Here is a 54663-nt window from a genome sequence, read left to right on the forward strand (position 1 = left end):
GCGGGTCGAGCCCAAGGTGCCGCCAGGCGGCCATCGCCAGCGCCCGCCCTCGCGGCGTGCGCTGGATGAGCCCCTGCTGCAGCAGGAAGGGCTCGATCACCTCCTCGATGGCGTCGCGGCTCTCCGACAGCGCCGCCGAGAGAGTCTCCACCCCCACCGGGCCGCCGCCGTAGCTCTCCGCGATCAACCTCAGGTAGCGCCGGTCGGCCCCGTCGAGGCCCAGGGCGTCGACGCCGAGCCGCGTCAGCGCACCGTCGGCCACCTGCCGCGTAATCTCCCCGTCGCCCTCGACAATGGCGAAATCCGCCACCCGCCGCAGCAGCCTTCCTGCGATCCTCGGCGTGCCGCGTGAGCGCGCCGCGATCTCGCGGGCGCCCGCCTCCTCCGCCGGGGTGCCCATGAGGCGGGCGGCGCGAGTGACGATCTGGAACAACTCGTCCGGCGTGTAGAAGCTCAGCCGCGTCGGAATGCCGAAGCGGTCACGCAGCGGCGTCGTCAGCAGGCCGAGCCGCGTCGTGGCGCCGACGAGCGTGAAGGGCGGCAGGTCGATCCGCACCGTCCGTGCCGCCGGCCCCTCGCCGATGACGAGGTCCAGCGCGAAATCCTCCAGCGCCGGGTAGAGCACCTCCTCCACCGCCGGGTTCATCCGGTGGATCTCGTCGATGAAGAGCACGTCCCGCGGCTCGAGATTGGTGAGGATCGCGGCCAGATCCCCCGCCCGGGCAAGCACCGGGCCGGAGGTCATGCGAAAGCCCACCCCGAGCTCGCGCGAGATGATCTGCGCCAGCGTCGTCTTGCCGAGGCCCGGCGGCCCGTGAAACAGCGTGTGGTCCATCGCCTGCCCGCGCCGCCGGGCGCTCTCGATGAAGACGCGCAGGTTGCTGCGCGCCTCCGCCTGTCCAATGAAATCGTCCAGCCGCTCGGGGCGCAGCGCCCTGTCCTCGTCCTCCGGCTGCTTCTCAGGGTTCAGCTCGCGCGCCATCTCAGCGGCCCGGCGCCAGCAGCTTCAGCGCCGCGCGCACCAGCGCGCCGGTGTCGGCCTCCGGGGCGGCGCCAGCCGCCTCGGCCACCGCGGCAGCGGCCTCGCCCGGCGCGTAGCCGAGGTTGCCGAGGGCCGAGAGCGCCTCCGCCGAGGACGAGGCGCGCGGGGCCGCGGCGCCAGCCGCGGCCCCGCCCCCGGGCGACGGCGCAGCCGGCGCAACCGGCGCAACCTCATCGTCGATCAGCGGGTCCGCCGCCGCCTCCTGAGCCAGCGCCATCACCGCCGGCGCCTTGTCCTTCAACTCCGCCGTCACGCGCTGCGCCAGCTTCGGGCCCACGCCCTTGGCCTTCGCCACCGCCGACCAGTCGCCGAGCGCGATGGCCCGGCCCAGCGCCTCCGGCCCCAGCGCGCCAAGGATCGCCATGGAGGCCTTGGCCCCCACCCCCTGCACGGAGGTCAGGTGGCGGTGCCACTCCTTCTCCGCCAGGCTGCGGAAGCCGAAGAGCTGCATCAGGTCCTCGCGCACCAGCAGCTCTGTCCAGAGCGCCGCCGCCTCGCCGACACCCGGCAGCCCCGCCAGCACCCGCTCGGAGACATGGACGACATAGCCCACGCCGCGCACGTCGATCACCACGTGGTCGGCGCCGCGGTGCACGATCACCCCCGCCAGACGCCCGATCACGACGGGGTCCTCGCCAGCGCCGCGACGAGCGAGCGGCGCGATTGCAGGTGATGGGCGTGGCAGATGGCGACGGCCAGTGCGTCCGACGCGTCCGGCCCGGCGAAGACGGCGCCCGGCAGATGCATCCGCACCATGTGCGCCACCTGCGCCTTCTCGGCCCGCCCCGTGCCGACGAGCGCCTTCTTTACCGCCGTCGCCGCGTATTCGCCGACCTCCAGCCCCGCCTCCGCCGGAGCCAGCAGGGCGATGCCGCGCGCCTGCCCCAGCTTCAGCGTGCCGGCGCCGTCGCGGTTGACGAAGGTCTCCTCCACCGCCGCCGCATCGGGCGCGTGCTCGGCGAGGATCACCGTGAGCTGCCGGTAGAGCGCCAGCAGCCGCACCGCCAGCGCCCCCTCGCCGGAGCGGCAGATGCCGTTGGCGACGTGGGAGACCCGCGAGCCCTCCACCTCGATCACGCCCCAGCCGAGGTTCCTCAACCCCGGGTCGAGCCCCAATACCCGCATCTGCCCTGCCCCTTTTTCGGCCTTTGCCCGCATCGCTAGCACAAAAGGCGAACACGCGCCAAGTCAGAGCCTCGCGGCAAGCCGGGTCGCGGCCCATTCGCCGAACGTCTCCGCCGAGGCCGCATCGAAATGCAGCCCGTCGAAGAGCGTCAGGGCGCTGTTGTCGCGGTAGTGCGCGTCCGGGTCGGCGGCGTCGATGGCCTGCATCGCCGCCTCGATCGCCACCGTGTATTGCGCGCTGGCGTGGGAGATGGTGCCGGAGATCACCGGCAGTGCCCCCTGCCCCGTGAAGGCGCGCACCCGGGCGAAGACCGCCTCCGTCTGCGCGCGGAAGACGGCGCCGGAGGAGGCGGCGGAGGCCTCGCCCTGGTGCCAGAGGAGCGCCACGGGCACCAGCTCCACCCCCCGCGCCGTCGCCCAGGCGGCGAGGGCGGCGTAGCGCGCCTCCAGCGCCGCCAGCAGCTTCGGCGTGCCGGCGGGGATCGCGGCGTCATCCGCGTGCCAGGAGCCGCGGGGGTTGGCGCCCGGGTCCACCGCCGTGCCGCCCTCGGTGACGCGGCAGATCGCCAGATCCACCCCCGAAGCCTCCGCGAGGCCCTTGGCGGCGACGTCGGCGAAGCCGAAGCAGCCGGAGGCGCCGGTGGTGACGTAGCTGGCGCCGGTGCCCTCGGCAGGGGTCAGCCAGTACGTCTCCTCCAGCCGCTCGCCCGTCCAGGCGCGCACGCCCGGCACGAGGCTGCCCTGCAGCCAGGCGGGACCGTCCGCCACCGCCACGCGGCCATCGGCGTTGCTCTGCCCGCCGACGAGGAGGACATGCAGTCGGCGCGGCACGTCAGGCCGGCCGAGGGCCGAGACGGCGGCCGTCACCTGCTCGCGCGCGGCGGCATCGACTGGCGCCTCCGCCACGGCCAGCCCGTAGAGGCGCATCGCCAGCGGCGAGTCCGGCGCGGTGGCGAGGCGGGCGCCGATGGCCAGCGGGCCGTCGGCGCTCTCCTCGCCGAGGGCCGCCGCCACGCCCTTCCCCCGCCGGCCGACACGGCCGGTGCTGGCGGTGCGGTCCCAGAGGGCGAGGGCGTGCTTGTCGTGCAGGCCCGCGTCCATGACGGTCGCGGCGCCGCCGCCGAGGCGCACGGCGTCGCCCGTCGACGCCGCGGTGAGCGAGGTCGCCACCTCCGTCTGGCTGCCCGCGCACCAGACAAAGCCGCCGTCCGTCGTGAGCGGCCGGTAGGAGGCCCAGATGCCGCCGGCATAGCCCGCGAGGCCCGGCGCCGGCCCGCTCGCCTCGAGGCAATCGTCCTGCCCGTCGAACTCCAGCCAGTGCCGGCGCCCGTCCGTCCGCCAGAGGGGACGACGCTCGGGGGCGGCGGTGACGAGCCGGCGGCGGGGATCGGCGGTGAGGGTGATGTCATCGAACTCCACCGCGCCGGAGGCGCTGGTGACGGAGAGGTGCAGGTGCACCACCTCGTCCTGCGTCGGCGTGTAGTCGAGCTCCAGCGTGCCGGAGGCGGCGGGGGCGAGCGCGACGTGGCCGAGGTTGGCGCTCGTCCAGTCGGCGCCCGTACGCAGCACCAGCGCCGCGGTGCAGTCGCTCCCGCCGATCCACGTCGCCTCGGCGCCGAAGCGGTAGCGCAGGCCGGCCTGCAGGGAGACCGCCTGGCAGATCGAGGCAGTGGTGCTCGTGCGGGCGACGCGCGCCCGGCCGTCCACCCAGACGCCGTTGCCGTTGGCGATGGTCCACCCCGCGAGGTCGCTGTCGAAGCTGCCGTTCACCACCGGCAGCTCCACCGGCCTCGGGCCGCTCCGGGCGAGCACGACGGCCACCGGGTCGCCATCGGCGGTGACGGGGACCGTCTCCTCCGCATCCTGGAACATCAGTTCCGGCCGGTCGAAGGCATAGAAGGTGGCGGGGATGGCGCGCGGGCGGGCCTGCGCGCCCAGACCGACGGAGGGGCCGATCATGCCGGCGCTCCGAGGTGCCCGATGGGTTGCGTCGTCTCTGTCATGTCTGCCCCCGCGCTGGTGATGCCGATCCGGAGCATGGCGAAGCCGTCCAAACGGCTCCCTACCCCTCCGCGCGGTGCCTGATTCTCCCCGGCCAAAGGGGCAGCGACCGCGCCTGCACATCAATTCGGCATCCCGCCGGAAGGCCTCCGTCAGCCCGCCGCTCCCGGGCCCGTGATGGCGCGTGGCGGTGCGTGATCATCCGGCGCCTGAAAGCGACATTCCGCGCGTCGGAAACGGCACAGGCGAGCCAGATTTCCGCATTTATTCCAAAGGTTTAAAAGAGGTTTCCGGCATGCCGGGCGCGCATATCGTCATGCAGAAATAGCATTGGTGGATGGCGGCCGGAACGCATACCTGCGGGATGTTCTCAAACCGCTCTGCTTTTGTGCAGCGCCTCAAAATGGAGATGGGCACATGGCCATTTCGACCACCAATACCGCCCCCGTGGGCGGGCTCTTCCGCTCCCCGCTGGCCACGCTGGTCTCCGCCATTACCGGCTGGAACGACGAGCGCATGACGCGCAAGTCGCTCTCCACCCTGTCGGTGCGTGAGCTGGACGATATCGGGCTTTGCCGCGGCGATATCGACAACATCGCCCGCCTCGGCCGCCGGCTCTGACGCCACGCCAGGCGCCCCGGCTCGAGGCCGGGCGCAGATGACAAGGGCCGCCCCGGGGCGGCCCTTTTTGCTTGTCCGGCTGCCCGGGTCAGAGGATGCGTGAGAACCCGGAGGCGATTACCCTCGTAACCGGGTCGGGCTCCATGATGAAGGCGCCGACGCGCTCGGGGGTCGTGCCGCTGCGCAGCGTCTGCAGAGTCTCGCTATAGGTGGCGCCGTCGGTGCCGGCGATGAGCGCGGCCTTGAGCAGCAGAGCAGCGAGCAGCAGCTGCATCGCCATCCGCAGCGGGAAGACCGGCATCCGCCGGCGGGGCTGCGGCGTGACGAGCCCAGATCTGTCCATCCGCACCGTCATGCCCTGGGCAAGGCGCGTATGGGTTTTTCTGATGCGCTTCAGGCGCGTCTGGAAATCATCGAATACAGCGTCGGACATTGGCAGCGTCTCATCTCTCGGGCCCCCGCCCTGATCGACGCTGGTTTTCCCGGCCAATTGCGGCGAGATCGTGGCAAACCGTTAAAATGAGCGGATAGTTCGATTAAACCCCGGCATCCACCCGCAGGGTGAGGGTCGACCAGTCACCAATCGCCTCGTTGCTGACGAGATTGATGCCGGCGGCGCGATAGTGGTCCGCCACCTCCTCCGCCTGATTGGTTAAAAGGCCGGAGAGAATCACCGTTGCTCCCGGCGAGGCATGGGACGCCATGGCCGGCGCGAGGGAGATGAGCGGCCCGGCGAGGATGTTGGCGAGGATCAGGTCGAACGGCGCCGCCTCGGCCAGCGCCGGCGCGTCGAAGCCCGCGGCCTCCGCCAGCGCCACCTGCCCATCCATGCCGTTGGCCTTCAGGTTGGCGCGCGCCACGTCCACCGCCACCTCGTCGATGTCGGAGGCGATGACCGCCGCCTCGGGCCAGAGCCGCCGCGCCGCCATGGCCAGCACCGCGGTGCCGCAGCCGATATCGGCGATGTTGGCGAAGCGCTCTCCGGAGACCCGCTCCAGCGCCAAGAGGCAGCCCTTGGTCGTGCCGTGGTGGCCCGTGCCGAAGGCCATCGCCGCCTCGATGAGCAGCGGCTCCCTTCCGGCCGGCACCCGGCCCGCGTCATGCGCGCCGTAGACGAAGAAGCGCCCGGCCTCGACCGGGGGCAGGCCGCGCTGGACCTTGGCCACCCAGTCCTCGTCCGGCACCTCGGAGATGAGGAAGTCGCGCACGCCATGCGCCGCCGCCAGCAGGGAGAGGGCGATGCTGTCCGGTGCGTCCTCCCAATGGGCGCCGATCTCGAAGACGAGGCTGCCGTCCTCGATCTCGAAATAGCCGACGGCGCCGGGCTCCAGCGCCTCCAGATCCTCGACGAGCGCCTCGGCGCGGGCAAGGCCCTGCACCTGTGTGATGGCGGACCAGCTGCTCATATGTCCCTCATTCGGCAGGCGCCGCCAGCAGCGGCCGCAGCCGCGTCTCGTGCCCGGGGCCGGGGTGCCGCGGCACCAGCATGGCGAGGCACAGGGAGATGGCGGCCATGCCGGCGGCCGTGTAGAAGACGGCCCCCGGCCAGACCAGCCAGAGATATCCCAGCGCGGCGGGCAGGAAGACGGCGGCGATGTGGTTGATGGTGAAGGCGACGGCGGCGGTTGGCGCGATGTCACCCGGGTCGGCGATCTTCTGGAAGTAGGTCTTCAGCGCCAGCGCCAGCCCGAAGAAGAAGTGGTCGAGCACATAGAGGATGGCGGCCAGCACCACCCCCCAGCCAAAGGCATAGATGCCGGCATAGGCGAGGAAGATGAAGATCAGCCCGGTATACTCGAACATCAGCGCCTTGCGCTCGCCGAAGAGGTGCACCGCCTTCCCGAGCAGCGGCGCGACGAGCATGTTGGCGACGAGGTTGATGAGGAAGAGCCCCGTCACCTCGTGCACCTCGAAGCCGAAGCGCTCCACCATCATGAAGCCGGCGAAGACGACGAAGATCTGCCGCCGCGCGCCCGACATGAACTCCAGCGCGTAGTAGAGCCAGTAGCGCCGCCGCAGCACCATCCGGTGCGTCTGCGGGTTCGGCGCCGAGAATTGCGGGAAGGCGAAGAGGCAGTAGACGGCGATCAGCGCACAAGCCCCGCCGGAGAGCCAGAAGACGAGGTCGTAGCTGAGATCGAACCGGCGCCACGTGAGCACGATGGCGATGTAGGCCACCAGCGTCGCCGCCGAGCCCGCCGCCATCAGCCAGCCCAGCATCTGCGGCGCCCGCTTCTTGTCGATCCATTGCAGCTGCAGCGAGGTCTGCACGGTCGAGAAGTAGTGGAAGCCGATGGAAGAGAGCAGCGTGATCGTCAGGATGCCGCCCATGGTCGGGAAATGCGCGGTGACGGCGGTGGAGACGCCGAGCAGCACCAGCGACAGCAGCATCAGCCGCTGCTCGCGGATGAAGACGATCAGCGCGATCACCCCGACGGCAAGGAAGCCCGGGATCTCTCGCACGGTATGCAGCCAGCCGATATCGTGGCCGTCGAAACCCGCTGCATCGATGACGAAGTTGTTGAGGAGCGCGCTCCACGTGGAGAAGGCCAACGGCATGGCCACGGCGCAGAGGAACAGCAGCGTCTCCGGCCGCCGCCAGAGGGGCAGCCCGCGCGCCTCGGACAGGGGGACGACATCGGCCATGTCCGGCCCTTATCCCCTCCCGCTGCCGCTGCCCAGCCCCGCCGACACGGTGCCGCCGCGGTGCCGCCGGGCGGCCACGCTCGGGACCTGAGCGGGCGTCCTGTCATAGATGGCACCCTGTCCTGGACCGGACTGCCCCACGGGAACGGCGCCCTCCACAAGCGCCGCACCCGTTTCCTCCCAGGGACCACGCCCGCAGGCGCAGGGCGAGCGCCTGCCCGTGGGGTGGCGCTCCGACGGGCGAGCGGCGCGCTTTATGCGGCCAAGCCCCTCCCCGCGGCCCGCTCAGCACCAAGCTCCACCAGAGCGCCAGCCCGCCGGGACGGGCAGGCGCTCGCCCTGCGCCTTTGGCGCGTACCGGGCGGGGCACAGCTGGCGCGCACCGGGGGAACGGCTCGGGCCGGTCTCGTAGGGTGGGTTTATAACCCACCGGCCGCGCGCCTCCCCGCGCCTTTGACGGACGAAGGAGCCTCCCGCCCCTCCGCTCAAAACGCCTCACCCGGGAGCTTCGCCGCCTGCCGCACCCACTCCGCGAAGAGCGCCTCGTCCAGCCCGTCCTCCGGTACGTCGTAATAGCGCACGTCGGAATGCTTGGACTTGCCCTTCGGCAGCGGCTCCAGCCGGGCGCCGTTCGCGAAGGTCACCTTCATGTAGCGGGTGAAGCAATGGTAGCTGGCAAACCACGTCGCCTCGTCCACCCCGTAGAACGGGGAGTTCCAGCGGACTTTCTTGACCACCCCCGGCACCTCGGCGGTGAGAATCGCATCCAGCCGCTCGGCCAGAGGGCGCTTCCACTCCGGGCAGGCGGCGATGAAGGCCTGCACCGGCGCGTCTCCGTCTCCCTTCGGGATCTGAGGGTTGCCGCCCGAAAGGAGTGTCACCTTGCCGTCCGCCATGCGTCCCTCCGTAACCAGAAGAAACGATAGCCGCGCAGTTATCTTTCGGTCAACCGTCCTTGCCGTAGGCGATCTGCTGCGCCGCTCCGGCGCCGAGCAGGTAGACGGAGGTGATGATCAGGCCCAGATGCGCCCAGCTGTCCGGCGAGAAGTTGTCGAGCACCGCCCAGAAGGCGAAGGCCGTCCAGGCGAGCGCCATTGGCAGCGTCACCGCCCGCCAGCGCGCCGTGCGCACGGGGTGGACGAACTTCACCGGCAGGAACATCGCCACGGAGAGGATCGTCACCAGCCCGAGGATCACCCAGAAATCCGGCTTCAGCGCGAAGAGCACCAGCACCACCATGTTGAAGCAGCCGGGAAAGCCCGAGAAGCTCTTGTCCTTCGTCTTCATCCGGCTGTCGGCGAAGTACATCGCCGAGGCGTAGGTGATGACGAAGATGCCGATCCAGCCTGTCCAGCCGGGCAAGAGGCCCGACTTGAAGAGCGCGTAGGCCGGCACGAAGACGTAGGTCAGGTAGTCGATGATCAGGTCGAGCAGCACGCCGTCGAAGATCGGCGCATTGGTGCGCGTGTCGTAGCGGCGCGCCAGAGGGCCATCGATCCCGTCGACGAAGAAGGCGACGACGAGCCAGAAGAACATCGTACGCCAATCGCCCTCCACCGCCGCGAGCATCGAGAGCATCGCGAAGATGGCGCCGGTGGCAGTGAGCAGGTGGACGAGCAGGGCCTTGGTCTTGATGGTCATGGCCCGTTCATGACGGAGCCGGCGCCCCGGAGCAAGACCACCCGCTCAGGCACGCGGATGGGCGGCTTCGTAGATGCGCATGAGGCGCGATTCGTCCACCGCAGTGTAACCCTCGGTGGTGGAGAGCGAGGCATGGCCCAGCAGCTCCTGGATGGCGCGCAGGTCCCCGCCGGCGGCGAGCAGGTGGGTGGCGAAGGAGTGGCGCAGCGCGTGCGGCGTGGCGCTGGAGGGAAGGCCGAGCTGCATCCGCGCCGCCTCCGTCGCCTTCTGCACCTGCCGGGGGCTCAGCGGCCCGCCGCGGGCGCCGCGAAAGAGCGGCCCGTCCCCCTCCTTCGGCCAGGGGCTGAGGGAGAGGTAATCCTGCACCGCGAGGCGCGCGGCCGGCAGCACCGGCACCAGCCGCTCGCGCCCGCCCTTGCCGAAGATGCGCAGCACCTCCGGCAGCGGCGCGTCGCGCCCCGTCAGCGACAGCGCCTCGGAGATGCGCAGCCCGCAGCCGTAGAGCAGCGTGACGACGGCGACGTCCCGTGCCGCCTGCCAGCAGTCACGCGCCTGCAGCTCCACCGTGTCGATCAGCTGGCCCGCCGCCTCTTCCGACAGGGGGCGGGGCAGCGTCTTGCGGAACTTCGGGGCGCGGGCGGCGAGGATGGCGGTGGGCTCCACCCCCTCCCGCTCCGCCAGCCAGCGGCAGAAGCTCTTGATGGCGGAGAGGCGCCGCGCCAGCGAGCGGGAGGAGAGGCCCCTGCCCCGCTCGGCGGCGAGGAAGGCGCGCATGTCGGCAATGGTGACGTCGGCAATGGCCGGCACGCCCATCGGCCCGCCCCGGTGCAACGCCATGAAGCCTAGGAAGGCGGAGACATCGCGCCGGTAGGCGGCGATGGTGTGCCCGGAGGCGCCGGCCAGCGCCCGCTCCTCCTCCAGCCACCGCGAGAGCGCCGCCGCTGCCCCCTCCGACAGGTGGGTCACGTGAGCCAGCGCCGCATCAGCCGCTCGAAGACCGAGCCGAAGAAGGTCAGCAGGTCCGTCCCCTGCTGCGGCGCGTAGTGGTGCGGATCCTCCGCGCCGAGCGCCAGCATGCCGGGCAGCCGGCCATGGCCGAGATCGAGTTGAATCAGCGCCTCGGAGCGCACGTAGGGCGCCGCATCGCCATAGACCTGCCCGTCCTCGGGCCGGTACTGCCGCAGGATCACCCTGCGGGCGGCGCCGCCGCGGCCGAGCGTCTGATAATGGCCGATGAAGCCCGGCTCCGCCACGCGCAGGAGGCTGGAGAGCCGGTCGATGCCGCTGCGATCGTCCTCGGCGGTCTCGAGCACGAGGCGCACGCGGTCGATCTGCAGGATCTCCGCCACTTCGCCGCCGAGATCGTGCAGGAAGGTCTCGAAGGTCGGGCTTTCCAGCATCACCAGCACGGCGCGGTGCATCTGCTGCATGCCGGCGAGGTTGTCGTAGGCCGCGGCGATGACCGAGCGGTGGGTGTCCTCCAGCCGGCCGAGCCGCGCCTCCAGCCGCTCCATGGCGATGCCGCGCAGGTCGACGATGTTGCCGCCCATCAGCCGCTCGTTCGCGGCGACGAGGGCGCGCATGATCTCCTTGTCGTCGAGAAGAAGATCGGGCTCCTGGATGAGGCGGTCACGGACGGACGCCTCCATAAGGGGATTGCTGCTCATGTCTCACTCGTTGCGGTGATTTTGAGGCAGCATAGCAGAGGGGGCGGCGGAGGGTGGGGAAATCGGCGCCTCCGGGGCGACCAAGCGGCCGGCTATGGATTTCGCGGAACACCAGGCCTCGGCCCGGGCGAGAGACGCCGTCGCTGGCAGGCCGATTTCCGTATGGAAACCGGGCTCTTGCGGCCCCGCGCAAAGCGCGTAGCGTCGCGTCGTGGAAACCGCGCTGATCCTTCTGGCTGTCCTTTTGGCAGGGGCCCTGCTGGCCTGGCCGAAGGTGTTTCGCAACCCGCTCTGGCGCGCGACGGTCACGCCGCTGGCCTCGATCATCGGCTCGGGCTTCCTGATCCTCGGGCCAGTGCTCAATGCCGAATACGGCGCCTGGGCGCCCGCCGTCATGGCCGCGCTCTGCGCGCTCGCCTGGGCCTTCGGCGCCGCGATCCGCGCCAACATCGCCAGCATCGAGGCGGCGGCCGCGCGCCCCCGCGCCGCGCTGGCGCTGGAGCGGACCAGCCAATGGGTGCTGGCCTTCGCCTATGCGATCGCCGTGGCCTATTACCTCAATCTCTTCGGCGCCTTCGCGGTGGAGCTGACCCCGTGGAACGGCGAGCTCACCGCGCGACTCGTCACCAGCGGCGTCTTCCTCGTCATCCTCGCCACCGGCTGGCTCAAGGGCTTTTCGGCGCTGGAACGGATGGAGCAGGTCGCCGTCGGCCTGAAGCTCGCCATCATCGCGGGGCTGCTCACCGGCCTCGCCTGGGCCTTCGCCGCCGATGCGACGGGCGAGGGGCTCTACCTGAACCCCGTGACGATCCGCGGCCCCGAGGCGCTGTTCCTCGCCTTCGGCCTGCTCGTGACCGTGCAGGGCTTCGAGACCTCGCGCTATCTCGGCGAGGAGTATAGCGCCCGCCAGCGCATCCGCTCGATGCGGCTGGCGCAGGCGCTCTCGACGCTGATCTACCTCGTCTACATCGGCCTCTTCTCCTACCTCTTCGCCCCGCATGTGGCGCAGGTGGATGAGGCAGCCATCATCGGGATGATGCGTCAGGTCGCGCTGATCCTGCCGCCGCTGCTGGTCGTCGCGGCGCTCGCGGCGCAATTCTCCGCCGCCGTGGCCGATACCTCGGGCGCCGGCGGGCTGGTGGAGGAGCTGACGGGCGGGCGCATCGGCCCCAGAGCCGCGTACGCTGTGCTCGTGGCCGCGGGGCTGGTGCTGACATGGTGGCTCGACGTCTTCGTCATCATCACCTGGGCGAGCCGCGCCTTCGCGCTCTACTACGCCCTGCAGGCCGCCATCGCCGCGGTCGAGGCGCGCCGGGCGGGGCAGCGGGGCTGGATGATGGCGTGGGGGGCGCTCTGCCTGCTCGGACTGGCGATCACGGCGCTGGGGACGCCGGTGGAATAAGGCTGGACGTATCGGTCCGTGACGTGGCGTGCCGCGCGATCCCTTCAGCCAGGCAGCCCGTCGATCCTGTCGAGGGAGGCGAGGTCATTGTCCCAATCGGCGCGACTTGAGACACAGATATGGGCGGTCGGCCGCATGCCGATCGGGGTGTCGAGGGAGCCAGCCGGCACGACAAGCACGCCATCTTGAGAGAAGGGGAGCGCCGAGCCGCATTCGGTGCAGAAGCATTTTGCGTGTCGTGAGTCGGGAAGCCTGAATTGCCTGGCGGTCTCTTCGCCGGACACCCAGGTGATCTTCGCCGTGGAGGAAAACAGGTTGGCCGAATGGGCGGAGCCGCTGTCCTTGCGGCAGCGCCCGCAATGGCAAAGGAAGAAGCTCTCGAACTCTCCCGAAATGCGGAATGACACCGCGCCGCAGAGGCATTGTCCGGTTGTCAGTTTGTCCATTCGCACCCTCTCCAGATGCGACCGCCAATGTGCCGGTCGAAGGCCGCTCTTTCGGCCCGTAGTTTTCGCCAAAGCAACGGAAAGGTGATCACCATACTAAGCAAAAGGCCGGGCGCTGGGCCCGGCCTTTTCTATATCGTTTCGCAATGGGCTTCAGACGATCTTCTGGCCGGTGCCTTCCCAGTCCTTCAGGAACTGCTCGACGCCCTTGTCGGTCAGCGGGTGGTTGACCATCGCCTTGATGACCGCCGGCGGCGCCGTGGCCACGTCAGCGCCGATCTTGGCGGCTTCGGACATGTGGTTGGCCGAGCGGATCGAGGCGGCGAGGATCTGCGTGTCGAAGTCGTAATTGTCATAGACCTGACGGATGTCGGCGATCAGCTCCATGCCGTCGAGGTTGAGATCGTCCAGGCGGCCGATGAAGGGGGAAATGAAGGTCGCCCCCGCCTTGGCGGCCAGCAGCGCCTGGTTGGCCGAGAAGCAGAGCGTCACGTTGACCATGCGGCCCTCGTCGGTGAGCACCTTGCAGGCCTTCAGCCCTTCCCAGGTCAGCGGCACCTTCACGGCGATGTTCGGCGCGATCTTGGCCAGCTCGCGGCCCTCGGTGATCATGCCCTCGGCATCGAGCGCGACCGTCTCGGCGGAGACCGGGCCGGGAACGAGATCGCAGATCTCCTTCGTGACTTCGCGGATGTCGCGGCCGGACTTGGCGATCAGCGAGGGGTTGGTGGTCACCCCGTCGATCATGCCGAAGGCGACAAGTTCGCGGATGGCATCGATGTCGGCGGTGTCGACGAAGAATTTCATGGGTCACTCCCGTGCTTGTGGCCAGCTCGGGGCTTGGCTGGCGTTGCCTGACGATCTACCCCGATTGTCGCACCTCGGCAAACCCCCGGGGACAATCCCCGGTTTTCCTGATCTGCGGACGTGGCATGAACGATTTCTTTCCAGGCGGCGCGCGTATCGCGGTGTTGACCACACAGCCGCTGCCCGGTCCATTGGACTATCTAGCGCCCGAGGGCGGTCTGTCCACCGGTGCCGTCGTCGAGGTGCCGCTTGGCCCCCGCCGGGTCGCCGGCGTCGTCTGGGGCCGGGGCGAGGGAGATTTTCCCGCCTCGAAGCTCCGCCCCGTCTCCCGCGTGCTGGAGGCGGCGCCACTGACCGAGGGGATGCGCGACTTCCTGATCCGCTCCGCCGATTACACGCTCACACCGCCCTACCAGATGCTGCGCATGGCGCTGCGCGCGCCCGGCCTCGGCGACGAGCCGGCGATGCGGCGCGTCTACCGCCTCGGGCATCACGAGCCCTCCCGCATGACGCCGCCCCGCCAGCAGGTGCTCGCGGTGATGGAAGAATTCGCGGAGGCCGCCTTCACCCTCGGCGAGCTGTCCGAGGCGGCCGGTGTCTCCACCTCCGTCATCAAGGGCCTCGTCAAGGCGGGCGCGCTCCGCGAGGAGGAGGCGCCCCGCGACACCCCCTACCCCGCGCTCGACGCCGCGCGCCCGGGGCTGGACCTGACGGAGGATCAGGCGGAGGCGGCGGCGCGGCTACGCGAAGGGGTCGCGTCCGGCACCTACGGCACGACGCTGCTGCGCGGCGTCACCGGCTCCGGCAAGACGGAGGTATACCTCGAGGCGGTGGCGGAGTGCCTCGCCCGCGGCCGGCAGGCGTTGGTGCTGCTGCCCGAGATCGCGCTGACCGGCGCCTTCCTCGCCCGGGTCGAGGAGCGCTTCGGTGCCAAGGCGGCCGAGTGGCACTCGGGCATCACGATGACGGAGCGGCGGCGGCTGTGGAAGATGGTCGGCGAGGGCGGCGCCGAGCTGGTCGTCGGCGCCCGCTCCGCCCTCTTCCTGCCCTTCCGGGAGCTGGGGCTGATCGTCGTCGATGAAGAGCACGACACCTCCTACAAGCAGGAGGAGGGCGTGCTCTACAACGCCCGCGACATGGCCGTCCTGCGCGCCTCGCTCTCCGGGGGGCGGGTGATCCTCGCCTCCGCCACGCCGAGTCTCGAGAGCTGGGTGAATGCCGAGCAGGGCAAGTATGAGCGGCTCGACCTCACCTCCCGCTTCGGCCCGGCGGTCATGCCGAAGATGCGGGCGATCGACATGCGGGCCGAGCCGATGTCCCACGGGACATGGATCTCACCGAGCCTCGCCGCCGCAGTCGAGGCGCGCATGGAGAAGGGCGAGCAGTCGCTGCTCTTCCTCAACCGGCGGGGCTACGCGCCGGTGACGCTCTGCCGGGCCTGCGGCGAGCAGGTCGCCTGCCGCAACTGCGACGCGCGGATGGTGGAGCACCGCTTCCTCAAGCGGCTGATGTGCCACCAATGCGGAGAGACGATCCCGGTGCCGACCGTCTGCCCGAGCTGCGAGGTGGAGGGCAAGCTCGCCGCCCTCGGCCCCGGCGTCGAGCGGCTGGCGGAGGAGGTGACCGCGCGCTTCCCCGAGGCGCGGCTGGCGGTGCTCTCCTCCGACCTCTTCGGCTCAGCCCGGGCGCTGAAGGCGGCGATCGAGGAGATTGCGGCGGGGGCGGCGGATATCGTCATCGGCACGCAGCTGGTGGCCAAGGGCCACAACTTCCCGCTGCTGACGCTGGTGGGCGTGATCGACAGCGATCTCGGCCTGCAGGGGAGCGACCTGCGCGCGGCGGAGAAGACCTTCCAGCTGATCCGGCAGGTGGCGGGGCGCGCCGGCCGGGCGGAGGCGCCGGGCGAGGCGCTCCTGCAGACGTTCCAGCCCGAGCACCCGGTGATCCGCGCCATCCTTTCCGGCGAGGAGGAGCGCTTTTGGGCCGCCGAGGCGGCGGAGCGGAAGGCGGCGGGCGCGCCGCCCTTCGGGCGGATGGCCGGGCTCATCCTCTCCTCCCCCGACCTGCAGGCGACCTTCGACATCGGCAACCTCCTCGCCCGCAACACCGAGAAGCTGCGCGCCATCGGGGCGGAGGTCTACGGTCCCGCCCCGGCGCCCATCGCCCGCGTGCGGGGGCGCCACCGGGTGCGGCTGCTGGTGAAGGCGGCGAAGTCAGCGCCGCTCCAGCAGGCACTGGCGGAGTGGGTGGCGCCGGTGAAGCTGCCGGCGAACTTCCGGCTGGCCATCGATATCGACCCGCAGAGCTTCTGGTAGGCCGCTGCCCGGGCCCGCCTCCCGCCCGCCCACCCCGGCGCGCCCGGGCAGCTTGGGGCTGGATGGCGGGCGGTGGAGCTGGTGGAGGGGGAGGGACCGGGGGGCCAGCCCGTCGCCATTGTCACTCGGACCAATGGCGCGCCAATGGCGACCCCCCCGGGATTTTTTGGACCAAAGACGGGGGGCGGGTGGCTGGTGCTGCGCCTTCGCGGCGGGCTGGTAGGCTAGAGGAGGAGGCTCGCGGCGCCTTCGAGGCGGAGGAGGCTGATCTTGGTCTCGATGCCGCCGGCGCCGGAATAGCCTCCGAGGGAGGTGGCGGAGAGGACGCGGTGGCAGGGGACGAAGATGGGCAGCGGGTTGGCGCCGCAGGCCTGGCCGGCGGCCTGGGGGGAGATGGAGAGCGCGGCGGCGAGTGCGCCGTAGATGCGGGTCTCGCCGAAGGGGATGGCGAGGAGCGCGGCGCGGGTGCGGGCGGCGAGGCCCGTCGCGGGGGCGAGGGGCAGGTCGAAGTGGCGGAGGCTGCCGGAGAGGTAGGCGCCGAACTGGGCGAGCGCTTCGGCGGCGAGGCTGCCGAGCGGCGGCGGAGAGGCCGGGCCCCAGCCGGCGGCGGTGAGGGCGCCGGAGGTCTCCTCGACCCAGATCGGGCCGAGGGGGGTGTCGGCGCCGGCCCTCAGACCTCGCGCGCCACGTACCATTGCGTGCCATCGGGGCTGCGGAAGCCGCCGCGACGGTCGCCGTCGCCCTTTTCCATCATCGGCTGCAGCTCCTCGGCCCCCGCCTTCAGCGCGCGGGCGAAAGCGGCATCGGGGTCTGCCATGTAGAGATGGAGGACGGCGGGCGGGCCCTCATAGTCACTGACCATCAGGACCGTGTCGCCGATGCGGCATTCGCCGTGCATGATGCGTCCGCCCTCCTCGATGACACGCAGGCGCTCGGCGCCGAAGACCTCTTCGCAAAACGCGAGCAGCCCCTGCGCATCAGGCACGTAGAGATAGGGGGCGAGGTCGGTGTATCCGTCCGGCTTGTAGCGCATGGGGCCGAGCTTGCGCCCGGCCCCGGCGGCCCGTCAAGCGGGCACGTTCAGCTCGGTCAGCGCCTCGTCGCAGCGCCCGCAGACGCCGGGATGCGAATGCGTGCCGACATCGGGGAGGATCTTCCAGCAGCGCTGGCATTTCTCGCCCTCGGCCCGCTCGAAGACCACTCCGATCCCCTCGACCTCCGGCATGCGGAAGGCCTCGGCCGGGGCGGGATCGGTTGTGATCTCGATGCCCGAGGTAATGCAGAGGTCCTCGAAGGAGACGGTCTTGAGCGCCGCGGCGGTCGCCTCGTCGACATGCACGACGGGGGCCGCCTCCAACGACGCGCCGATGGTCTTGTCGCGGCGGGCCACTTCAAGCGCGCCGGTGACGACGCGGCGGGCGCGGCGGATGGCGGCCCATTTCTCGGCCAGCGCCTCATCACGCCACGAGGCCGGGGTTTCCGGCATGTCCACGAGGTGAACGGAGCTCTCGTCGCCCGGGAAGCGCTCCAGCCAGACCTCTTCCATTGTGAAGACGAGGATCGGCGCGAGCCAGGTCGTCAGCCGGTGGAAGAGCAGGTCGAGCACCGTGCGGGCGGCGCGGCGGCGGGCGGTATCGCCGTCGCAATAGAGCGCGTCCTTGCGGATGTCGAAATAGACGGAGCTGAGGTCGATGGTGGCGAAGTGGAAGACCGCCTGCCAGACGCCCTGGAAGTCGAACGTCCGGTAGCCCTCGCGCACCTGAGCGTCGAGCTCGGCGAGGCGGTGCAGCACCCAGCGCTCAAGCTCGGGCATGTCGTCGGGCGCCACGCGATCTTCCTCACGGAAGTCGCCGAGGCTGCCCAGCAGGAACCGCATGGTATTGCGCAGGCGCCGGTAGCTGTCAGCCACGCCTTTCAGGATCTCGTCGCCGATGCGCTGGTCGGCGGTGTAATCCGTCTGCGCGACCCAGAGGCGCAGGATGTCGGCGCCGTATTGCTTGGTCACGTCGTCGGGCGCGATGGTGTTGCCCAGCGACTTCGACATCTTGTTGCCCTTGGCATCAAGCGTGAAGCCGGCGGTGACGACCTTGCGATAGGGCGCGCGGCCGATGGTGCCGCAGGCCTGCAAAAGCGAGGAGTGGAACCAGCCGCGGTGCTGGTCCGTGCCCTCGAGGTAGACATCGGCGATGCCGTCGTCGGTGCCGTCTTCGCGGTCACGCAGCACGAAGGCGTGGGTGGAGCCGCTGTCGAACCAGACGTCGAGGATGTCGAAGACCTGCTCGTACTCCTTGGGGTCGACCTCGCCGGCGAGGAAGCGCTCTTTCGCGCCTTCCTTGTACCAAGCGTCGGCGCCCTCGGCTTCGAAGGCCTCGGTGATGCGCTGGTTGACCTTTTCTGACCTCAGCAGGAAGTCCGGCTGGTCGGGGGTCGCACCGACTTTCACGAAACAGGTCAGCGGCACGCCCCAGGCGCGCTGGCGGGAGAGCACCCAGTCGGGCCGCGCCTCCATCATCGAATGCAGGCGGTTGCGGCCGGAACGGGGGGTCCATTCCACCTTGTCGATGGCGGTGAGCGCCCGCTCGCGGATGGTCTCACCCAGTTCGTCCTGCCCGTCGCCGACGGGGCGGTCGATGGCGGCGAACCATTGCGGCGTGTTGCGATAGATCAGCGGCGCCTTTGAGCGCCAGGAATGCGGGTAGGAGTGCTTGATCTTGCCGCGCGCGAGCAGGCCGCCATGGGCGACGAGCGTGTCGATCACCGCCTTGTTGGCGTCGCCTTCCTTGCCGGTCTCCTTCAGGATGCGGCGCCCGCCGAAGAGCGGCAGGTCGGGGCGGAAGGAGCCGTCGGGCAGCACGTTGTAGGTGATGACCTGCTCGAGCATCCCGAGTTCGCGGTAAAGCTCGAACTCTTCCATCCCGTGGGAGGGGGCGCAGTGCACGAAGCCGGTGCCCTCTTCGTCGGTCACGAAGGGGGCGGCGCGGAAGTCACGCGGCGCATCCCACTCACCCTCGGCGCCTTCGACGCCGGCGAGGGGGTGGGCGAGGCTCATCTTCTCCAGCGCCTCGACGGGCACATCGGCGACGCGGCCCCACTGGCCCTCTTCCAGCCGGGCGCGGCCGAAGACATCCGCCGCCAGCTTGTCAGCGAGCAGGAACTTGTCACCGGGCGCTGCCCAGCATTGCTCGGGCGTCTCGGTGACCTCGTAGAGCCCGTAGGAGAAGTCCGCCCCGTAGACGACCGCCTTGTTGGACGGGATCGTCCAAGGCGTCGTCGTCCAGATCACGACATTGGCGCCGTCGAACTCAGTGCCCTCCATGCCGAGCACCCTGAACTTCACCCAGATCGTGAAGCTCTCCTTGTCGTGGTATTCCACTTCGGCCTCGGCCAGCGCCGTCTCCTCGATGGGCGACCACATGACCGGCTTGGAGCCCTGGTAGAGCGTGCCGTTCATGAGGAACTTCATGAATTCCTCGGCGATCACCCGCTCGGCGTGGAAATCCATGGTGAGGTAGGGCTCGGCCCAGTTGCCGGTGATGCCGAGGCGCTGGAACTCGGCGCGCTGCACATCCACCCAGCCGGCGGCGAAGTCGCGGCATTCCTGCCGGAATTCGAGGACGGGGACGTCGTCCTTGTCCTTGCCCTGCTGGCGGTATTTTTCCTCGATCTTCCACTCGATCGGCAGGCCGTGACAATCCCAGCCGGGGATGTAGCGGCTGTCATGCCCCATCATCTGGTGCGAGCGGACGACCATGTCCTTCAGCGTCTTGTTCAGCGCGTGGCCGATATGCAGGTGGCCGTTGGCGTAGGGAGGACCATCGTGGAGCGTGAAGGGCGGGCGGCCCTCCTTCTCGCGCAGGCGGTCGTAGACGCCGATCTTCTGCCAGCGGGCGAGCCACTCGGGCTCGCGCTTGGGCAGGCCGGCCCGCATGGGGAAGTCGGTCCTGGGGAGATTGAGGGTGTCTTTGTATTCAGGCGTGTCGGCGCACATGGGGACGGTCTCGTTTCCAGCGGGAAAGGGGGATCAGGCGGTGCGAGTCTCGGCACCTTCGCCCGGCGGCTCCGGTCTCAGAGCGCCGGGGACGTAATTCGAATGATCCGGGTCGGCCTGTGCATGGGGCGCGTTATAAGTCGGCCCGCGAGGGGGGTAAAGCGCCTGCAGGGCCCCTGCTCGGCCCGCCCTGCCGGGCGGGCTCGCCCCCTCATTGCCCGAAGAGGATGTCGACGGCCGTCATGCCGTGATCGAAGGCGCCGGTGGCGAGGAAGGCCTGCACCTGGGCGATGACGAAGGGGTTGTTCATCAGGAAGGTGTGGCTCACCGGCAGGACGAGGAAGTCCGCCTGCCCCGGCAGCGCCGCCGACTGGACGGAGACCTTGCCGTCGTCGGGCCCCTCGATCAGCGCCGAGTAGAAGGGGTTGAGCGAGCCGGTGCCGGCGATGACGCCCACCGGGTAGTCGGGCGGCGGCAGCTGGTTCGGCAAGGCGGAGGCATCCGTCCCCAGCTCCTGCCCCGCGGGGCCGTAGAGCCATTCGAAGAGGGGCAGGTCCTCGAAGGTGTCCACCAGCTCGGTGCCGTTGTTGGGCGGGGCGAGCATGACGACGCGACCGAGGCGCGGCAGCTCATGCTCCGCCAGCCAGAGCCGGGTGAGGATGCCGCCCATGGAATGGGTGACGATGTCGATCTCCGCCGCGTCGCCGCAGGCGGCGATGTCGCGCGGCAGCACCGTGGCGGCCAGTGTCTCGATGGATTCGCTCGTGGAGGGGTAGCCGAGGTTGACGACGCGGTAGCCGTCGCCCTCCAGCACCTCCTGCATGACGAGGAAGCTCTCCTCCCCCCGGGCCAGCCCGTGCAGGAGGATGACGCAGGCATCCTCCGGGGCCGTGGGCGCCGCGGCCGGTTCGGCGCTGCGCGGCCCCGTCTCCGCCACGGCGAGGCCGGCCACGAAGAGGCAGGCGACCAGGGCCGAGCGGAAGAGGCGGCGGGAGCTTTCCATGAGGTAGATCTAGCGCAAGCCGCGGCCGGAGAAAGCCCGACGCGCCGGCGACCTTGCGTCGCGGCGGCTGCGGGGCGGCGCGCTCAGGGAAGGGCGCGCGATTGCAGGCTGAGGAGCGCGCTCAGGGCCGCCTCCGCCTGCGCCTCTGGGACGAAGACATGATCGTGGTGATGGGCGGCGACAACGTTGGCGGGGATGCCCGCCTCCGCCAGCGCGCCGGAGACGGCGGCGGTGAGGCCGACGCCGGTTAGCGAGGAATAGACGTTAAGCGTGATCTGCCGCATCGGCTGGTCGGCGGGAAGGCCGAGCCCCCGGGCCTTTTCCACCGGCAGGATCAGTGACATCCCCTCCGCCTCGGCGAAGAGCCCGCGGGCGTGAGGCAGCGCGGCGCCGAGGGCCTCGGCCTCCGTCACTGAGCAGAAGACGAAGACGCCGGAGACGAGGACGGGCGTCATGCCGGCGATCATCTCGGCTTCGTTGGTGATGGGGTCGGGCATGGGGGCGAGCGTAGGGGGCGGGAGGCTGTTTGTCACGCCGCCGCCCGCCGGGCGGTGCGTGGGGCGTGGAACGCCAACCTTGTCAGAAAATCGCGTCGCGCTCCTCATCCAGGACCGCCGCCCCGGTGAAGAAGGCGAAATCCCGTTCCGGGGTCAGGTCAAACCTGAAAATCCTCTCAAGGGCGCCGAAACCGGCGACCGCCTGATCCGGCGCTCCGGCGATATCGGCCTCCGAGGCGCTCCCTTCGAGAATCCTTTCTGACTCGCCCAGCCCCTCCACCAGGAAGAAATGCTCCGGCGCCGGCCCGCCGGCGCGAAAACGCGGCGGCGCGGCCAGCTCCGGCGGCACCGGGACGTCCGCCAGCTTGGTGGCCTCGCCCGCCCGGACCATGCGGGGCAGGTCGACGAAGACCGACGTCAGCAGCGGCTGCGACAAGATCGCTGGCACGTCCTCGGGCACGTTCTCAGCGACCCCGCGGAACAGCCGCATCAACTGCCCCAGCCGTGGCCCCCACCCGTCCGTCACCTCGTGGGTGCAGAGGCCAAACCCCATGTGCGAGCCGAAATGAAAGGCGTAGAGCCCGCCGACCAGAGATTTGCCTGCCATCTCGTGTCCTCTCCGGCTTCCAGAACGGTCAGACATTGGTTGGAACATGCCACTTATTCAACCGTATCTGGCGCCAAGCACCGCCTTCAGTGGCGAGCCTTTCGAAAATCGGATCTTGGTGCATCCACCGTGATGAGCCGGTGGGGCACGCCAAATGCCGACGGCTGTATGCAAAAGACATCAGCCGAGGGCCATTCATCCGGACATAGAAAAGGGCGCCCCGAGAGGCGCCCTTCCCTGAAGTCCCGAATGGCGGGGCAGATTACATCATGCCACCCATGCCACCCATGCCGCCCATGTCGGGGGCACCGCCGCCGTCGTCCTTCTTCGGCTTGTCGGCAACCATGGCTTCGGTGGTGATCAGAAGGCCGGCCACGGAGGCCGCGTCTTCCAGCGCGGTGCGCACCACTTTCGCCGGGTCGATGACGCCGAACTTGAACATGTCGCCGTATTCTTCCGTCTGGGCGTTGAACCCGAACTTCAGATCGCTCGACTCGCGGATCTTGCCAGCCACGACGGAGCCGTCGACGCCCGCGTTCTGGGCGATCTGGCGCAGCGGGGCCTCGAGGGCCTTGCGAACGATGGCGATGCCGGCGTTCTGGTCGGAGTTGTCACCGGTGAGGCCGTCGAGCGCCTTGGCGCCCTGCAGCAGCGCAACGCCGCCGCCGACCACGATGCCTTCCTGAACGGCAGCGCGGGTCGCGTTGAGCGCGTCATCGACGCGGTCCTTGCGCTCCTTCACTTCCACTTCGGTCATGCCACCGACGCGGATGACGGCAACGCCGCCGGCCAGCTTGGCAACACGCTCCTGCAGCTTCTCGCGGTCGTAGTCCGAGGTGGTGTCCTCGATCTGCTGACGGATCTGCGTGACGCGGGCCTCGATCTCGGCCTTTTCGCCGGCACCGTCGACGATGGTCGTCTCGTCCTTGGTGATCGAGATGCGCTTGGCGGAGCCGAGCATGTCCATCGTGACATTCTCGAGCTTCATGCCGAGGTCTTCGGAGATGACCTGGCCGCCCGTGAGGATCGCGATGTCCTGCAGCATGGCCTTGCGACGGTCACCGAAGCCCGGCGCCTTGACGGCAGCGATCTTCAGGCCACCGCGCAGCTTGTTCACGACGAGCGTCGGCAGGGCTTCGCCCTCGACGTCCTCGGCGATGATCAGCAGCGGCTTGCCCGACTGGATCACGGCCTCGAGCAGGGGAACCATCGGCTGCAGCGACGAGAGCTTCTTCTCGTGCAGCAGGATGATGGCGTCTTCGAGCTCGACGGTCATCTTTTCGGTGTTGGTGACGAAGTAGGGTGAGAGGAAGCCGCGGTCGAACTGCATGCCTTCGACGACTTCGGTCTCGGTCTCCAGACCCTTGTTCTCTTCGACGGTGATGACACCCTCGTTGCCGACCTTCTGCATCGCGTCGGCGATCTGGCGGCCGATTTCCTTCTCGCCATTGGCGGAGATGGTGCCGACCTGGGCGACTTCGTCGCTGTCGTTGACCGGGCGGGCAGCAGCCTTGATGGCCTCGACGACCTTGAGGGTCGCCATGTCGATGCCGCGCTTGAGATCCATCGGGTTCATGCCGGCAGCGACCGACTTCATGCCCTCTTTGACGATCGCCTGGGCGAGAACCGTGGCGGTCGTGGTGCCGTCGCCGGCCTCGTCATTGGTGCGGGAAGCGACTTCCTTCACCATCTGAGCGCCCATGTTCTCGAACTTGTCCTCGAGCTCGATCTCCTTGGCGACCGTCACACCGTCCTTGGTGATGCGCGGGGCGCCGAAGCTCTTGTCGATGACAACGTTCCGGCCCTTGGGGCCGAGGGTCACCTTCACCGCGTCGGCGAGGATGTTGACGCCCTTGAGCATGCGATTGCGGGCGTCGGTATCGAAACGTACGTCCTTAGCCATTTGGCGTTGCTCCTGAAGCTAGTGTTTCTGTTGTTCGTCCAGAGCCGGGCCGGCATTGGGCGCCGGCCGCGCGGCTCAGGCAGCGATGATGCCGAGGATGTCGCTCTCTTTCATGATGAGCAGCTCCTGGCCGTCGATCGTCACTTCCGTGCCCGACCACTTGCCGAACAGGACGCGATCACCGGCTTTGACGCCCATCTCGATCAGCTCGCCCGAATCCTTGCGGGCACCGTCACCACAGGCGACGACTTCGCCTTCGGCCGGCTTTTCTTTCGCGCTGTCGGGAATGATCAGACCGCCCTTGGTCTTCTCTTCGGATTCTACGCGGCGGACCAGCACGCGGTCGTGAAGCGGCTTGAATGCCATCTTTGCAGCTCCCTGGCTCAAAGTTCCTTCGGTCGGGGCCCGCCGCCCGGTCTAGGACCGGTCGGGATGCGCCCCTTTAGCACTCTCCTTGGGTGAGTGCTAACAGCGCGGGACTTAGGCTCCGCGACCCGTCCTGTCAAGCGCGTGATGTGGCGGGAGGGAGGCACCGGAGGGCCGTTTGCGGCCGATTGCGCGGGCGCGCGGGCGGCGCTATTCAAGCGAAGGACACGGAGGATAGCTCAGATGGGCTTTCGCAGCAACCGGACGCGCTGAACGCGCCCCCTGCCGTTGCCACCGGGCTGATCCAGCCCCGGCCCCGCAACGCCTCCCGGAGCTCGCCCGACGCGGGTGACCCCGGCCCAGCCCCTCCGCCAGGACGCGGAGACTTCGTTGCCACGGCCGGCCCGTCGCCGGCTCCATTCCATATCAGGAAACCCCCATGCCCAAGAGCAAGACGCCCCGCGGCAAGAGCCGCAAGGGCGGCGCCACGCCGTCCAAACCTGCCGCCCCCACCGAGAAGACCACGTCCCGCGGCGGCCCGCCCGCCGAGGCCAAGCCCCGGCCCCCGCGCCGCCTGCCGGGCCGGAAGGGCTGAAGCGAGGCGCGGCGCCCTCGCGGCGCCGCGCTACCCCGGTGCGTCGGGGGTGGAGCCTCGGCGCCCCCGCCCCTAGGCTCGCCGTCGAGCCACCGACGGGAGCCGCCGATGTACCCTTTCCTCTCCACCACCCAGCCGCACGCCCCCGCGGCGCTGCTGGCCCGGGCCCGCGCCCGCAAGCGGGCGCCGCGCGTCGCGCTCGTCAACGCCGGCGCGCCGCACCCGCTGCAGGGGATCCGCGAGGCCGCCGATGCGGGCCTCGCCGAGCCCATCCTCATCGGCGACGCAGATAAGATCCGCGCCACTGCGGCGGAGATCGGCTGGGACATCTCCCACCTCGCCCTTCACCACGCCCCGCAGGACGAGGCCGCCCCCCTCGCCGCCCGTCTCGCGCGGGAGGGGGAGGCAGACGCGGTGATGAAGGGGCAGATCCACACCTCGACCTTCCTCAAGGCGCTCCTGCCCTCCGCCGCCGGGCTGCGCGAGCCGGGCACGCGCTGCGGGCATGTCTTTCACATCACCATGCCGGGCGACGACCGCCCATTGCTGCTCACCGACGCCGCCCTCAACGTCGACCCCGATGTCGAGACGCGGAAGGCCTGCCTGACCCAGGCGGTGATGCTGGCGCAGCGGCTCGGCGTGGCCCGCCCGAAGGCCGGCATCCTCGCCCCGACGGAGGACCCGATCCCCACCGTGCCCAACACGATGGAGGCGCGCGAGATCGCCGACTGGGCGGCGGGGGCGCTGCCGGAGGCCATCGTCGAGGGGCCGATGGCGCTGGACCTGATTTTTTCCGACGCCGCCGCGAGCGCCAAGAGCTACGCCAGCCGCGTCTCGGGCGATGCCGACATCATGCTGGTGCCGAACATCACGTCCGGCAATGCCATCTTCAAGTTGATGGTCCTCGGCATGGGCTGCTGCGCCGCCGGCATCGTGCTCGGGCTGAAGGTGCCGGTGCTGCTCACCTCCCGCAGCCAGACGGCCCCGGCGCGCCTCGCCTCCGCCGCGCTCGGCGCCGTCATGGCGCCATGACCGGGCCGATCCTCGTCCTCAACGCCGGCTCTTCCTCGCTGAAGGCGGAGCTCTTCGGGGAGGGCCTCGCCTCCCTCCTCGCCCTCTCCGTCTCCGAGATCGGCGGGGCCGGGGAGCTGGTGGTCGGCGAGGCGCGCCGCCCCGTCTCCGCCCCCGGCCACGAGGCGGCGCTGGCCCTGCTGCTGGAGGCGCTGGAAGCCGCGGGCCACCCGCCGGAGAGCCTGCGCGCCGCAGGACACCGCGTCGTCCATGGCGGCGGGCTGACGGCGCCGGCGCGGGTGACGGAGGAGGTGCTGGAGATCATCCGCGCCGCCTGCCCCCTCGCCCCGCTCCACAACCCGGCCAACCTCGCCGGCATCGAGGCCCTCGCCCGGCTCGCGCCCGCCCTTCCCCAGACGGCGAGCTTCGACACCGCCTTCCACGCAACCCAGCCGCCCCTGGCGACGACTTACGCCCTGCCTCAGGCGCTGCGTGACCGGGGCCTGCGCCGCTACGGCTTCCACGGCCTCTCCTATGCCTCCCTCGTCGCCCGGCTCGACCCGCTGCCCCGCCGCCTCCTCGCGCTGCACCTCGGCAACGGCGCCTCGCTCTGCGCCATCGAGGAGGGCCGCTCCGTCGCCACCTCCATGGGCTACTCGCCGGCGAGCGGGCTGGTGATGGGCACCCGCGCCGGCGACATCGACGCCGCGCTCGTCCTGCGCCTCGCCGCCGAGGAGGGCATTGCGGGCGCCGAGGAGATCCTGCTGCGGCAGAGCGGCCTCACCGGCCTCGCCGGCACCAACGACATGCAGACGCTGCTGGCCCGCCCCGATGCCGAGGCCCGCTTCGCCGTCGACGCCTTCTGCTACTGGGCGATCCGCCACGGCGCCTCCGCCGTCGCCGCCATGGGCGGGCTCGACGCCATCGTCTTCACCGGCGGCATCGGCGAGCATGCCGCCCCCGTGCGTGAGGCCATCGCCGCCGGACTCGCCTTCCTCGGCCCCGCCGAGGTACGGGTGATGGAGGCCGACGAGGAACGGCAGATTGCCCGCGATGCGCTCGCCCTCCTTGCCTGAGCCGCCCCGATCCCCATAGTGTCCGCCGGCAACAGGGAGGGCACCATGCAGGCGAAGTACCCCGATCTCTCGGGCGCGCCGGTCTTCATCACCGGCGGCGGCAGCGGCATCGGCGCCCTTCTGGTCGAGGGGTTCCTGCGCCAGAACGCCCGCGTCGCCTTCTGTGACATCGTCGACAGCACCGAGTTCGCCGACCGCATGGGCGAGGAGACGGGCGCCCGCCCGCTGTTCCTCGATGCCGACGTCACCGACACGGGCGCCCTCAAGGCCGCCATGCGCAATGCGGAGGAGGCGCACGGGCCCCTCGCCGTGCTCGTCAACAACGCCGCCAACGACCAGCGCGCCGAGGCCGACGAGGTGGACGAGGCCTTCTGGGACTGGTCACTCTCGCTCAACCTCAAGCAGCAGTTCTTTGCGGCGCAGGAGGCGGCGGCGCAGATGCGCAAGCGCGGCGGCGGGCGGATCGTCAATTACTCGTCCATCGCCCATGCGCTCGGCGGCGCGAACATGACGTCCTACGTCGCCGCCAAGGCCGGCGTCGCGGGGATGACCCGCTCGCTCGCCCGCGCCTGGGGCAAGGAGGGCATCCGCGTCAACGCCATCGCCCCCGGCCTCGTGGTGACGGAGCGGCAGAGGGAGCTCTGGATCACCGAGGAGGGGCTGAAATCCCATGTCGGCGGCCAGGCCATACCCCGCCCCATTGCGCCGGAGGATCTCGTCGGCCCGACGCTCTTCCTCGCCTCCGAGGCCAGCGCGATGATCGCCGCGCAGGTGATCGTCGTCGACGGCGGCTACGTGATCCACGCATGACCCGCCTCGCCCGGAAGGACAGAGCATGAGCTGGATCGCCGCCGACTGGGGCACCTCCCGCCTGCGCCTGTGGCATCTCTCCGCGGCCGACGAGCTGCTGGACGCGCGCAGCTCAGACGAGGGCATGGGCGGCCTCGCGCCCGCCGAGTTCGAGCCGACGCTCCGCCGGCTGGCCGCGGGGTGGGAGGCGACGACGGTGCTCACCTGCGGCATGGCCGGCGCCAAGCAGGGCTGGGCAGAGGCGCCCTATCGCCCCCTGCCCTGCCCGCCCCTTGGCCCCGGCCTCACCGCCGCCCCGGCGGAGGGCTGGACGGTGCGCCTCATCCCCGGCCTCTCGCAGGCGAAGCCGGCCGACGTGATGCGCGGCGAGGAGACGGCCATCGCCGGCTGGCTCGCCGCCAACCCCGGCTGGGACGGCGTCATCTGCCTCCCCGGCAGCCACTCCAAGTGGGCGGAGGTGAGCGCCGGCGAGGTCGTCTCCTTCCGCACCTTCCTGACGGGGGAGCTCTTCGCCGCCATCGCCGGCCACACCGTCCTGCGCCACTCCGTCGGCGGGGACGAAATCGACGCCGCGGCCTTCGACGAGGCCCTGTCGGAGGCGCTCTCGCGCCCCGAGCAGCTGGCCGCGCGGCTCTTCTCCATCCGCGCCGAGGGGCTGCTGTCCGGCCTGCCCGCCGCCGCCGCCCGTGGCCGCCTCTCCGGCCTGCTCATCGGGGCGGAGCTGGCCGCCGCCCGCCCCTGGTGGCTCGGCCGCGAGGTGGCGCTGATCGGCGCCGGCCCCCTCACCGCCCTCTACGCCCGCGCCCTCGCTGCCCAGGCCGTGCCAACGCGCAGCGCGGAGAGCGACCCGCTCACCCTCGCCGGCCTCGTCACCGCCAAGCGCCTGATGGAGGGCCGCTCGTGAGGCACCACCGCGCCCCTGCCCTGTCTTTGGTCACCGAAAATCCTCGGGGGGACGCCGCCCCCGGCGGCGGGGGGGCAGACAGCCCCCCTCCGACGCCCGACACGCGAGGCCCCGCCCCATGAGAGAGATCATCGCCATCCTGCGCGGCATCACCCCGCCCGAGGCGGAGGCCGTCGGCGCCGCGCTCGTCGCCGCCGGCATCACCCGCATCGAGGTGCCGCTGAACTCGCCGGACCCGCTCTCCTCCATCGCCGCCCTCGCCCGGGCCTTCGGGGATGAGGCGGAGATCGGCGCCGGCACCGTCCTCACCCCGGCGCAGGTGGAAGAGGTGGCCGAGGCCGGCGGGCGGCTCATCGTCTCCCCCAACACCGACGCGGCGGTCATCGCCGCCGCCCGCGCGCGCGGCCTCTCGGCCTGGCCGGGGTTCTTCACTCCCACGGAGGCCTTCGCGGCCCTCGCTGCCGGCGCCTCGGGCCTCAAGCTCTTCCCGGCGGAGTTGGCCGGGCCGGCGGGGCTGAAGGCCATGCGCGCCGTCCTGCCGCGGGGCACGCCGGTCTACGCCGTCGGCGGGGCGGGGCCGGCCAATTTCGCCGCCTGGGCCGCAGCCGGGGCCAGCGGCTTCGGCATCGGCACGGCGCTCTACACACCGGGGCTGTCGCCGCAGGACGTCTCCACCCGCGCCCGCGCCATCGCCGCGGCCCATGACGAGGTATTTCCATGATCTACAACGCCACCAACTGCCTGCTCGGCGAGGGCCCCCTCTGGCACCCCGGCCGGGGCGAGCTCTTCTGGTTCGATATCCTCTCCCGCAGGCTGCACAGCGCCGCGCAGAGCTGGGATTTCGAGGATTTCGTCTCCGCCGCCGGCTGGGTCGATGACGAGACGCTTCTCGTCGCCACCTCCCGCGCCCTTGTCCGCTTCCCGCTGGCGACCGGCGTGCCGGAGGAGGTGGTGCCGATGGAGGCGGACAACCCCGCCACCCGCTGCAATGACGGCCGGGCCGACCCGCAGGGCGGCTTCTGGATCGGCACCATGGGCCTCGGCGCCGAAGAGGGCGCCGGCAGCATCTACCGCTACTACCGGGGCGAGCTGCGCCAGCTCTACCCGAACATCTCCATCCCCAATGCCACCTGCTTCGCCGCCGATGGCGGGCGCGCCTATTTCGCCGACACGCGGGCCCGCAAGGTCTGGCGCGTGGCGCTGGACGCCGAGGGCTGGCCGGTCGGCGAGCCGGAGACCTACATCGACTACACCGACTCCCCTCATGTCAGCGACGGCGCGGTGATCGCCGAGGACGGGACGTTCTGGACGGCGCAATGGGGCTCCTCCCGCGTCGCCGTCCATGACGAGAGCGGCGCGGAGATCGCCGCCCACCCGCTCCCCGCCTCCCAGACGACCTGCCCCGCCTTCGGCGGCCCGGACCTGCAGACGCTCTACGTCACCTCCGCCAGCGCCGGCCTGAGCCAGGACGAGCTGGCGAAGGTGCCCGACTCGGGGCGGACCTTCGCGCTCGACGTCGGCGTGCGCGGGCAGGCGGAGCACCGGGTGGTGTTGTAGGGCGGGGAGGTTTCGCGGGGCCTGTTCCTCCTCAGGCCATCAAATCCCGCTCTTCGCTTTCCCGATACGCGCCACGGGCACGGGCGGTGGGTTACAAACCCACCCTACGAGACCGGCCCGAGCTCTTCCCCCGCCCGGTACGCGCCAAAGGCGCAGGGCGAGCGCCTGCCCGTCCCGGTGGGCTGGCGCTCTGTCCAAGCTTGGCGCTGAGCTCACCGCGGGGAGGGGCTTGGCGGCATAAAGCGTGCAGCGGCAATGTCGGAGCGCCACCCGACGGGCAGGCGCTCGCCCTGCGCCTGCAACCGGTGCGCCTCGTCCCGAGAGCGGCACCGGAAGGCAGCCCTTCACCCCGCGTCGGCCAGCTCCGTCCCCCCGGCGGCGCGGAACCAGCGGACGATGGCGGCGCGCTCCTCGGGCTCCATGTAGGAGAGGTTCGCCGGCGGCATGGCGTGGGTGATGCCGGCCTGCAGGTAGATCTCGCGCGCGTGGGTCGCCACGTCGGCCTCCGTCTGCAGCATCACGCCCTTCGGCGGCCATTGCAGCGTGCCCCAGGCCGGCTCCGCCGCGTGGCACATCGAGCAGCGGCCGGCGACGATCTGGTGGACCTCCTCGAAACCTTCCGCCGCCGCGAACTTCTCCGCGTGGGCCGGGATCGCCGCCTCCTCCTCGCTCCACTCGTAGGCGCGAGGGGAGGAGAGCCAGACGATCACCAGGAAGAGGATCGCCGTCACGCCCCATGTCCAGTGCGGCATGCCCTTGCGGGCGTGCATCGAGTTGAAGAAATGCCGGATCGTCACGCCCATCAGGAAGACCAGCGCCGCGATCAGCCAGTTGAACTCGCTCGCGAAGGCCATCGGGTAATGGTTGGACAGCATCAGGAAGATGACCGGCAGCGTCAGGTAGTTGTTGTGCGTGCTGCGCTGCTTGGCGATCTTGCCGTATTTCGGATCGGGCTTGCGGCCCTCGATGAGGTCCGTCGTCACCACCTTCTGGTTTGGGATGATGGTGAAGAACACGTTGCCGCTCATGATCGTCGCCGTGAAGGCGCCGAGATGCAGCAGCGCCGCCCGCCCCGAGAAGACGTTGGTGTAGAAAAGCGACATGCCCACCAGCACCGCGAAAAGCAGCACCATCACCGCCGTCTGGTTGGCGTTCACCAGCCGCTTGCAGATCTGGTCATAGACCACCCAGCCGAAGGCCAGCGAGGCCATGGAGATCAGCGCGCCGACCCAGACGGGGATGTCGAGGACCGCCGGGTCGATCAGGTAGAGCCGCCCGCCGAGGTAGTAGACGAGGAAGAGCATCGCGAAGCCGGAGAGCCAGGTGGAATAGCTCTCCCACTTGAACCAGACGAGGTCCCCCGGCATCTGCGCCGGGGCGACGAGGTACTTCTGGATATGGTAGAATCCGCCGCCATGGACCTGCCACTCCTCGCCATCGGCACCGGTCTCCAGCTTGCGGTCCCGGTGCAGGCCGAGGTCGAGGGCGATGAAGTAGAAGGACGAGCCGATCCAGGCGATGGCGGTGATCACGTGCAGCCAGCGCACGGCAAACTTGATCCACTCCAGGATCAGCACCCAGTCATACATCACGAGGCCCTCTTTTTTGCCTAGGGGGCCCCGCGGCGCCGGCGAGGTCAAGGGATGATCGTCCCCTCCGGCGCGGGCCGGCGGACGCGACGCCGCCTCTGCCCGCGCCCGCGGCGCCCGAGATCAGGGCAGGCGGCGCAGGAAGATCACCGTGTCGAGGAGGGTCGCCGTCTCGCCCTCCGGCCCCCTGCCCGGGCGCTCCACCAGCTCGGCGAGGCGCGTCTCCCAGCCCGCCAGCGGGGCGCCGAGATCAGCCAGCTCGCTGGCGACGGTGGGGAAGTCATGCGCCCGGTGCTCCGGCGCCGCCCAGGGCGGCGGCGCGCCGTGGGAGACGACGAGCAGATGCCCGCCGGGGCGGACGACGCCGGCAGCGGCGCGGAGGATGTCCGCCCGGGGCAGCGCCACCGGGCTCTGCAGGTAGAGCGCCGTGACGAGGTCGAAGGGCCCCTCCGGCAGCCCCTCCGCGAGGTCGCGCTGCTCGAAGCGCGCCGCCTCCGTCAGCCCCGCCTCCTCCGCCCGGGCGCGGGCGCGATCCACCGCCGTCTGCGAAATCTCCACGCCCAGCGCCTGCCAGCCGCGGGCGGCGAGCCAGAGGACGTCGTCGCCGTGGGAGGAGCCGAGGTCCAGCGCGCGGCCCGGCGGCAGATCGGCGACAAAGCGCAGAAGCGCGCCGCTGGGGCGGCCGGAGGCGCCGGTGCGCTTCGTCCGGTAGAATTCCTCCCAGTGGGCGCGGGGGTCGGCGGCGGTCAGATCGGACATGGCGGGCTCCTGAATCAAGTAACATACAAAGTATCTTGATATGCCGGCTCGGTCAAGACATGTAACCTGTGAAGTCACCTAACCCGCCAGGATCGCCCCCGATGCGCCAGGACACCCGCCTCTCCCGCCTTCTCCACGTGCTGCTGCACATGGCGGAGACCGACCAGCCGCTGACTTCGCAGGACATCGCGGCGATGCTCGGCTCCAACGCCGTCGTCGTCCGGCGGATCATGGCGGGGCTCCGGGATGACGGCTACGTCGCCGCCGAGCGCGGCCACGGCGGCGGCTGGCGCCTGGTGCGCCGGGCGGAGGAGATCACGCTGGCAGACATCTACCGCAGCCTCGGCGCGCCGGAGCTCTTCGCCTTCGGCCTCTCCAACCCCGCCCCGGACTGCCTCGTGGAGCGCAGCGTCAACGCCACGATGGACGAGACCATCGCCGCCGCGACCGCCGCGCTGATGGCGAAGTTCACCGAAATCCGGCTCAGCGACATCCAGTCGGACGTCGCCGCCCGCCGCACCCGCGTCGCCGCCGGTCAGGAGCCGCGATAGGTCGAGTAGCCGTAGGGCGAGAGCAGGAGGGGGACGTGGTAATGATCCTCCTCCGCCATTCCGAAGCGGATGGGGATCTCGTCGAGGAAGAGCGGCTCGTCCGCCGCCTGCCCGGTGTCGCGCAGGTAGGCCCCGGCGCAGAAGACCAGCTCGTAGCGCCCCGGCTCGAAGGCCGCCTGCGGCAGGATGGGCTGATCGGTGCGGCCGTCGGCATTCGTCACCGTCTCGGCCACCTTGGTGCGCCCGCCATCGAGCCGCCAGAGGGTGATCTCCACCCCCTCGGCCGGGAGCCCTCGGGTGGTATCGAGCACATGCGTCGTCAGATATCCGGCCATTGAGCCCTCCGTTCCAGGCCCCCACCATCGCGGAGGGGCCGGGGGCTCCGCAAGCCGGACCGTCGCTTTTTTATGCCCCATGGCACCGCGGGGGTCCGGTCGCGCCCGTCTGGACAGGCCGGGGCGCGCCCATTAGCCGGGCCCGCATGGCACCCGCAGACCTCTCGCCCGGCTTCCTCTTCTTCGATCTGGACGGCACCCTCGTAGACCCGGCGCCCGGCATCATCGGGTCGGTGCAGGAGGCCCTGACGGCGCTCGGCCAGCCCGCTCCCCCGCATCAGGACCTGCTCTGGGTCATCGGTCCGCCGCTGCGCGCCAGCTTCGCGAAGCTGCTGGGAGAGGAGGGCGACGTCGAACGCGCCGTTGCCCTCTACCGCGCGACCTACAGCGAAGGTGGCCTGTTCCGCGCCGAGCCCTACGAGGGCATCTTCGAGGCGCTGACCGCTCTGAAGGGCAACGGGTACCGGCTCTTCGTCTGTACCTCGAAGCCCCTGCCCTTCGCGCGCAGGGTCATCGCCCATTTCGGCTTCATGGAGTATTTCGAGGAGATCTACGGCCCCGATCTCGACGGGCGGTTCGACGACAAGGGCGATCTCATCGCGCACATCCTGCACTCGCAGAACCTGCCGGCAGAGGAGGGCTGCATGATCGGGGACAGGGCGAACGATACGCTGGCCGCCCGGCGAAACGCCCTGCGCTCCATCGGCGTGACATGGGGCTACGGCAGCCACCGAGAGCTTCGGGAGAATGGCGCGACGATCCTCTGCGAGACTGCCCATCAGCTACCCGACAAGGTCCGCTCCCTGCTCGGTAACTAAGGTCGTCGGCAACGCCCTCGTCCTGCCATCGAAGGCGATACCACCGCATCCGGCCGCACCTCGGCTCCGGGCCGTCCCACTTGAATCCCCGCCCTCCTTCGCCCTAGGAAAGCGGGAACTCCAAGGATGAACCGATGCCGCCCCGCTATCCGCGCGACCTGACCGGCCATGGGCCGACCCCTCCCATCGTCCACTGGCCCAACGGCGCGCATGTCGCCGTCAGCCTTGTCCTCAACTTCGAGGAGGGGGGCGAGAACTCGATCCTCCACGGCGACAAGGCGTCGGAGGCCTTCCTCTCCGACATCGCCGGCGCCCAGCCCTGGCCGGGGCAGCGGCACTGGAACATGGAGAGCATCTACGATTACGGCGCCCGCGCCGGCTTCTGGCGTCTGCACCGGCTGTTCACCGAGCGGGGGCTGCCGATCACCGTCTACGGCGTCGCCACCGCCCTCGCCCGCGCGCCCGAGCAGGTCGCCGCCATGAAGGAGGCCGGTTGGGAGATCGCCAGCCACGGCCTGAAATGGGTCGAGCACAAGGACATGGGCGAGGCCGAGGAGCGCGCCGCCATCGAGGAGGCGATCCGCCTCCACCGCGAGGTCGTGGGGCAGACGCCGCGCGGTTGGTACACCGGCCGCTGCAGCGAGAACACGGTGCGGCTGACCGCCGAGACGGGCCAGTTCAACTGGATCTCCGACACCTATGACGACGACCTGCCCTACTGGCGCGAGATCGGAAACCGCGACCAGCTCGTCATCCCCTACACGCTGGAAGCCAACGACATGCGCTTCGCCACCGCGCCGGGCTACATCACCGGCCAGCAATTCGGCGACTACCTGATCGATACCTTCGAGACGCTGCGCGCCGAAGGCGAGGCGGGCAGCCCCAAGATGATGAGCGTCGGCCTCCACAACCGCCTGATCGGGCGACCGGGCAAGATCGCCGGGCTGATTCGCTTCCTCGATCATATCGCCGGGCGCGGCGGCTGGTGCTTCACCCGCGGCGAGATCGCCCGCTACTGGGCCGAGCATCACCCGCACGAGCGCCGCGAGCGGCCGAGCGAGATGCGCAAGCGCCGGTTCCTCGAGCTCTTCGGCGGCATCTACGAGCATTCCCGCTGGGTCGCCGAGCGCGCATACAAGCTGGAGCTGGGGCCGGCGCATGACAGCGCCACCGGCCTCGCCAACGCCATGGCCCGCGCCTTCCGCTCCGCCAGCGAGGAGGAGCGGCTGGAGGTGCTGCGCGCCCACCCCGACCTCGCCGGCAAGCTGGCCGCGGCGGAGACGCTGACGGCGGAGAGCACCGCCGAGCAGGCCTCCGCCGGGCTCGACGCGCTGACGGAGGAGGAGCGGGCCCGCTTCACCGAGCTGAACAAGGCCTACATGGCCCGTCACGGCATCCCCTTCATCATCGCGGTGCGCGACCACGACAAGCCCGGCATCCTCGCCGCCTTCGAGCGGCGACTGGCGAATGACACGCCCGACGAGATCGCCGAGGCCTCGGCGCAGGTCGAGCGCATCGCGTGGCACCGGCTGAAGGCGATCCTGCCATGAGGTCCTACTACGCGCCCCCCGGGGGCCTGCCCGGCCAGAAGAGCCGCGCAAAGGACCGCGCCATCTTCACCGAGGCCTATGCCGTCATCCCCCGCGGCGTGCTGACGGACATCACCTACAGCCTGCTGCCCGGCTGGGAGAAGGCGCATGGCTGGGTGCTGGCGCGCCCGCTGACCGGCTTCTCCGAGACCTTCGCCGAACTCATCATGGAGGTGGCGCCGGGCGGCGGCGCCGACCACCCCGAGCCCGACCCGGAGGGCGAGGCGGTGATCTTCGTGCTGGCGGGCGATCTGCGGCTGACCATCGCGGGTGAGGCGCATGACATGATCTCGGGCGGCTATGCCTACCTGCCGCCCGGAGCCGACTGGCAGGTCGCCAATGTCTCCGACGCGCCGGTGAGCTTCGTCTGGGTCCGCAAGGCCTACGAGCCGGCGCCGGGCCTTCCGGCGCCCGAGGCCTTCGTGACGCATGACGACGACGTGGCGGCGGTGGAGATGCCCGACACCCGCGCCGCCTGGTCGACCACCCGCTTCGTCGACCCGAACGACCTGCGGCACGACATGCACGTCAACATCGTCTCCTTCCACCCTGGCGCCACGATCCCCTTCGCCGAGACACACGTGATGGAGCACGGGCTCTACGTGCTGCAGGGACGCGGCGTCTACCTGCTCAACGGCGACTGGGTGGAGGTGGAGGAGGGCGATTTCATGTGGCTGCGCGCGTTCTGCCCGCAGGCCTGCTACGCGGCGGGGACGGAGCCCTTCCGCTACCTGCTCTACAAGGACGTCAACCGGCACCTGCCGCTGCGCCTGAAATGAGGGAGATCGCGGCAGAGCCCCTGACGGCGGAGGCCTTCGCCCCCTTCGGCGACGTGCTGGAAGCAGCGGGCCCCTACGACAAACTCATCAACGAGGGGCTCTGCGGGCGCTGGCACGACCGCGCCCGGCTCGACTTCGGGACCGGCCGCGCCGGCATCTCGATCTTCCGGGCCGAGCCGCGCGCCCTGCCCTACGACTGCACGCTCCTGGAGCGGCACCCCGAGGGCAGCCAGGCCTTCCTGCCGCTCCACCAGGCGCCCTTCCTCGTGATCGTCGCCCCCGACGCGGGCGGCCAGCCCGGCGCCCCCCGCGCCTTCCTCACCGCGCCGGGGCAGGGCATCAACCTCTACCGCGGCACCTGGCACGGCGTGCTGACGCCGCTGTCGCCGCCGGGGCTCTTCGCGGTGGTCGACCGGATCGGCGAGGGGGCGAACCTGGAGGAGGTGCGGCTCGAGGACCCCGTGCGGGTCACGGGGTGAGACTGCGGGACCGGGGGGCCAGCCCCCCGGAGCCCCCCGAGGGTATTTTTGGCCAGATGAAACAGAAGCGGAAAGGCGAAGGGCGCCGCCCCGGGTGAGGCGACGCCCTTTCTCTGCCGTCGGGAGTGAGGGGGCGGCGCGGTTGGCGCCAGCCCCCGGAACTCCACTCAGCCGTTCGGGATGATGACGATCTCGACCCGTCGGTTCTGCGCCTTGCCGGCGGCATCCAGGTTGGACGCGACCGGCACATCCTCGCCGCGGCCGATGGTGGTGATCCGCGTCGGCGCGACGCCGGCGGAGATCAGCACGGAGGCGACGGACTGGGCCCGGCGCTCCGACAGGTCCTGGTTGTAGGCGGCGGGGCCGTCGCTGTCGGTATGGCCGACGACGTTGACGCGCGTGTTCGGGTAGCTCTGCAGGCTCGCCGCCAGCGTGCGCAGGTCACCCTGCAGCTGGCCGGTCAGCGAGGCGCTGTCGACCGGGAACAGGATGTCGTTCGGCATCGTCACCACGAGGCTTTCGCCGGTGTTGGTGATGCCGACGTTGGAGCCGAGCTGGTTGCGCAGCTCCGCTTCCTGCCGGTCGAGGAGCGTGCCGGCGGTGCCGCCGATCGTGGCGCCGGCGGCGGCACCGATGATGGCGTTGCGGGCGCGCTCCTGCGAGTTGTCACCGGAGAGGGCGCCGCCGACCGCGCCGATACCGGCGCCGATCAGGGCGCCGCGGCCGGCATTCTCGGACGTTTGGCCCGGCACCGGCTCGCAGGCGGCCAGCCCGAGGGCGAGCGCACTGGCGGAGAGGGTGAGGGCGGCTTTGTTCAGGATGGTCTGCATGATGTCTCTCGTCTCGAATGGGCGGCGCCATCGCCGCTGGCCGGCGGGCGCCCTTGAACCTCTTATCGGGGAGGATAACGCGGTTATCCAATAGCGGTTTCCCTGCATTGCGGGTTTTCGCCTAGCCGCGCCGCGGCGGGGGCCGCCCGCCCCTCATCCCGCCTCCGCCCGCGCCGTCTCCCACGCCAGCATCGCGCGCTTCACCGGCAGCCCCCAATGGTACCCGCCGAGGCCGCCGGACTTGCGCAGCGCCCGGTGGCAGGGGATCAGGTAGCCGATGGGGTTGCGCCCCACCGCCGTTCCCACCGCCCGCACCGCCTTGGGGTGGCCGATGCTGGCCGCGATCTCCGAATAGGTGGTCACGTTGCCGGAGGGGATGCGCATCAACGCCTCCCAGACCTTGATCTGGAAGGGCCCGCCGGTCAGCGTCAGCGCCACCTCGCCGCCCCCTCCGAAGGCCGCGGCCACCCAGCCCTCCAGCGCCTCGGGCGCCTCCGCGTAGCGCGCCCCCGGCCAGCGGCCCATCAGCTCCGCCAGTGCCGGCGCTTCTCCCGTCTCCGCCGTGAAGGCGAGGCCGCAGAGCCCGCGCTCCGTCCCCATCGCCAGCACAGGGCCGAAGGGGGAGGCGAAGCGCCCCCAGCGGATGACCAGCCCCTCGCCGCCGCGGGCGAAGGCGCCGGGGCTCATCGCCTCCCACCGCAGGAAGAGGTCGTGGAGCCGCCCCGTGCCGGAGAGCCCGGCCCCCTCCGCCGCCTCCAGCGTGGTGAAGCGCGCCTCCAGCAGCGCCTTGGCATGGCCGAGCGCCAGGTATTGCTGCAGCCGCTTCGGCGAGACGCCGGCCCAGGCGGTGAAGAGCCGCTGGAAATGCGCCGGTGACATCTGCATCCGCCCCGCCAGCTCCTCCAGCGAGAGCTGCCCGCCCCCGTCCCGCGCCGCAGCATCGATCTCGGCGATGGCGCGGGCCATGACGTGGTAATGGTACCCGTTTTCCTCAAAGCGCGTGGGGCTGGACATCGGCTCTCTCCTGACTGCGGGCCAGACTAGCGCCCCGCCCCCGCCCCCGGCGACCCGGAACTTGCCACAAACGCCCCTCTGTCTTTGGTCCTGCAAAAATCCTCGGGGGTGAATTGGCCAAGGGCCAGGAGGGGGGCAGACAGCCCCCCCCCCCCTGCCCGGCCCGCACCCCCCCGCCACGCCTTGCCTCATGCGCCGCGCCCGGCAATAACCGCCCTCATGCCCACGCCCCTCGCCTACGAAGAGATCAAGGAATGCTTCCGCCGCTGGCAGGAGGCCGACCCCGCACCAAAGAGCGAGCTCAACTACGTCAACCCCTACACGCTGGTGGTCGCCGTCGCCCTCTCCGCCCAGGCCACCGATGCCGGGGTGAACAAGGCGACGCGGGCGCTGTTCGAGGAGGTCCAGACGCCGCAGGCGATGCTGGAGCTCGGCGAGGCGGGGCTGATCGAGCACATCAAGACCATCGGCCTCTTCCGCAACAAGGCCAAGAACGTCATCGCCCTCTCCCGCATCCTGGTGGAGGAGCATGACGGTGAGGTCCCCGCCTCCCGCGCCGCGCTGGTCGCGCTGCCGGGTGTGGGGCGGAAGACGGCGAACGTGGTGCTCAACGTGGCCTTCGGCTTTCCCGCCCAGGCGGTGGACACGCATATCTTCCGCGTCTCCAACCGCACCGGGCTCGCCATGGGCAAGGACGTGCTGGCCGTCGAGCGCGCCATCGAGGATCGCGTGCCCGTCCAGTACCAGCAGCACGCGCACCACTGGCTCATCCTGCACGGGCGCTACATCTGCGTGGCGCGCAAGCCGCGCTGCCCCGATTGCCTGATCCGTGACATCTGCACCTTCGAGGAGAAGATTCTATGACCCGTTACCAGGCGGTCGGCATCGGCAATGCCGTCATCGACGTCTTGTCGGAATGCGACGACAACTTCCTCGCCAATATGGGCATCGAGAAAGGCATCATGCAACTCGTGGAGCGCGAGCGCGGCGAGATGCTCTACGGCGCCATGAAGGATCGCCGGCAGGCGCCCGGCGGCTCGGTCGGCAACACCATCGCGGGGCTTGGCAACCTCGGCCTCTCCACCGCCTTCATCGGGCGGGTCAAGGATGACGCGCTGGGGCAGTTCTACGCCTCGGCGCTGGAGGATGCCGGCACCGCCTTTCCCAACCGGCCCATCGCCGGGGCGGAGCTGCCCTCCTCGCGGTCGATGATCTTCGTCACGCCCGACGGCGAGCGCTCGATGAACACCTATCTCGGCGTCTCGTCGGAGATCTCGCCGGCCGACGTGCCGGAGGAGGTCGCCGGCGAATGCGACATCCTCTTCCTCGAGGGGTACCTCTACGACCGGCCGGAGGGGAAGGAGGCCTTCACCCAAGCCGCGCGGCTCTGCCGGGCCGGCGGAGGGCGGGCGGGGATCGCCCTGTCGGACCCGTTCTGCGTCGACCGGCACCGCGAGGATTTCCGCCGGCTGGTGCGGGAGCTCGACTACGTGATCGGCAACGAGCACGAGTGGGAATCGCTCTACCAGACGGACCTTTCCTCGGCGCTGGAGCAGGCGGCAAGCGAGTCGGGCCTCGTCGTCTGCACCCGCTCGGGGCATGACGTCGTGATCACTGACGGGACGGAGCTGGTGGAAGTGCCGGTCACCCGCGTGGTGCCGGTGGATGCCACCGGGGCGGGCGACCTCTTCGCCGCCGGCTTCATCTACGGCATGGCGCAGGGCGCCGATCTGGCGATCTCGGGCCGGATGGGCTGCGTCGCGGCGGCGGAGGTCATCTCCCACTTTGGCGCAAGGCCGGAGACGGACCTGAAGGCCCTGTTCCGCAAGGAAGGCCTGATCTGAGGGACGCGGGCGGTGCGCGGCGAACCCGCGCCCGCCACCCCCGCGCCACGCAGCGCCGGGCGCGCGGGGTGGGTGGGGGGGCGTGCCCGGCGCGGGGGCCCTAGAGCTTCAGCTTGAACCCGCTATGGGACTGGGCGAAGCCGAGGCCCCGGTAGAAGCGATGCGCCTCCGCCCGGTCGTTGTGCGAGGTGAGCTGCATCTGCGCGCAGCCCCGGCGCCGGCATTCCTCGATCCCCCAGAGCACCATCTGCCGGCCGAGCCCCTGCCCCCGGCGGGCCGAAGCGACGCGCACCGCCTCCAGCTGCCCGCGCCAGGCGCCCTTGTGCGAGAGGCCGGGCAGGAAGGTGAGCTGCATGGTGCCCACGACCTCCCCCTCCTCTTCGGCAACCAGGAGCAGCTGGTTGGCATCCGCCCGGATCGCCGCGAAGGCCGCGTGATAGCCGGCGGGCAGCGGCGGGCCGAGATCCTCCCGCGCCGCGCCCAGCATGTCGTCGGCCAGCAGGGCGACGATGAGCGGCAGGTCGTCCTCGTGGGCGGGCCGGATGGCGAGGTCGCTCACGAGGATTGCGCCAGGAGCGCGGCATTGCCACCGGCGGCGGTGGTGTCGATGGAGACATGCCGCTCCAACCGGCAGCGCGGCCCCATTTCCGGCCCGGTCAGCAGCGGGATGAGCATGCCGTCCCGCGCCGCCAGCGCCTGACGGGCCGCCCGCTGCGCTGCCTCGTCGCCCCAGAGCGCGACGGCCTCGAAGCCCTTGAGCCGGCCGAGCGCCTCGGCGGGCAGGTCGCCCTCGACATCGCCGCCGGGGCAGACGGTGAGCGCCGCGGCGCCGTTCTCGCGGGCGATCTCTGCCTGAACCCGCGCCGCCTCGGCGCCCGGGCCGAGGCAGAGGATGACGTCACGCCCGACCTCGCGGAGGCGGTTCGACTCGCCCGTCGGCCCTTGCATCTGGTGGATGGCGACCGGCCGCCCGCCCTGCCCCTTCAGGCGGTCCAGCCCCGCCTGCAACGCCCCCTCGTCGGCGCTCCGGGCCGCCTCGGTTCCCGCCACCGGCGCTGACGGGGCGAGGAAGCGGGGCAGGTAGTTCGGCCCGCCCGCCTTCGGCCCGGTGCCGGAGAGGCCCTCGCCGCCGAAGGGCTGCACGCCCACCACCGCGCCGATCTGGTTGCGGTTGATGTAGATGTTGCCGGCCTCGATGCCGGCCACCGCCTGCTCCACCCGGTCGTCGATGCGGCTATGCATCCCGAAGGTCAGCCCGTAGCCGCGGGCGTTGATGTCGGCGATCACTTTGGGCAGCGCCTCCGCCCGGTAGGTGGCGACGTGGAGCACTGGGCCGAAGATCTCCCGCTCCAGCGCGCCGATGCCGCTGAGGCGGATCACCGTGGGGGCGACGAAGTGCCCCTGCCCCGGCACCGCCAGCTCCTTGAGCACCCGCCCCTCGGCCCGCGCCGCGGCGATATGCGCCTCGATCCCCTCGCGGGCCCGCGCGTCGATCACCGGGCCGATGTCGGTCGCCAGATCCCACGGATCGCCCAGCGCCAGCTCGTCCATCGCGCCGTAGAGCATCGCCAGCATCCGCTCGGCGACATCCTCCTGCAGGTAGAGCACCCGCAGCGCGGAGCAGCGCTGCCCGGCGGAGCGGAAGGCGGAGAGGACGATATCGCGCACCGCCTGCTCCGGCAGAGCCGTGGAATCGACGATCATGGCGTTGAGGCCCCCCGTCTCCGCGATCAGCGGGGCGGCGGGGGAGAGGTGCTCGGCCATCGCCCGGTTGATCCGCTGCGCCGTGGCGGTGGAGCCGGTGAAGCAGACGCCGCCGATGCGGGCATCCGAGGTGAGCGCCGCGCCGACGGTGCCGCCGGCGCCCGGCACCAGCTGCAAGGCGCTCTGGGGCACGCCGGCCTTGTGGAGGAGCCCCACCGCGAGCCGGGCGATCAGCGGCGTCGCCTCCGCCGGCTTGGCGAGGACGCCGTTGCCGGCGGCCAGCGCGGCGGCGATCTGGCCGGTGAAGATGGCCAGCGGGAAGTTCCACGGCGAGATGCAGGTGAAGATCCCGGCTGGCGCCCCCTCCAGCGCCGGGGCGCCGGCGGCGTAGTAGCGCAGGAAGTCAACCGCCTCGCGCAGCTCCGCCACCCCGTCGGGGAGCGCCTTGCCGGCTTCGCGGGCGAGGAGGGCGAAGATCTGCCCTGCCTCCGCCTCGTAGAGGTCGGAGGCCTTTCGCAGCACCTCCGCCCGCTCCTCCGCCGGAGCATCCCAGGGCTCGGCGCGGGCAATGGCGGCGCGGGCGCCCTCCTCGTCCGCCTCCTCGATGTGGCCGACGATATCCGCGGGATCGAAGGGGGAGGCGACCGGCGTGCCGGTCTCGCCCCAGAGGTGGCCGCGCCACGGCGCCCGGCTCGCCTCGATCTCCGCCAGCGCGTCGGGGTCGTGCAGGTCAAAGCCGAGGGAATTGTGCCTGTCCTCGAAGAGCGCCTCGGGCTGGCGGACCAGTGAGCGGGCGCTGCCGAGCGCCACGAAGGGGTCCGTCGCCACCTCCTCGGCCGGGATGGCGACGTTGACGATCTGGTTCACGAAGGAGCTGTTGGCGCCGTTCTCCAGGAGCCGCCGGACGAGGTAGGCCAGCAGGTCCCGGTGCGGGCCGACGGGGGCGTAGATGCGGCAGCGGGCGCCGGCCTCCGAGCGGACGAGCTCGTGCAGCGACTCGCCCATGCCGTGCAGGCGCTGGAACTCCCAGCCCTCGACGCCGCCCGCCATCTCCAGCACCGCCGCCATCGTGTGGGCGTTGTGCGTGGCGAATTGCGGGTAGAGCCGTTCCCGCGCCGCCAGCAGGCGGGCCGCGCAGCAGATGTAGGAGACGTCGGTCGCGTGCTTGCGCGTGAAGACCGGAAAGTCGGCGAGCCCCTCGACCTGCGCCTTCTTGATCTCGCCGTCCCAGTAGGCGCCCTTGACGAGGCGCACCATGATGCGGCGGCCATGCCGCTCCGCCAGCGCATCGAGCCAGTCGATGACTGGCAGGGCCCGCTTGCCGTAGGCCTGCACGACGACGCCGAAGCCGTGCCAGCCGGCCAGCGCCTCGTCGGCGATCACCGCCTCGATGACGTCGAGGGACAGGTCCAGCCGGTCCGCTTCCTCCGCGTCGATGTTGAGGCCCATGTTGGCCGCGGCTGCGGCGCTGGCCAGCTCGGTGACGACGGGCACCAGCTCCGCCATCACCCGCTCGCGCTGGGCGACCTCGTAGCGGGGGTGGAGGGCGGAGAGCTTGATGGAGATGCCGGGATTGGTGGCGACGTCCTGCCCCTTCGCCTCGCGCGCCAGCCGGGCGATGGCCCCGGCATAGGCCTCGCGGAAATGGGCGGCATCGGCGGCGGTCATCGCCGCCTCGCCGAGCATGTCGTAGGAGAAGGTGTAGCCCTGCGCCGAGCGCTTGCGCCCCCGCGAGAGCGCTTCGTCGATGTCGCGGCCGAGCACGAACTGCCCGCCGAGCTCGCGCATCGCCTGCCCGACGGCGACGCGGATCACCGGCTCCCCCAGACGGCGGATGGCGCCGCGCAGCACCTCCGCCATGCCCTGCCCCTCGCGCAGGACCTGCCCCGTGAGCATCAGCGCCCAGGTGGAGGCGTTGACGAGCGGAGAGGAGGAATGGCCGAGGTGCCGCCCCCAGGAGGAGGGGGCGATCTTGTCCTCGATCAGCGCGTCGATGGTCTCGTTGTCGGGCACGCGCAGCAGGGCTTCGGCGAGGCACATCAGCGCGATGCCTTCCTCCGTCGACAGGCCGTACTCGGCGAGGAAGACCTCCATCAGCCCCGGCCGGCCGTTCTGGCGGACCCGCCGCACCAGCGCCGCCCCCCGCTCCGCCGCCCGCTTGCGGGTCTGGGCATTCGGCGCATGGTCGGCCGCGAGCGCGTCGAGAAGCGGGCCCTCGCTCGCAAGATGGCGGTCGCGGACAATCTGGCGGAGGTCGGAGAGGTCGGTCATGAGGGCTTTCGAGACGCTGGGAAGGATCGGCGGAGGATCGGCGCGGCGATGCTGCCCCCAACGCCGGGGCGGCGCAATGGGCGCGGCCGGGCCATGGTGACGCGGGCCCATTCGCCCAAAGACGCGGCAGTGGCTGTGGATGACCTGTGGAGAACCCCCGCCCCCCAGCCCGTCCCGGCCAAAAGATGCTGAGCAAGGGGCCGCGGCGGCCCGGCAGACGGGACTCGGTGCGGGGCAGCGCGCTAATGTGGCCGCAGGATGGAACGGGGATGAGTCTGATGCAGAATGCTGCCATGAGCACGCCCGCGGCGGGTAAGGCTGCCGCAACGATCACCGATTTGCGCGAGGAGGAGGTGGCGCCCTTCCTCAAGCGCTCGATCTCCCAGCACGCGCTGTCGCAGATGATGCGCGAGCTCAACGCCGACATGCTCTCCGCCAGTCCGCACCGGCGCGCGGCGGCGGAGGCGGCCCTGTCGCGGATCGGCTTTCTCTGAGGCCGGAGCGGCGATGCCCGGATCAGGGTGCGCTCAGATCAGCGGAACGAAGGGCACGCCGCAGCCTGCGAGGGTGGCGAGCGCCGCCAGGGCGAGGGCGAGTCGGGTGCGGGACATCGGTGGCTCCGTGGCTGTCGGTCCCCGCCACCTTTGCCGATGCGGGCGCGCCTGTCGACCGGCCGGGCCCGCCGACGGCGCCGGGTCACGCCCTTGTCAGGCCCCCGTCATGCATCATCAGGCGGAGGCGCCGTCGTAGGCCATCGACGTCAGCGCCCGCGCGTCGATCCCGTCGAGGCAATTGACGTTGACCGCCGCCGTCTCCGCCCCGTCCGGCGCCGCGCCGAAGCCGAAGGGCTCGATGCCGCACGTCTTGCAGAAGCGGTGGGAGATCGTCTCGCTGTTGAAGAGATACTCCGTCATCTGCCCCTCGCCGCTGATCAGGCGGAACTTCTCCTTCGGCGTGAAGGCGAAGACGGCGCCGAGGCGGCGGCAGCGCGAACAGTTGCAGGTGACGGTGTGGTCCAGATCCACCTCCGCCTCGAAGCTCAGAGCGCCGCACTGGCAGCTCCCGGTTACCTTCTGGTCGGACATCGCCGATTCTCCCTGTGGGTTTATTCGAAGATTACCGCCGCCCTGCCGCCGCGCAAGACTTTGTTCACTTTTTGTTCGTGCCCCTGCCCGCTTTCGCGGCAGCCTGCGCGCTGCCCGGCACACCGGCACGGCTCCGCGCTTCCGCGCCCGTCCCGCATCGCCTAGGGTCGGGCCGAACGGCAGGGGGCAGCATGGCACGCAAACTGGGAATCCTCGGCGGCTCGGGGCTTTACGAGATCGAAGGCCTGCAGGGCGCCGCCTGGACGGAGGTGGAGACGCCCTGGGGCAAGCCGTCGGATGCCTTCTTCACCGGCTCCCTGAACGGGCTAGACCTCGTCTTCCTGCCCCGCCACGGGAGCGGGCATGTCCACGCGCCGGGAGACGTGCCCTACCGAGCCAACATCGACGCGATGAAGCGGCTGGGGGTGACGGACATCCTCTCCATCTCCGCCTGCGGCAGCTTCCGCGAGGAGATGGCGCCGGGCGACTTCGTCGCCATCGACCAGTTCATCGACCGGACGGTGGGGCGCCCGTCCAGCTTCTTCGGCTCCGGCTGCGTCGCCCATGTCTCCATGGCCCACCCCACCTGCCCCCGCCTCGCCCGCGCCGCGGTGGCGGCGGCGCGCGAGGCCGGGGCGACGGTCCACGAGGGCGGCACCTACCTGGCGATGGAGGGGCCGCAGTTCTCCTCGCTGGCAGAGAGCCGGATGTACCGGGAGAGCTGGGGCGCCGACATCATCGGCATGACCAACATGCCGGAGGCGAAGCTGGCGCGCGAGGCGGAGATCTGCTTTCTCACCCTCGCCATGGTGACCGATTACGACAGCTGGCACCCCGACCACGGCTCCGTCGACATCCGCGAGATCCTCGCCACCCTCGCCGCCAATGCCGGCCACGCAAAGGGCACCGTCGCCGCGATGCCGGGCCTCCTCGATCACGAGACGCCGTGCCCGCATGGCTGCGACCGGGCGCTCGAGCACGCCATCATGACGAAGCCCGCTGCGCGGGACCCCGCCCTGCTGGCCAAGCTCTCGGCCGTCGCCGGCCGCGTTCTGGAGGCCTGAGATGGACATTCACGTCTGGCTGGCCTTCGTCGCCGCCTCGATCCTGCTGCTCGCCCTGCCGGGGCCGACTGTGCTGATGGTGCTCTCCTACGCCCTCAGCCAGGGGCGCCGCGTGGCGCTGGCCATGGTCGCCGGCGTGGCGCTGGGGGACCTTCTGGCCATGTCCGCCTCCCTCCTCGGGCTGGGGGCGCTGATGGCGGCCTCGGCGACGCTGTTCACGATCTTCAAGGTGATCGGCGGGCTCTACCTGCTCTGGCTGGGCTTCAGGCTGCTCCGCGAGCCGCCCGCCGTGCTGCGCCCGGAGGCGGAGGAGGCGCCGCCGATGGCGCCCGGCCGCATCTTCGGCCACGCGGCGCTGGTGACGGCGCTCAACCCCAAGAGCATTGCTTTCTTCGTCGCCTTCGTGCCGCAGTTCCTCTCCCCCGCCGCGCCGGTGGCGCCTCAGGCGGCGATCCTCATCGCCACCTTCGTGGGGCTGGCGGCGGTGAACTCGCTGCTCTACGCCCTGCTCGCCGACGGGGTGCGCACGCGCCTCGCCCGGCCCCGGCTCCTCCTCTGGGTTTCCCGCGCCGGCGGCGCGGCGCTCATGGCGATGGGCCTTCTGACATTGAACCTCAAGCGGGCCGCATGACCGATATTCGAGACTACATCCGCACGATTCCCGACTTCCCCCACGAGGGGATCCTCTTCCGCGACGTGACAACGCTATTCCTGCATCCGCAGGGGATGCGGGACGCGATCGACCAGCTCCTCGCGCCCTACCCGGGCCAGCAGATCGACCTCGTGGCGGGGCTGGAGGCGCGCGGCTTCATCCTCGGCGGCGCCATCGCCTACCAGCTGGGGCTGGGCTTCGTGCCGATCCGCAAGGCCGGCAAGCTGCCGGGCGCCGTGCTGAGCCAGGCCTACAAGCTGGAATACGGCGAGGCGGTGATGGAGGTGCATGACGACGCGGTGCAGCCCGGCCAGAAGGTGCTGCTGGTGGACGACCTGCTGGCGACGGGCGGCACGGCGGAGGCGGGCATCCGCCTGATCGAGAAGATGGGCGGCGAGGTCATCGGCTGCGCCTTCCTCATCGACCTGCCGGACCTCGGCGGCCGGGCCCACCTGGAGGGCCTCGGGATGAAGGTGCATGCGCTGACGGCCTACGAAGGGGCGTAGGGCGGCGCCGGGCTGAAGCCCGCCTACGGGCGGCGTCGGCCATCGTGTTTCCCCCGCCCCCACGAAAACTGCAGTGGAGCACCGTCCGAGCTATGCCCCCCGGTACGCGCCAAAGGCTCAGGGCGAGCGCCTGCCCGTCCCGGCGGGCTGGCGCTCTGGTTGAGCTTGGCGTTCAGCGGCCGTCGGGGAGGGATTTTGCGGGCATAAAGCGCGCAGCGGCGCCGTTGGAGCGCCACCCCACGGGCAGGCGCCCGCCCTGCGCCCGCAACGTGGGTCGAAATTGCGGCAGCGGAGGTGGACAGAACCTCGCCAGCTTTCGATGTACCCAGAACCGCCCGCCACTGCATCCCCCCCCCGTCCTCCCTTCCCCTCCCCCTTCGCGCCCCCTACCCTGCCCGTCATGCTCGACCGGCTCGAACTCTTCCTCATCCTCGCGCGCACCCGGCATTTCGGGCGGGCGGCGGAGGAGGCGGGGATCACGCAGCCGTCGCTCTCGGCCGCCATCCGGCAGCTGGAGGCGCAGCTGGGCTGCGTGCTCGTCAACCGCGGCTCGCGCTTTCAGGGGCTGACGCCGGAGGGGGAGCGGGTGCTGGACTGGGCGCGCCGGCTCACCGGCGACGTGCGCGCCATGAAGGCGGAGCTGCGCGCGGCGCGGGAGGGGCTGACGGGGCGGCTGCGCCTCGCGGTCATCCCCACCGCGCTGACAACCGCCGCCCGCCTCTCCGCCGCCATCGCGTCGCGGCATCCGGGGCTGCGGCTGACCGTCACCTCCGCCTCCTCCATCGAGATCCTTGAGCGGTTGGACGACCTGACGCTGGATGTCGGGCTGACCTACCTCGACAACGAGCCCCTCGGCCGCGCCCGCACCCTGCCGCTCTACGCCGAGCGCTACGTGCTGGTGACCCGCACCGACGACGCGCCGGCCGGCCCCGAGCTGCCGTGGGCGGAGCTGGCGGCGCTCAACCTCTGCCTCCTGACGCCCGAGATGCAGAACCGGCGGATCATCGACGGCTACCTCTCCGAGGCGGGGGTAACGGTGACCCCGCAGGTGGAGACGAACTCCACCATCACCCTCATCTCCCACGTCATCGCCGGCGGCTGGGCGACGATCCTGCCCTCGCGCGCCGCCGAGCCCTTCCTCGCAACCGGGCCGCTGACCGCGACGCCGCTCACGGCGCCCGACGCGCACCACGCCGTCGGCCTCGTCTACCCCCCGCGCGAACCGGTGCCGCCCCTGCTCAAGGCGTTTCTCGCCGAGGCGCGTGGCTTCGCCGAGTAAGCCCGGCGCCTCCCCTCGATAGGAAACGCCTATCAACCCACCGATCCACGATATTGATTTGCGGTGTGGTCTGGCTAGGAGGAGGGAAACGCGCTGGAGGGCCCCCATGACCGACCAGATCACCCCGGACGGCCTCGACGAGCGGCTCTCCGAGATCCTTGCCGCGCACCAGGGCCTCGAGGGCCCGCTGCTGCCGATCCTCCATGCTGTGCAGGCGGAGTGGGGGCATGTGCCGCAGGCCTCCGTGCCGCTGATCGCGAAGGCCCTCAACCTGAGCCGGGCCGAGGTGCACGGCGTCGTCAGCTTCTACCATGACTTCCGCGAGGCGCCCGTCGGCACCCATGTGCTGCGCCTCTGCCGGGCCGAGGCCTGCCAGGCGCAGGGCGGCGCCGGCATCGCCGAGCTGGTGAAGGACAGGCTGGGCGTCGACTGGCACGAGACCACGGCCAACGGCCGCGTGACGCTGGAGCCGGTCTACTGCCTCGGCCTCTGCGCCTGCGGGCCGGCGGCGATGATCGACGAGACGGTCTGCGGCGGGCTCACCCGCGAGCGCACCCTCGCCCTCCTGGAGGAGCTCGGCGCATGAAGATCTGGCTCTCTCAGGATGCCGCCGCCCGGGCCCTCGGCGCCGACGAGGTGGCGCGGGCGCTGACGGCGGAGGCCGTGCAGCAGGGCATCGAGCTGCAGCTCGTTCGCACCGGATCGCGCGGGATGGTCTGGCTGGAACCGATGGCCGAGGTGGAGGTGGATGGCGTCCGCCATGCCTTCGGCCCGCTGGCGCCCGGCGATGCGGCGGCGCTGCTCGCCGGCACCTGCGACAAGGGACAGGGCCCGACGGAGGAGATCCCCTTCTTCGCCCGCCAGACGCGGCTGACCTTCGCCCGCTGCGGCGTGATCGACCCGCTCTCGCTGGACGAGTACCGCGCCCACGGCGGCTTCGCGGCGCTGGAGAAGGCGCGCGAGATCGGCGCGGAGGGCGTTCTGTCAGAGCTGACGGACTCGGGCCTGCGCGGCCGCGGCGGCGCCGGCTTCCCGGCGGCCATCAAGTGGACGACAGTGGCCAAGGCCGAGGCGGACCGCAAGTACATCGTCTGCAACGCCGACGAGGGCGACAGCGGCACCTTCGCCGACCGGATGCTGATGGAGGGCGACCCCTTCACCCTCATCGAGGGCATGGCCATCGCCGGGCTCGCCTGCGGGGCGGCCAAGGGCTTCATCTACATCCGCTCGGAATACCCCGACGCCATCGCCATCCTCACCGAGGCGCTGCGCATCGCGCGCGGCGGCGGCCTGCTGGACGGCTTCGACCTTGAGCTGCGCGTCGGCGCCGGCGCCTATGTCTGCGGCGAGGAGACGTCGTTGCTCAACTCGCTGGAAGGCAAGCGCGGCGTGGTCCGCGCCAAGCCGCCGCTGCCGGCGCTGGAGGGGGCATTCGGCAAGCCGACGCTGGTCAACAACGTGCTCACGCTGGCCTCCGTGCCCGCCGTGATCACCGGGGGCGGCAAGGCCTATGCCGGCTACGGCGCCGGGCGGTCCAAGGGCACGATGCCGATCCAGATCGCCGGCAACGTCCTGCGCGGCGGGCTCTTCGAGGCGCCCTTCGGCATGCCCCTCGGCCAGCTGGTGGAAGAGATCGGCGGCGGGCCCCGCTCCGGCGCGCCGGTGAAGGCGGTGCAGGTGGGCGGCCCCTTGGGCGCCTACTTCCCACCGGCCCTCTTCGACACGCCCTTCACCTACGAGGATTTCGACGCGGCGGGCGGGCTGATCGGCCATGCCGGCATCGTGGTCTTCGACGACAGCGCCGACATGGTGGCGCAGGCCCGCTTCGCCATGGAGTTCTGCGCGGTGGAAAGCTGCGGCAAGTGCACGCCCTGCCGCGTGGGCGCCGTGCGCGGCGTGGAAACCATCGACCGCATTGCCGCCGGCGACGCCGCCGCGCTGCCGCTCCTGGAAGACCTCTGCCACACCATGAAGCTCGGCTCGCTCTGCGCGCTGGGGGGCTTCACGCCCTACCCGGTGATGAGCGCCGTGCGGCATTTCCCCGAGGAATTCCAGCTCGCGCGGGAGGCGGCGGAATGACGGAGAAGGTCAAAGGCCCCGCCTCCTACTTCCCCTCCATCGAGGCGAAATACGGCCAGCCGATCGACCACTGGATGGGCCTGCTCGACGGGGCCAGTGAGAAGACACACATGGACCATGTGACCTGGCTGAAGTCCGAGTTCGGAATGGGCCACGGCCACGCCAACGCCCTCGTCGCCGCCTGGCGCGCCCGGCAAGAGAAGGGTTGAGCCGTGCATACCGTCGGTCGATCCATGGAACTCTACTTCATTGACGGTGACCCGAATGGGATGCTCACCGCCGAAGTGTTCAACTGGACTGGCCATATCCTCATGGCCCCGAGAACGAGGATCCGCGAAGCCCTGACACGCCGGGAGGCTGGCTACTCGGGCGTTTACCTTCTCATTGGAGAAGATGAAGGGCGAACGAAAATCTATATCGGCGAGTCTGACAATATTGCCCGACGCATCGGCCAACATGATGTCGCCAAGGATTGGTGGACATCGGCCGTAATCATCGTCTCGGCAGCCAATACGCTACACAAGGCTCATGCAGCGTATCTTGAATCTCGACTAGTCGAGATTGCCTCGGACGTGGGGCGCTATGACGTCGACAACCGGAACGCTCCGTCGCGTGCCAGCTTGCCGGAAGCTGCAGTGGCTAACATGGAGGCGTTCCTAGAGAACATTCTCATGGTGCTGCCAGCGCTAAGAATTGACGGCTTCGTAAGTCGCAAGAGACGGACCAAGGAAATCACCGACGAACGCCTTCCGGGCGACCCCGAGTTCGAGATGGGTCAAAAGTCGACTGGCATCAGTGCAAGGGCACTTTTGAGTGACGGTGAATTTGTGGTTCTTGCTGGCTCGCAAGCGCGCCATGAGTGGGTCGGGATTCCGTCAGGATATCAGGCGCTCTACGCCGAACTCGTCGACCAAGGGGTTCTGGGCCCCCAAACAGGCGACAAGCGCTTGTTTCTAGACAACTACGCATTCTCCAGCCCAAGCGCTGCAGCAGCTGTCATTCTAGGTCGCTCGGCAAATGGTACGATAGAGTGGAAAGCTAAAGGCACTTCTCAAACCTACAAGGCTTGGGAAGCAGCTCAACTCATTGCAGAGGTGGCAGAATGAAAGACTTCATCATTCCCGATGACGGCCCCTTCTCGACCCGCGACATGGGCACGCCGGCAAAGCAGGGTGCGCCGGTCACGCTGACGATCGACGGCTTCAAGGTCACCGTTCCGGAAGGCACCTCCGTGATGCGCGCCGCGGCCGAGGCGGGCATCAGCGTGCCGAAGCTTTGCGCCAGCGACAATCTGGAGGCCTTCGGCTCCTGCCGGATGTGCCTCGTCGAGATCGAGGGCCGGCGCGGCACGCCCGCCTCCTGCACGACGCCAGTGGCCGAGGGCATGGTGGTGCAGACCGAGACGCCGCAGATCCGCCAGCTGCGCAAGGGGGTGATGGAGCTCTACATCTCCGACCACCCGCTCGATTGCCTCACCTGCGCCGCCAATGGCGATTGCGAGCTGCAGGACACCGCCGGCGCCGTCGGCCTTCGCGACGTGCGCTACAAGCCCGGTGAGAACCATTACGATCCGGCGGGGATCGGCGCCCGCAGCCAGGCCGAGGCGCATTGGCGCGCGCCCGAGGCGGAGGCCAACCCCAAGTTCATCCCCAAGGATGAATCGAACCCCTATTTCACCTACGACCCGGCCAAGTGCATCGTCTGCTCGCGCTGCGTGCGGGCCTGCGAAGAGGTGCAGGGCACCTTCGCGCTGACCATTGAGGGTCGGGGCTTCGATAGCCGCGTCTCCTTCGGCGATGCCGGCGCGGATGTGTTCTCGTCCGATTGCGTCTCCTGCGGGGCCTGCGTTCAGGCCTGCCCGACGGCGACGTTGCAGGAGAAGTCCATCGCCGAGCTCGGCACTCCCGACCGCAAGGTCATCACCACCTGCGCCTATTGCGGCGTCGGCTGCTCGTTCGAGGCGCATATGCGCGGCGACCAGGTGGTGCGGATGGAGCCCTACAAGCACGGCAAGGCCAACCGGGGCCATAGCTGCGTGAAAGGCCGCTTCGCCTATGGCTACGCCAATCACGCCGAGCGCATCACCGAGCCGATGATCCGCGACAGCATCGACGAGCCCTGGCGCGTGGTGAGCTGGGAGGAGGCCATCGCCTTTTCCGCCACCAAGCTGCGCGGCCTGCAGGAGAGCCACGGGAAAGAGGCCATCGGTGTCATCACCTCGTCGCGCTGCACCAACGAGGAGACCTACCTCGTGCAGAAGCTGGCGCGCGCGGTATTCCACAACAACAACACCGACACCTGCGCCCGCGTCTGCCATTCGCCGACGGGCTATGGCCTGAAGACCGCCTTCGGCACCTCCGCCGGCACGCAGAATTTCGACTCTGTCGAGCACACCGATTGCGCCATCGTCATCGGCGCCAACCCGACCGACGGTCACCCCGTCTTCGCCAGCCGCCTGAAGAAGCGGCTGCGGCAGGGCGCCGGGCTGATCGTGATCGACCCGCGCCGCATCGACCTCGTGCAATCGCCCCACATCAAGGCCGCGCATCACCTCGCCCTGCGCCCCGGCACCAATGTCGCCGTGCTCACCGCGCTGGCGCATGTGATCGTGACGGAGGGCCTGATGGACGAGGCCTTCATCCGCGAGCGCTGCGACTGGGACGAGTTCCTCGCCTATGCCGAGTTCGTCAGCGAAGAGCGGCACTCGCCCGAAGCCGTCGAGGCCAACACCAGCGTCCCCGCCGCGACCATCCGCGAAGCGGCCCGCATGTATGCAGCCGCACCCAACGGCTCGATCTACTATGGCCTCGGCGTGACGGAGCATTCCCAGGGCTCCACCACCGTGATGGCCATCGCCAACCTCGCCATGCTCACCGGCAATATCGGCCGGCCCGGCGTGGGGGTGAACCCGCTGCGTGGCCAGAACAACGTGCAGGGCTCCTGCGACATGGGGAGCTTTCCCAACGAGTTCCCCGGCTACCGCCATGTCAGCGACGACACGGCCCGCGGCATCTTCGAGCAGGCCTGGGGCGTGGAGCTCGACGCCGAGCCTGGCCTGCGCATCCCCAACATGCTGGATGAGGCAGTCAACGGACGCTTCAAGGGCATCTACATCCAGGGCGAAGACATTCTGCAATCCGATCCTGACACCAAGCATGTCGCGGCCGGCCTGAAAGCGATGGACTGCGTCATCGTGCAGGACCTCTTCCTGAACGAGACGGCCAACTACGCCCATGTCTTCCTGCCCGGCTCGACCTTCCTCGAGAAGGACGGGACGTTCACCAATGCCGAGCGCCGCATCAACCGCGTGCGCGAGGTGATGAAGCCGAAGAACGGCTATGCCGACTGGGAGATCACCCAACTGCTCGCCAACGCGATGGGCGGCAATTGGCACTACACGCATCCC

Annotated in this window: 57 protein-coding genes (2 of these 57 running past the window's edge); 28 read left to right on the forward strand and 29 right to left on the reverse strand. The window is 70.4% G+C overall.

Features of this window, described 5'->3' with window-relative positions:
- The 4 genes from ruvB to GY170_RS12855 form a co-directional block, all read right to left on the reverse strand.
- Positions 1-982 carry the 5' portion of a Holliday junction branch migration DNA helicase RuvB gene (gene ruvB / locus GY170_RS12840; protein ID WP_163894259.1) on the reverse strand. Its footprint begins 26 nt before the window's first position, so 982 of the gene's 1008 nt are visible here — the first part of the coding sequence; its start codon is at positions 980-982; its stop codon lies beyond the left edge, outside the window.
- Position 983: 1 nt separating this feature from the next.
- On the reverse strand, positions 984-1664 hold the full coding sequence (gene ruvA / locus GY170_RS12845) for a Holliday junction branch migration protein RuvA (protein ID WP_163894261.1): 681 nt from the start codon (positions 1662-1664) through the stop codon (positions 984-986).
- The gene (ruvC, locus tag GY170_RS12850) at positions 1661-2167 is read right to left on the reverse strand and encodes a crossover junction endodeoxyribonuclease RuvC (RefSeq protein ID WP_163894263.1); all 507 of its coding nucleotides are present in this window, start codon (positions 2165-2167) and stop codon (positions 1661-1663) included. The genes ruvA and ruvC overlap by 4 nt, the downstream gene beginning before the upstream one ends.
- 63 nt (positions 2168-2230) lie before the next feature.
- Entirely contained in the window at positions 2231-4126 is a 1896-nt protein-coding gene (locus GY170_RS12855; protein WP_163894265.1) for a sialate O-acetylesterase, read from the reverse strand.
- A gap of 232 nt (positions 4127-4358) precedes the next feature.
- Between GY170_RS12855 and GY170_RS12860 the strand changes: the two genes are divergently transcribed.
- Both GY170_RS12860 and GY170_RS12865 read left to right on the forward strand, forming a co-directional pair.
- Positions 4359-4496 (forward strand): hypothetical protein, encoded by a 138-nt coding sequence (locus GY170_RS12860; protein WP_163894266.1) that lies wholly within the window; start codon positions 4359-4361, stop codon positions 4494-4496.
- Between the two features lie 89 nt (positions 4497-4585).
- Positions 4586-4789 carry a DUF1127 domain-containing protein gene (locus GY170_RS12865; RefSeq protein ID WP_163894268.1) on the forward strand — a complete coding sequence of 68 codons (204 nt, stop codon included), beginning with the start codon at positions 4586-4588 and terminating at the stop codon, positions 4787-4789.
- Positions 4790-4877: 88 nt separating this feature from the next.
- Here the strand turns inward: GY170_RS12865 and GY170_RS12870 are convergent, their stop codons facing one another.
- The 7 genes from GY170_RS12870 to GY170_RS12900 form a co-directional block, all read right to left on the reverse strand.
- Positions 4878-5222, reverse strand: a complete 345-nt coding sequence (locus GY170_RS12870) for a hypothetical protein (RefSeq protein ID WP_163894270.1) — start codon at positions 5220-5222, stop codon at positions 4878-4880.
- Between the two features lie 103 nt (positions 5223-5325).
- A complete protein-coding gene (locus GY170_RS12875) occupies positions 5326-6195 on the reverse strand; it encodes a 50S ribosomal protein L11 methyltransferase (RefSeq protein ID WP_163894273.1) in 870 nt (289 codons plus the stop codon).
- A 7-nt stretch (positions 6196-6202) separates the two neighbouring features.
- The gene (locus GY170_RS12880) at positions 6203-7435 is read right to left on the reverse strand and encodes an MFS transporter (RefSeq protein WP_163894275.1); all 1233 of its coding nucleotides are present in this window, start codon (positions 7433-7435) and stop codon (positions 6203-6205) included.
- A gap of 485 nt (positions 7436-7920) precedes the next feature.
- The gene (locus GY170_RS12885; RefSeq protein ID WP_163894276.1) at positions 7921-8331 is read right to left on the reverse strand and encodes a DUF1801 domain-containing protein; all 411 of its coding nucleotides are present in this window, start codon (positions 8329-8331) and stop codon (positions 7921-7923) included.
- A 49-nt stretch (positions 8332-8380) separates the two neighbouring features.
- The gene (locus GY170_RS12890) at positions 8381-9076 is read right to left on the reverse strand and encodes a CDP-alcohol phosphatidyltransferase family protein (protein ID WP_163894278.1); all 696 of its coding nucleotides are present in this window, start codon (positions 9074-9076) and stop codon (positions 8381-8383) included.
- Positions 9077-9121: 45 nt separating this feature from the next.
- A complete protein-coding gene (locus GY170_RS12895) occupies positions 9122-10042 on the reverse strand; it encodes a tyrosine recombinase XerC (RefSeq protein WP_235937844.1) in 921 nt (306 codons plus the stop codon).
- On the reverse strand, positions 10039-10743 hold the full coding sequence (locus GY170_RS12900) for a DUF484 family protein (RefSeq protein WP_163894280.1): 705 nt from the start codon (positions 10741-10743) through the stop codon (positions 10039-10041). Before GY170_RS12900 ends, GY170_RS12895 begins: the two co-directional genes overlap by 4 nt.
- 211 nt (positions 10744-10954) lie before the next feature.
- On the opposite strand from GY170_RS12900, the gene GY170_RS12905 reads away from it, so the two are divergent.
- Positions 10955-12145: a hypothetical protein gene (locus tag GY170_RS12905; RefSeq protein WP_163894282.1), complete on the forward strand. Its 1191-nt coding sequence runs from the start codon at positions 10955-10957 to the stop codon at positions 12143-12145.
- A gap of 44 nt (positions 12146-12189) precedes the next feature.
- Here the strand turns inward: GY170_RS12905 and GY170_RS12910 are convergent, their stop codons facing one another.
- A complete protein-coding gene (locus GY170_RS12910) occupies positions 12190-12591 on the reverse strand; it encodes a GFA family protein (RefSeq protein WP_163894285.1) in 402 nt (133 codons plus the stop codon).
- 153 nt (positions 12592-12744) lie between these two features.
- A complete protein-coding gene (gene fsa / locus GY170_RS12915) occupies positions 12745-13398 on the reverse strand; it encodes a fructose-6-phosphate aldolase (RefSeq protein WP_163894287.1) in 654 nt (217 codons plus the stop codon).
- Between the two features lie 125 nt (positions 13399-13523).
- Here fsa and GY170_RS12920 point away from each other — a divergent pair, with 125 nt between their 5' ends.
- Positions 13524-15713, forward strand: coding sequence for a primosomal protein N' (locus tag GY170_RS12920; RefSeq protein WP_163894288.1), 2190 nt, complete (start codon positions 13524-13526; stop codon positions 15711-15713).
- A gap of 224 nt (positions 15714-15937) precedes the next feature.
- On the opposite strand, the gene GY170_RS12925 is transcribed toward GY170_RS12920, so the two are convergent.
- The 8 genes from GY170_RS12925 to groES all read right to left on the reverse strand — a co-directional run bounded on the left by GY170_RS12925 (position 15938) and on the right by groES (position 24077).
- The gene (locus GY170_RS12925) at positions 15938-16408 is read right to left on the reverse strand and encodes a methylated-DNA--[protein]-cysteine S-methyltransferase (RefSeq protein ID WP_163894290.1); all 471 of its coding nucleotides are present in this window, start codon (positions 16406-16408) and stop codon (positions 15938-15940) included.
- Positions 16384-16746: a VOC family protein gene (locus GY170_RS12930; protein ID WP_163894292.1), complete on the reverse strand. Its 363-nt coding sequence runs from the start codon at positions 16744-16746 to the stop codon at positions 16384-16386. The genes GY170_RS12925 and GY170_RS12930 overlap by 25 nt, the downstream gene beginning before the upstream one ends.
- Before the next feature lie 33 nt (positions 16747-16779).
- Positions 16780-19701, reverse strand: a complete 2922-nt coding sequence (ileS, locus tag GY170_RS12935; RefSeq protein ID WP_163894294.1) for an isoleucine--tRNA ligase — start codon at positions 19699-19701, stop codon at positions 16780-16782.
- Between the two features lie 211 nt (positions 19702-19912).
- Positions 19913-20704, reverse strand: a complete 792-nt coding sequence (locus GY170_RS12940) for an alpha/beta fold hydrolase (protein ID WP_163894295.1) — start codon at positions 20702-20704, stop codon at positions 19913-19915.
- Positions 20705-20787: 83 nt separating this feature from the next.
- Positions 20788-21201 (reverse strand): ACT domain-containing protein, encoded by a 414-nt coding sequence (locus GY170_RS12945; RefSeq protein WP_163894297.1) that lies wholly within the window; start codon positions 21199-21201, stop codon positions 20788-20790.
- 82 nt (positions 21202-21283) lie between these two features.
- Complete coding sequence (locus GY170_RS12950) at positions 21284-21808, reverse strand: hypothetical protein (RefSeq protein WP_163894300.1); 525 nt, start codon at positions 21806-21808, stop codon at positions 21284-21286.
- A 262-nt stretch (positions 21809-22070) separates the two neighbouring features.
- On the reverse strand, positions 22071-23711 hold the full coding sequence (gene groL / locus GY170_RS12955; RefSeq protein WP_163894302.1) for a chaperonin GroEL: 1641 nt from the start codon (positions 23709-23711) through the stop codon (positions 22071-22073).
- Positions 23712-23786: 75 nt separating this feature from the next.
- Positions 23787-24077 carry a co-chaperone GroES gene (groES, locus tag GY170_RS12960; protein ID WP_163894304.1) on the reverse strand — a complete coding sequence of 97 codons (291 nt, stop codon included), beginning with the start codon at positions 24075-24077 and terminating at the stop codon, positions 23787-23789.
- A gap of 439 nt (positions 24078-24516) precedes the next feature.
- Between groES and GY170_RS12965 the strand changes: the two genes are divergently transcribed.
- The 7 genes from GY170_RS12965 to GY170_RS12995 all read left to right on the forward strand — a co-directional run bounded on the left by GY170_RS12965 (position 24517) and on the right by GY170_RS12995 (position 30030).
- Positions 24517-24672 carry a hypothetical protein gene (locus GY170_RS12965; protein WP_163894306.1) on the forward strand — a complete coding sequence of 52 codons (156 nt, stop codon included), beginning with the start codon at positions 24517-24519 and terminating at the stop codon, positions 24670-24672.
- Between the two features lie 108 nt (positions 24673-24780).
- Positions 24781-25704: a phosphate acyltransferase gene (locus GY170_RS12970; protein ID WP_163894308.1), complete on the forward strand. Its 924-nt coding sequence runs from the start codon at positions 24781-24783 to the stop codon at positions 25702-25704.
- Complete coding sequence (locus GY170_RS12975; RefSeq protein ID WP_163894310.1) at positions 25701-26759, forward strand: acetate/propionate family kinase; 1059 nt, start codon at positions 25701-25703, stop codon at positions 26757-26759. Before GY170_RS12970 ends, GY170_RS12975 begins: the two co-directional genes overlap by 4 nt.
- A 45-nt stretch (positions 26760-26804) precedes the next feature.
- Positions 26805-27569, forward strand: coding sequence for an SDR family NAD(P)-dependent oxidoreductase (locus GY170_RS12980; RefSeq protein WP_163894312.1), 765 nt, complete (start codon positions 26805-26807; stop codon positions 27567-27569).
- Between the two features lie 25 nt (positions 27570-27594).
- Positions 27595-28473: a 2-dehydro-3-deoxygalactonokinase gene (locus tag GY170_RS12985; RefSeq protein ID WP_163894314.1), complete on the forward strand. Its 879-nt coding sequence runs from the start codon at positions 27595-27597 to the stop codon at positions 28471-28473.
- 118 nt (positions 28474-28591) lie between these two features.
- Positions 28592-29194, forward strand: a complete 603-nt coding sequence (locus GY170_RS12990; RefSeq protein ID WP_163894316.1) for a 2-dehydro-3-deoxy-6-phosphogalactonate aldolase — start codon at positions 28592-28594, stop codon at positions 29192-29194.
- Positions 29191-30030: an SMP-30/gluconolactonase/LRE family protein gene (locus GY170_RS12995; RefSeq protein ID WP_163894318.1), complete on the forward strand. Its 840-nt coding sequence runs from the start codon at positions 29191-29193 to the stop codon at positions 30028-30030. The genes GY170_RS12990 and GY170_RS12995 overlap by 4 nt, the downstream gene beginning before the upstream one ends.
- Before the next feature lie 344 nt (positions 30031-30374).
- Here the strand turns inward: GY170_RS12995 and GY170_RS13000 are convergent, their stop codons facing one another.
- Both GY170_RS13000 and GY170_RS13005 read right to left on the reverse strand, forming a co-directional pair.
- On the reverse strand, positions 30375-31619 hold the full coding sequence (locus GY170_RS13000; RefSeq protein WP_163894320.1) for a urate hydroxylase PuuD: 1245 nt from the start codon (positions 31617-31619) through the stop codon (positions 30375-30377).
- A gap of 123 nt (positions 31620-31742) precedes the next feature.
- Positions 31743-32378 (reverse strand): class I SAM-dependent methyltransferase, encoded by a 636-nt coding sequence (locus GY170_RS13005; RefSeq protein ID WP_163894321.1) that lies wholly within the window; start codon positions 32376-32378, stop codon positions 31743-31745.
- A 101-nt stretch (positions 32379-32479) separates the two neighbouring features.
- Between GY170_RS13005 and GY170_RS13010 the strand changes: the two genes are divergently transcribed.
- Positions 32480-32929: an RrF2 family transcriptional regulator gene (locus GY170_RS13010; protein WP_163894323.1), complete on the forward strand. Its 450-nt coding sequence runs from the start codon at positions 32480-32482 to the stop codon at positions 32927-32929.
- Here the strand turns inward: GY170_RS13010 and uraH are convergent.
- Positions 32914-33264, reverse strand: coding sequence for a hydroxyisourate hydrolase (uraH, locus tag GY170_RS13015; protein ID WP_163894325.1), 351 nt, complete (start codon positions 33262-33264; stop codon positions 32914-32916). The genes GY170_RS13010 and uraH overlap by 16 nt on opposite strands.
- Before the next feature lie 146 nt (positions 33265-33410).
- Here uraH and GY170_RS13020 point away from each other — a divergent pair, with 146 nt between their 5' ends.
- The 4 genes from GY170_RS13020 to GY170_RS13035 all read left to right on the forward strand — a co-directional run bounded on the left by GY170_RS13020 (position 33411) and on the right by GY170_RS13035 (position 36929).
- Positions 33411-34082, forward strand: coding sequence for an HAD hydrolase-like protein (locus GY170_RS13020; protein ID WP_163894327.1), 672 nt, complete (start codon positions 33411-33413; stop codon positions 34080-34082).
- A 134-nt stretch (positions 34083-34216) separates the two neighbouring features.
- On the forward strand, positions 34217-35632 hold the full coding sequence (gene puuE / locus GY170_RS13025; protein WP_163894329.1) for an allantoinase PuuE: 1416 nt from the start codon (positions 34217-34219) through the stop codon (positions 35630-35632).
- Positions 35629-36450, forward strand: coding sequence for a bifunctional allantoicase/(S)-ureidoglycine aminohydrolase (locus GY170_RS13030; RefSeq protein WP_163894330.1), 822 nt, complete (start codon positions 35629-35631; stop codon positions 36448-36450). The genes puuE and GY170_RS13030 overlap by 4 nt, the downstream gene beginning before the upstream one ends.
- Entirely contained in the window at positions 36447-36929 is a 483-nt protein-coding gene (locus GY170_RS13035) for an ureidoglycolate lyase (RefSeq protein WP_163894332.1), read from the forward strand. Before GY170_RS13030 ends, GY170_RS13035 begins: the two co-directional genes overlap by 4 nt.
- A gap of 167 nt (positions 36930-37096) precedes the next feature.
- Here the strand turns inward: GY170_RS13035 and GY170_RS13040 are convergent, their stop codons facing one another.
- Positions 37097-37759 (reverse strand): YiaD family glycine zipper/OmpA-like lipoprotein, encoded by a 663-nt coding sequence (locus GY170_RS13040; RefSeq protein WP_163894334.1) that lies wholly within the window; start codon positions 37757-37759, stop codon positions 37097-37099.
- A gap of 153 nt (positions 37760-37912) precedes the next feature.
- Positions 37913-38773, reverse strand: coding sequence for a bifunctional helix-turn-helix domain-containing protein/methylated-DNA--[protein]-cysteine S-methyltransferase (locus tag GY170_RS13045; protein ID WP_163894336.1), 861 nt, complete (start codon positions 38771-38773; stop codon positions 37913-37915).
- 219 nt (positions 38774-38992) lie between these two features.
- On the opposite strand from GY170_RS13045, the gene nth reads away from it, so the two are divergent.
- Both nth and GY170_RS13055 read left to right on the forward strand, forming a co-directional pair.
- Positions 38993-39637: an endonuclease III gene (nth, locus tag GY170_RS13050; protein WP_163894338.1), complete on the forward strand. Its 645-nt coding sequence runs from the start codon at positions 38993-38995 to the stop codon at positions 39635-39637.
- Positions 39634-40617: an adenosine kinase gene (locus GY170_RS13055; protein WP_163894340.1), complete on the forward strand. Its 984-nt coding sequence runs from the start codon at positions 39634-39636 to the stop codon at positions 40615-40617. The genes nth and GY170_RS13055 overlap by 4 nt, the downstream gene beginning before the upstream one ends.
- A gap of 100 nt (positions 40618-40717) precedes the next feature.
- Here the strand turns inward: GY170_RS13055 and GY170_RS13060 are convergent, their stop codons facing one another.
- On the reverse strand, positions 40718-41176 hold the full coding sequence (locus GY170_RS13060) for a GNAT family N-acetyltransferase (protein ID WP_235937845.1): 459 nt from the start codon (positions 41174-41176) through the stop codon (positions 40718-40720).
- The gene (putA, locus tag GY170_RS13065) at positions 41173-44592 is read right to left on the reverse strand and encodes a bifunctional proline dehydrogenase/L-glutamate gamma-semialdehyde dehydrogenase PutA (RefSeq protein ID WP_163894342.1); all 3420 of its coding nucleotides are present in this window, start codon (positions 44590-44592) and stop codon (positions 41173-41175) included. The genes GY170_RS13060 and putA overlap by 4 nt, the downstream gene beginning before the upstream one ends.
- Positions 44593-44885: 293 nt before the next feature.
- On the opposite strand from putA, the gene GY170_RS13070 reads away from it, so the two are divergent.
- On the forward strand, positions 44886-45086 hold the full coding sequence (locus GY170_RS13070) for a hypothetical protein (protein WP_163894344.1): 201 nt from the start codon (positions 44886-44888) through the stop codon (positions 45084-45086).
- A gap of 234 nt (positions 45087-45320) precedes the next feature.
- On the opposite strand, the gene GY170_RS13075 is transcribed toward GY170_RS13070, so the two are convergent.
- Positions 45321-45677 (reverse strand): GFA family protein, encoded by a 357-nt coding sequence (locus GY170_RS13075; protein WP_163894346.1) that lies wholly within the window; start codon positions 45675-45677, stop codon positions 45321-45323.
- A gap of 191 nt (positions 45678-45868) precedes the next feature.
- Between GY170_RS13075 and GY170_RS13080 the strand changes: the two genes are divergently transcribed.
- The 9 genes from GY170_RS13080 to fdhF all read left to right on the forward strand — a co-directional run.
- A complete protein-coding gene (locus GY170_RS13080) occupies positions 45869-46741 on the forward strand; it encodes an S-methyl-5'-thioadenosine phosphorylase (protein WP_163894348.1) in 873 nt (290 codons plus the stop codon).
- A gap of 1 nt (position 46742) precedes the next feature.
- A complete protein-coding gene (locus tag GY170_RS13085) occupies positions 46743-47372 on the forward strand; it encodes a LysE family translocator (protein ID WP_163894350.1) in 630 nt (209 codons plus the stop codon).
- The gene (locus GY170_RS13090) at positions 47369-47899 is read left to right on the forward strand and encodes an adenine phosphoribosyltransferase (protein ID WP_163894352.1); all 531 of its coding nucleotides are present in this window, start codon (positions 47369-47371) and stop codon (positions 47897-47899) included. Before GY170_RS13085 ends, GY170_RS13090 begins: the two co-directional genes overlap by 4 nt.
- 400 nt (positions 47900-48299) lie before the next feature.
- Positions 48300-49178: a LysR family transcriptional regulator gene (locus GY170_RS13095; RefSeq protein ID WP_163894354.1), complete on the forward strand. Its 879-nt coding sequence runs from the start codon at positions 48300-48302 to the stop codon at positions 49176-49178.
- Between the two features lie 106 nt (positions 49179-49284).
- A complete protein-coding gene (locus GY170_RS13100; protein ID WP_163894356.1) occupies positions 49285-49764 on the forward strand; it encodes a formate dehydrogenase subunit gamma in 480 nt (159 codons plus the stop codon).
- Positions 49761-51257 (forward strand): formate dehydrogenase beta subunit, encoded by a 1497-nt coding sequence (locus GY170_RS13105; RefSeq protein ID WP_163894358.1) that lies wholly within the window; start codon positions 49761-49763, stop codon positions 51255-51257. Before GY170_RS13100 ends, GY170_RS13105 begins: the two co-directional genes overlap by 4 nt.
- On the forward strand, positions 51254-51466 hold the full coding sequence (locus tag GY170_RS13110) for a DUF4287 domain-containing protein (protein ID WP_163894360.1): 213 nt from the start codon (positions 51254-51256) through the stop codon (positions 51464-51466). Before GY170_RS13105 ends, GY170_RS13110 begins: the two co-directional genes overlap by 4 nt.
- Before the next feature lie 24 nt (positions 51467-51490).
- Positions 51491-52363, forward strand: a complete 873-nt coding sequence (locus GY170_RS13115; RefSeq protein WP_163894362.1) for a GIY-YIG nuclease family protein — start codon at positions 51491-51493, stop codon at positions 52361-52363.
- Positions 52360-54663, forward strand: the 5' portion of a protein-coding gene (fdhF, locus tag GY170_RS13120) for a formate dehydrogenase subunit alpha (protein ID WP_163894364.1). It continues 630 nt past the right edge of the window; 2304 of the gene's 2934 nt are visible here — the first part of the coding sequence; the start codon lies at positions 52360-52362; its stop codon lies off the right edge, out of view. The genes GY170_RS13115 and fdhF overlap by 4 nt, the downstream gene beginning before the upstream one ends.

The organism is Pseudoroseicyclus tamaricis (genome assembly GCF_012070395.1).
In the GTDB taxonomy this organism is placed as follows: domain Bacteria; phylum Pseudomonadota; class Alphaproteobacteria; order Rhodobacterales; family Rhodobacteraceae; genus Pseudoroseicyclus_A; species Pseudoroseicyclus_A tamaricis.

Bases quoted from the DNA above. Each gene is read 5' to 3' on its own strand.
- ruvC (WP_163894263.1), bottom strand. From the start codon at position 2,167: ATGCGGGTATTGGGGCTCGACCCGGGGTTGAGGAACCTCGGCTGGGGC.
- GY170_RS12855 (WP_163894265.1), bottom strand. From the start codon at position 4,126: ATGATCGGCCCCTCCGTCGGTCTGGGCGCGCAGGCCCGCCCGCGCGCC.
- GY170_RS12865 (WP_163894268.1), top strand. From the start codon at position 4,586: ATGGCCATTTCGACCACCAATACCGCCCCCGTGGGCGGGCTCTTCCGC.
- GY170_RS12870 (WP_163894270.1), bottom strand. From the start codon at position 5,222: ATGTCCGACGCTGTATTCGATGATTTCCAGACGCGCCTGAAGCGCATC.
- GY170_RS12875 (WP_163894273.1), bottom strand. From the start codon at position 6,195: ATGAGCAGCTGGTCCGCCATCACACAGGTGCAGGGCCTTGCCCGCGCC.
- GY170_RS12880 (WP_163894275.1), bottom strand. From the start codon at position 7,435: ATGGCCGATGTCGTCCCCCTGTCCGAGGCGCGCGGGCTGCCCCTCTGG.
- GY170_RS12885 (WP_163894276.1), bottom strand. From the start codon at position 8,331: ATGGCGGACGGCAAGGTGACACTCCTTTCGGGCGGCAACCCTCAGATC.
- GY170_RS12890 (WP_163894278.1), bottom strand. From the start codon at position 9,076: ATGACCATCAAGACCAAGGCCCTGCTCGTCCACCTGCTCACTGCCACC.
- GY170_RS12900 (WP_163894280.1), bottom strand. From the start codon at position 10,743: ATGAGCAGCAATCCCCTTATGGAGGCGTCCGTCCGTGACCGCCTCATC.
- GY170_RS12910 (WP_163894285.1), bottom strand. From the start codon at position 12,591: ATGGACAAACTGACAACCGGACAATGCCTCTGCGGCGCGGTGTCATTC.
- fsa (WP_163894287.1), bottom strand. From the start codon at position 13,398: ATGAAATTCTTCGTCGACACCGCCGACATCGATGCCATCCGCGAACTT.
- GY170_RS12920 (WP_163894288.1), top strand. From the start codon at position 13,524: ATGAACGATTTCTTTCCAGGCGGCGCGCGTATCGCGGTGTTGACCACA.
- GY170_RS12925 (WP_163894290.1), bottom strand. From the start codon at position 16,408: ATGGTACGTGGCGCGCGAGGTCTGAGGGCCGGCGCCGACACCCCCCTC.
- GY170_RS12930 (WP_163894292.1), bottom strand. From the start codon at position 16,746: ATGCGCTACAAGCCGGACGGATACACCGACCTCGCCCCCTATCTCTAC.
- ileS (WP_163894294.1), bottom strand. From the start codon at position 19,701: ATGTGCGCCGACACGCCTGAATACAAAGACACCCTCAATCTCCCCAGG.
- GY170_RS12940 (WP_163894295.1), bottom strand. From the start codon at position 20,704: ATGGAAAGCTCCCGCCGCCTCTTCCGCTCGGCCCTGGTCGCCTGCCTC.
- GY170_RS12945 (WP_163894297.1), bottom strand. From the start codon at position 21,201: ATGCCCGACCCCATCACCAACGAAGCCGAGATGATCGCCGGCATGACG.
- GY170_RS12950 (WP_163894300.1), bottom strand. From the start codon at position 21,808: ATGGCAGGCAAATCTCTGGTCGGCGGGCTCTACGCCTTTCATTTCGGC.
- groL (WP_163894302.1), bottom strand. From the start codon at position 23,711: ATGGCTAAGGACGTACGTTTCGATACCGACGCCCGCAATCGCATGCTC.
- groES (WP_163894304.1), bottom strand. From the start codon at position 24,077: ATGGCATTCAAGCCGCTTCACGACCGCGTGCTGGTCCGCCGCGTAGAA.
- GY170_RS12965 (WP_163894306.1), top strand. From the start codon at position 24,517: ATGCCCAAGAGCAAGACGCCCCGCGGCAAGAGCCGCAAGGGCGGCGCC.
- GY170_RS12970 (WP_163894308.1), top strand. From the start codon at position 24,781: ATGTACCCTTTCCTCTCCACCACCCAGCCGCACGCCCCCGCGGCGCTG.
- GY170_RS12975 (WP_163894310.1), top strand. From the start codon at position 25,701: ATGACCGGGCCGATCCTCGTCCTCAACGCCGGCTCTTCCTCGCTGAAG.
- GY170_RS12980 (WP_163894312.1), top strand. From the start codon at position 26,805: ATGCAGGCGAAGTACCCCGATCTCTCGGGCGCGCCGGTCTTCATCACC.
- GY170_RS12985 (WP_163894314.1), top strand. From the start codon at position 27,595: ATGAGCTGGATCGCCGCCGACTGGGGCACCTCCCGCCTGCGCCTGTGG.
- GY170_RS12990 (WP_163894316.1), top strand. From the start codon at position 28,592: ATGAGAGAGATCATCGCCATCCTGCGCGGCATCACCCCGCCCGAGGCG.
- GY170_RS12995 (WP_163894318.1), top strand. From the start codon at position 29,191: ATGATCTACAACGCCACCAACTGCCTGCTCGGCGAGGGCCCCCTCTGG.
- GY170_RS13000 (WP_163894320.1), bottom strand. From the start codon at position 31,619: ATGTATGACTGGGTGCTGATCCTGGAGTGGATCAAGTTTGCCGTGCGC.
- GY170_RS13005 (WP_163894321.1), bottom strand. From the start codon at position 32,378: ATGTCCGATCTGACCGCCGCCGACCCCCGCGCCCACTGGGAGGAATTC.
- GY170_RS13010 (WP_163894323.1), top strand. From the start codon at position 32,480: ATGCGCCAGGACACCCGCCTCTCCCGCCTTCTCCACGTGCTGCTGCAC.
- uraH (WP_163894325.1), bottom strand. From the start codon at position 33,264: ATGGCCGGATATCTGACGACGCATGTGCTCGATACCACCCGAGGGCTC.
- GY170_RS13020 (WP_163894327.1), top strand. From the start codon at position 33,411: ATGGCACCCGCAGACCTCTCGCCCGGCTTCCTCTTCTTCGATCTGGAC.
- puuE (WP_163894329.1), top strand. From the start codon at position 34,217: ATGCCGCCCCGCTATCCGCGCGACCTGACCGGCCATGGGCCGACCCCT.
- GY170_RS13030 (WP_163894330.1), top strand. From the start codon at position 35,629: ATGAGGTCCTACTACGCGCCCCCCGGGGGCCTGCCCGGCCAGAAGAGC.
- GY170_RS13035 (WP_163894332.1), top strand. From the start codon at position 36,447: ATGAGGGAGATCGCGGCAGAGCCCCTGACGGCGGAGGCCTTCGCCCCC.
- GY170_RS13040 (WP_163894334.1), bottom strand. From the start codon at position 37,759: ATGCAGACCATCCTGAACAAAGCCGCCCTCACCCTCTCCGCCAGTGCG.
- GY170_RS13045 (WP_163894336.1), bottom strand. From the start codon at position 38,773: ATGTCCAGCCCCACGCGCTTTGAGGAAAACGGGTACCATTACCACGTC.
- nth (WP_163894338.1), top strand. From the start codon at position 38,993: ATGCCCACGCCCCTCGCCTACGAAGAGATCAAGGAATGCTTCCGCCGC.
- GY170_RS13055 (WP_163894340.1), top strand. From the start codon at position 39,634: ATGACCCGTTACCAGGCGGTCGGCATCGGCAATGCCGTCATCGACGTC.
- putA (WP_163894342.1), bottom strand. From the start codon at position 44,592: ATGACCGACCTCTCCGACCTCCGCCAGATTGTCCGCGACCGCCATCTT.
- GY170_RS13070 (WP_163894344.1), top strand. From the start codon at position 44,886: ATGAGCACGCCCGCGGCGGGTAAGGCTGCCGCAACGATCACCGATTTG.
- GY170_RS13075 (WP_163894346.1), bottom strand. From the start codon at position 45,677: ATGTCCGACCAGAAGGTAACCGGGAGCTGCCAGTGCGGCGCTCTGAGC.
- GY170_RS13080 (WP_163894348.1), top strand. From the start codon at position 45,869: ATGGCACGCAAACTGGGAATCCTCGGCGGCTCGGGGCTTTACGAGATC.
- GY170_RS13085 (WP_163894350.1), top strand. From the start codon at position 46,743: ATGGACATTCACGTCTGGCTGGCCTTCGTCGCCGCCTCGATCCTGCTG.
- GY170_RS13090 (WP_163894352.1), top strand. From the start codon at position 47,369: ATGACCGATATTCGAGACTACATCCGCACGATTCCCGACTTCCCCCAC.
- GY170_RS13095 (WP_163894354.1), top strand. From the start codon at position 48,300: ATGCTCGACCGGCTCGAACTCTTCCTCATCCTCGCGCGCACCCGGCAT.
- GY170_RS13100 (WP_163894356.1), top strand. From the start codon at position 49,285: ATGACCGACCAGATCACCCCGGACGGCCTCGACGAGCGGCTCTCCGAG.
- GY170_RS13105 (WP_163894358.1), top strand. From the start codon at position 49,761: ATGAAGATCTGGCTCTCTCAGGATGCCGCCGCCCGGGCCCTCGGCGCC.
- GY170_RS13110 (WP_163894360.1), top strand. From the start codon at position 51,254: ATGACGGAGAAGGTCAAAGGCCCCGCCTCCTACTTCCCCTCCATCGAG.
- GY170_RS13115 (WP_163894362.1), top strand. From the start codon at position 51,491: ATGGAACTCTACTTCATTGACGGTGACCCGAATGGGATGCTCACCGCC.